The organism is Collinsella sp. AF23-4AC, assembly GCF_003462685.1.
In the GTDB taxonomy this organism is placed as follows: Bacteria; Actinomycetota; Coriobacteriia; order Coriobacteriales; family Coriobacteriaceae; genus Collinsella.
Genome location: NZ_QRVE01000009.1, coordinates 1 through 57,671 on the forward strand (window position 1 = coordinate 1; position 57,671 = coordinate 57,671).

Genomic DNA, 57,671 nt, shown 5'->3' on the forward strand with positions numbered 1-57,671 from the left:
GCGCAAAATGGATTCTAAAAAACACCTTGCCAAATAGGAGCGTCAGGACGCAAAGAGGCTCCGCAGCGCGAAGCGCGATGCGGAGCCTCTTTGCATGTCCGAGGACGTTCCGGAGAGAAGCCCCGTCACGCCCCCGGATTCCCGGTGGGAGTTCTAGACCTTGTCGGCCTTAGTACATACCGCCGCCCTGCTGACCAGCGGTAGCAGCAGCGATAGCGTCCTCAAGCTGAGTGTTCTTGGGCACATCGGAGACGGTGGCCTCGGTGATGAGAATCAGGCTGGCAACAGAAGCAGCGTTCTGCAGGGTGACGCGGCTGACCTTGACGGGGTCGAGGACGCCCATCTCGATCATGTCGCCCCACTCGCCGTTGGCAGAGTTGAGACCCTGGCCGGCAGGCAGCTCGGCAACCTTGTCGACCACGACGGCGCCCTCAAAGCCAGCGTTCTTGGCGATGGTAGCGACCGGAGCGGTCAGAGCCTTCTTGACGATATCGACGCCGATCTTCTCCTCGGGGTCGTCGATCTCGACAGCATCGAGCGCAGGAGCAGCGTCCATGAAGGCGACGCCACCGCCGGCGACGATGCCCTCCTCGACAGCAGCGCGGGTAGCCTGCAGGGCGTCCTCGACGCGATGCTTAATCTCCTTGAGCTCGGACTCGGTAGCAGCGCCGACCTTGATGACGGCAACGCCACCGGAGAGCTTGGCCAGGCGCTCCTGGAGCTTCTCACGGTCGAAGTCAGAGGTGGTGTTCTCCATCTCACCCTTGATCTGAGCGATACGAGCGTCGATGGCCTCCTTGGAGCCAGCGCCGCCGACGACGACGGTGTTGTCCTTGGAGATGGTGACGGACTTAGCGGTACCGAGCATATCGGCGGTGATGTCAGCGACCTTCACGCCCAGCTCGTCCAGGGCAGCCTGGCCACCGGTGAGGACGGCGATGTCCTCGAGGATGCGCTTGCGGCGGTCGCCGTAGCCCGGAGCCTTGACGGCGCAGACGTTGAGGGCGCCACGGATCTTGTTGAGAACCAGGGTAGGCAGAGCCTCGCCGTCGATGTCCTCAGCGATGATGAGCAGGCCACGGCCAGCGCGCTGGACAGCCTCGAGAACGGGCATAATGTCCTGAACGCTGGAGATCTTCTGGTCGGTGATGAGGATGTACGGATCCTTCATCACGGCCTCCATGCGGTCGTTATCCGTGACGAAGTAAGCGGAGACATAGCCCTTGTCGAACTGCATGCCCTCGACGGTGTCGATGGTAATGTCGAACGTCTGGGAATCCTCGACGGTGATTACGCCGTCCTTGCCCACGACCTCCATAGCCTCGGCGATCTTCTCGCCGACCTCGGGGTCACCGGCGGAGATGGTACCGACGGAAGCGATCTGCTCCTTGGTCTCGACCGGCTTGGCCTGCTTCTTCATCTCGGCGACGGCGGCGTTGACGGCCTTGTCGATGCCGCGACGAATGGCCAGCGGGTTGGCGCCAGCGGCGACGTTGCGCAGGCCGTCGTTGACGATGGCCTGAGCGAGCAGGGTTGCGGTGGTGGTGCCGTCACCCACGGTGTCGTTGGTCTTGGTGGCGACCTCCTTCACCAGCTGGGCACCCATGTTCTCGATGTTGTCCTCGAGCTCGATCTCCTTGGCGACGGAAACGCCGTCGTTGGTGATGGTCGGGGCACCGAACGTGCGCTGCAGCGCAACGTAGCGACCCTTGGGGCCCATGGTGACGGTAACGGCGTCGGCCAGAGTGTTGACGCCCTTGGCAAGCTTAGCGCGGGCATCGGTGTTGAACGTAATGTTCTTTGCCATGGTAGGTAATCCTCCAAAAGAAATGTGACTCGCGTCGCCGCTTCCGAGTCCTATGCGGCGGACGCGTTCAAAGACGAATCAGAGATTCTGACGAGACTAGGCCTCAACGACGGCATAGATGTCGTCGGCGCGCATCAGCAGATACTTCTCGCCGTCGACCTTGACCTCGTTGCCACCGAACTTACCGTAGATGACGACGTCGCCGACCTGAACGTCCATGGGGATGCGCTCGCCCTTGTCGTTGACCTTACCGGCGCCAACGGCAACGATGGTGCCGCGCTGCGGCTTCTCCTGAGCGTTGCTGGCGATGTACAGACCAGAAGCGGTCTTCTGCTCGGCCTCGTCGGGCTTGACCAGGACGCGATCTGCAAGCGGCTTCAAAGACGACATGCTTGTTTCCTCCTTTTTGGGCCGCGCGGTTATACCACGCGAATTAACCCTTTTTGTTTGCGTACGCGTTGAATGGTACCCACGAATGGCGGGTTATACAACACAGAGTCAAAAAATCTTATTTTTTGGCACTTAGATTTTCTGAATGCCGGGGGATAACTTAGCGGTGGCTCCCGTGTGGCTCCGGAAGGGCGGGGCATAAGGTTTCCTGCTCGGGCAGTCCTGCTCGCACGAAGGCCACATTAAGTGGCCTTCGGCTCGTGCGGAACTCGCGATAAACCTTATGCCCCGCCCTTCCGGAGCCACACGGGAGCCAGGTTAACTAATTCGGGCCCGGTATTCAGAAAAGTCAGTGCAGCAAAATGGCGATGCAGATGGTGCGAATAAGAAAGGGGCACGTTGCTGAAACGTGCCCCTTATGAGTGGGGTATGAGGCTAGCGTTCGTAGATTAAGTTGCCTGCCAGGTAGGTGGCCTGAACCTTGGTGGCCTGGAGGTCTTGAGGGTCAACGGTGAGCGGGTTTTGGTCCAGGACTACCAGGTCGGCGTACTTGCCAGGCTCCAAGCTGCCGAGGTTTTGCTCGTCGCCCGCTGCGTACGCGCTACCCAGGGTGTAGTTGCGCAGGGCCGTTGCCGCATCGATGCGCTCGCTCGGTAACCAGCCGCCCTCGGGCCAGTGGCTTTTGGGGTCCTGGCGCGTGATAGCCGTGTAGAGCACGTTCATGCTGGTAACAGCTGTGATGGGGCTGTCGGTACCGAAGGCTTGGCGAATGCCGCGCTGCTTATAGGTTGCGAACGGCCACATGATGCGGCTGCGCTCCAAGCCCAGGTCGCGCTCCGGACCACCCGGGTCGAGCGTGATATGGCAGGGCTGGCTCGAGGCAACCACGTCGAGCTTGCGCAGGCGGTCGATGTCCTTGGGCAAGAGGTTCTCCAGATGCTCGAGCGTGTTATGACCGTGCTGGGGCAGGCCGTACAGGTCGGCCGCTTCCTCGAAGATATCCAGCGCGGCATGAATCGCACCGTCACCAATGACGTGGATGCGCACGGTGTGACCGCGCTCCGCGGCCGCCAGAACCAGTTTGCGCATGCGCTCAGCCGGAACCGTCAGACGGCCCTGGTCGCCCGGGAAGCGCGGATTGGTATAGGGCTCGGTGAGATATGCCGTGTGTTCGCTCGACACGCCATCGAAGAACTGCTTAAAACCAGGCGCCGAGAGCAGCGCGTTGTTCGCGTAGCGGGTCTGGAGTTCTTCCAAGCGCGATTGGTCATCCAGCAGTGTGGGGAATAGATGGGCTCGGATGCCCAGTTTGCCGGCTACCTGCAGTTTGTCGTAGACGTCGTCGCGGATAAAATCGCAGCCCGGCATGGGCATGAGCGACATATCGCAGATCGAGGTGATGCCCTGCTCGGCCATACGCCTCATTTGATCGGCGTAAGCGCTTGCAATGCGATCCTCCCCCAGCCACTCAAGGCAGCGCGGTAGCAGCTGCATGGCAGCCGCCTCGTGAGCAATGCCCGTGAGCTCGCCGTTTGCATCCTTGTCGTATCTGCCGCCCGCTGGCGGCTCGCTGTCGCGTGTGACGCCGAGCGCCTCGAGTGCGCGGCTGTTGAGCCAAAGCGTGTGCCCGTCGCCCGAATACATAACGCAAGGACGATCGGGGAATGCCGCATCGAGCGACGCCTTGGTTGGATGCTCGGGCGGGTCCCAACGGTAATCGCGCCAGCCCTGCGTCACAACCCAAGCGTCGTCGGGCAGGTCCTGGGAAAACTCGAGCGCATGTTGCACCAGCGCCGCCTCGGACGTGCCCATATCCATGAGCATGTACGGCGAGGAACCGACCGAGGTATGGAAGAAGTGCAGATGAGCGTCATGGAAACCGGGGCAGACAAACTGCTCGCCGTAGTCGATAACCGACGTGGCGGCGGGAGCGGCGGCGATCACGTCATCGGGCGCACCGACTGCGACGATACGGTCGCCTGCGACGGCAATCGCCAGCTCGCGGGCGGTATCGATGCCGTCTTGCGCGGTAAAGACGTTCTTGGAGCGGATAATCCGATCGATATGTTGCATGGGCATCCCCATCTCTGGCAGGAAATTCAACACCCCCGAGTGTACTCCCCCGCCCTTGTAACAAAACCCCAAGCGGCAAACGGCAACTTTACCAGCCCTAGCGGCAGGTGGCATACTGGAGAGAGCCTGTACGATTTTGCGATCAACCCAGCAAGGAGCAAATCGACCATGACGAAGACCAAGGCACAGCAGATTATGGCGGCGACCGAGGCTCGCGCGGCTGGCGACGTCACCGCAGCCATCAAAGATATCGCTACCGAGTTTGAACCCTATATCATCAAGCAGCGCCGGCACTTCCATAAGCACCCGGAGCTGAGCCTTGCCGAGGAGCGCACGACCTCCGACATCGCCAACCAGCTCGACGCCATGAATATCCCCTATGAGCGTCCCCTTAAGACGGGTCTGGTGGCGACCCTTCGCGGCACCGCGCCCGACGCCTACCGCGAGGACGGTACGCCGCGCCGCCGCATCCTACTGCGTGCGGATATCGACGCCCTGCCTGTCACCGAGCAGACCGGCGAGGAGTTCGCCAGTGTCAACGAGGGCTGCATGCACGCCTGCGGCCATGACTGCCACATCGCCATGATGCTCGGCACGCTGCAAATCCTGCGCCATATGACCGACGACATTCACGGCGAAGTCCGCATCGTCTTCCAGCCCAGCGAGGAAAACGGCCAGGGCGCCAAGCTCATGATCGGCACGGGTGTGCTCGACGGCGTCGATGGCGCCTACGCCGCGCACATCTGGAGTGAGGTCGACGCCGGCACCGTGAGCTGCGAGCCCGGACCGCGCATGGCCAATACCGACTGGTTCCGCATCGACGTCCGCGGCACCTCATGCCACGGCGCCATGCCCCAGCGCGGCCACGACGCCGTTATGGTTGCCGCCGAGATCGTCAACGCCCTGCAGACCATCGTTTCGCGCGAGATCAGCCCCTATGAGCCGGCTGTCATCACCGTCGGCGAGCTGCACGGCGGCACCGCGCGCAACGTTATCGCCGGCACGGCCTACCTCGCCGGCACGGTGCGCACCTACGGCGATTCGACCCACGAGGAAATGCCGGAGCTTATGCGCCGCATTGTGGAGCATACCGCGGCCGCCTTGGGCGCCGAGGCAGAGCTCACTGACTACACCATCGCCAACTACAAGGTCGAAAACGAGGTCGCCTCGAGCGAGCGCTGCCGTCAGGCTGTAATCAAATGCCTGGGTCCCACCGGTCAAGGCCATTACCGCGGCACGCTTTCGGGCGAGGATTTTTCGGAGTACCTGCGCCGCGTACCGGGCGTGCTCGCCTTTGTAGGTACGCGCAACCCCAAGATCGGCGCCACGTACGCCCAGCATTCCTGCTTTTACAAGATTGACGAGACCGTGCTGGCAAAGGGTTCCATGGTGGCCTCCCAGTATGCTATCGACTTTTTGGCCGAGCCCACGCAAGAGGAGCTCGACGGCCCCGCGATTAGCGCGGTCGCCGAAACCAACCCCGATCTGGCCGCCAAGTTGCGCTCTGCCAAGGCGACGACCGCCGAGGCTCGCGACGCCATCCATGATGCCCGAACGGCTCGCCATGCCGCGATCAAGGGCATCCACGACGCACGCGCTGCTGCACGCCGCGAGGAGAAGCACGACGAGTAATCGATTCGCTGGCATCTCGCAGTCATAGCCACACCGCGATGTCAAAGCGGGGGCGGACGTTTCGACACGTCCGCCCCCGCTCATTTGTCAAGCGCTATTTCTAGCCCGTCCCCAAATAGCAGGCGGCGTGGCTACTCGTCCTGAGGCTCCTCGTCGGAGCTTGGCTCGGACGCCGGCTCAGGTGCAGGTGCCGGCTCAGGCACAGGCTCAGGCTCAGGCTCAGGCGCAGGCTCGGGCTCAGATGCCGTCTCAGGCTCGGGTGCCGGTTCAGGCTCGGGCGCCGGCTCAGGCTCGGTCGCGGGAGCGGGTGCAGGTGCCGGCGAAGCATCCGGAGCACCGTAACCCGAAGGAGCGGACTTCTTCTCGAAGGGCAACACAAAAGTCAGGACGTCGTCCTTATCCTCATCGGCCCACTCGCTTGCATAGCGTGCGACCCAATAGCCAACGGCACGGTGCTTGAGCATCTTGCCAAAGACCGTAAGAAATACGGTGACGAAAGCGACCAGCACCAAGAACAGCGCGAGCGTGACGCCACCGCCGGTAACAATTGCCTCAATACCCGTAGGACGATAGTAGTAGCTATACATACCGACAGAGGCAATGGCGCCAAAGACGACCGTCAAGATCCATGTGACAACGTTGGCGACCAGGCCCGTCAAAAACTCGGGAAGGAACGAAGCACAGAACAGCTTGGTCTTGTTGTGCTTAAACGCCGCCCAGACCTTATCGAGCGAAAACGCGCTCTCGACGCGACCGGTCACCGCAAAGTGCATCACGGCGATGTCGGCGAACATCTTAAAGAAGACACCCAGAATCGCCGAGGCAATTAGCGCCAGGACAAGCAGGCCGAGCGAACCGAACAGCGCAGCCTCGAGCGCATAAGAGCCGTAATAAGAATACGAGCCCGCGGCGCCAATTACCACGCCCTCCACCAGCGAAAGCACTACACCGATAACGGGAATGGCAGCGATAACCTCGAGCACGCCCGAAATAACGCTCGAAAAGACTCCGAGACCAAACGACGTGGAACGCATGAGTGGACGGTCCATGCCGTCATCGACCTTGAGCGAAAGATCACGACCCCACTCGATGCCAAAGCCCGAACCGCACACACTCGCAATGCAAGCTGCCAAAAAGCCGATGGCAGCCGCAATGCCGCCAATAACGGGAATAAACAACACGAGCACCGACACAACGCAAATCAGCGCCGGCAAAAACGCGATTTGGCATACACGCTGAAGCACGCCCGGAGTCTTGGTCATATCTTGGAACGCCTGAGCCACACAGCCCTTTGGCGCATTCGCCACGGGCGGTTGCGGAACAAACTGCTGGGGCTGAGGCTGTCCCTGGGGAGCGGGGCCAGCGGCACCGGCATTAGGAGCACCACACACGCCGCAGAACTTGTCGTTATCGCCCATGGGGGCGCCACACTGCGAGCAGAACATAGAATCATCCCTTCGTATCTTGAACGAATCACTTGGATCGCAAACGATGTCTTTAGCATCATTATTGCCCAATGTGGGGTCAAATACTCAAAGATGACCGATTTGCAAGGTACACGGCGCCAGCAGGCGGTTCGTTGAATACGTCTGTGCTAGTTCGTTCCGCGGAAGCCCTTGCCGACGATCTCGGAGCTGTCGACGATCGTGATAAAGGCACCTGGATCGACTTCGCGCGCATAGCGGCGCAGTTGCACGGCCTCGCGACGGCTCAGCACGCTCATGATCACCGTCACACACTTGCCCGAGAAGGCACCGTAGCCGCGGCTGATGGTCGCCGTGCGGTTGAGATGCTTGACGATAAACTCCTCGACCTTAAGGGGCTCGGAACAAATGACCGTGCAGACTTTGCGCAGGTGAATGCTCTCAATGGCTTTGTCGACCACAAGCGTCTTGGCAAACAGGCCGAGCACGCAATACAGACCGACACGCGGGCCGTACAAGAAGGCCGCGATGGTCACGATACCGATATCGACCAGCAGCAGGGCGCGGCCAATCTCGAGCGTGGTGCGACGCTTGAGGATCATGGCAAGAATGTCCGTGCCACCCGTCGAGGCGCCGATGTCAAAGACAATAGCGCTGCCGAGCGCCGGCAAGATGACGGCAAAGCACAGGTCGAGCCACATATCGCCCGTCATCGAGACATCGGTCGGAATAAAGAGCTCAAACAGCGAAACATAGGCGGACAGCGCAAACGAGGCGAAGACGCTCCACAGGATTGCCTTGCGCTCCAAAAAGATAAAGCCCAAAACGACGAGAACCGCGTTAATAATCCACATAAAGACGCCGACGGGCAGGGTCGGGAACAGCGTGGACAAAATGACCGACACGCCCGAGGTACCGCCGAAAGCAAAGTGATTAGGGGTTTTAAACGCAACGATGGCAAAGGCCGTAAGAATCAGGCCCAGATTGAGCTCGGCGAAAAAGCGCGGAAAGCCCGGCTCCTGGCTGCGCTTTTGACCGGCACGCTCGCCGCGCTCGATATCGGTGCGATCAACCACGCGCTCCATCGGCACCACGGGAGGACGATGCACCTCCTCGGCAGCACGCGATGCCGCCTCTGCCGCAGCGGCCTCAATCGCCCATGCCTTGCTTTCTGTTTCGTGCTCGTCAGCCATTACGGCAACCCCTCGTTAACAATTTGGAAACAATGTGCCCATTAGGGTAACGCGGAACGCGACGATTGCAACCCCTAGTTAGACGAGCGGTATGCCTACATCGGGGGGCATACAAATAACGGCCGGCCACGCTTTTGCTTGCGCGGTCGGCCGTTTAACGTTTTCGCAGATAAAACCTGCCAAAACAAACCTGTCCCTATTTGGCAGGCTACTCGTGCTGGTTGGTACGGTGCTCGTACTCCTCGGGGGTGATGACGTCCTCGATGCGCAGGTTGACGCCCGCCACCTCAAGGCCGGTCATCGTGGCAAGGCGCTCAGTGACGCGCGCCTTGACATCGTCGAAGATCGCGGGCGCATAGGCGCCGTACTCGATAATGACGGAGATGTTGACGACCACGCGATTATCGTCGGTGACCTCGACCGTCACGCCCTTGGTCAGATTCTCGGCACCAAACTGCTCCTGCACAAAATGCATGAGGTTACCCTTCATGCCCAAGACGTGCGGCACCTCGCGAGTGGCCATGGCAACGATCTTCTCGATCACACCGTTGGAATAGGTCAGCGAGTCCTCGGACTCGTCCGCTTCCTCGTCGTCCTCATCCTCATCGGACTCGGCCTCGACAAGAGCCTCGTCCTCGAGCGTCACGTCCTCGGCCTCGGCGGTGACGGTCTCGTCTGCCTCGAGCTCGGTATCGGCCACATCGACCTTCGTATTAAAAGCCATGGTTCCTCCTTATGCCTGCCGCGGATGCGACAGTCGAATACATATTAGCGGCCGCTAAACAGACGGCCGAAGAAGTTGACGATCCCGTTTTCGCCATCGCGAATCTGGCCGATCACAGCCCCGATCAGCACGAAGAATGCGATGACCAGCGTGTCCCACAGGCCGAGCGTGAGCACCAGCACCGCGAGCACAAAACCCGCGACGGCGCCGAGCGTGGTGTTGGGATGGCGAACGGCATAGCTCCAGATAGCCGCCCCCGTGCCCTTGATGAGACCCATAGCCTCGTCAAAATCCGCGGCTGCCGCGTCTTGTAACTCGGTTGCCTCTGCTTTGGAATCAACAGGTTCGCTCGCCGGTGTGGCGCTCTGGTCAATCGTCAGGCGCGGCGTACGAGCGGTCTTATCTTGATTGGTATCACTCACCGGAAACCTCCACGGTCTGGACGGTAGTCTTGGACGGCAAAAAACGGACGCGCGTGGTCGTACCCGGCGTGCCGAGCATGGTATCGCAGGCCTCCTCGATACGCTGCTGCATCGCGGTAGCCAGAGATGCCACGTCCTTATCGTCAAGCGCGATAGCCTCGACCTTAAAACGGATGTGCGAATCGTCGGGGCCTTGGACGCGGGCCTCGACATGCTCGACCATCACGCGGTCGTCGCGCTCGGCAGCAGCCCTGGCGCACGAAGAAAGCGCCGCAAGGGTAACCTCGATATTGCGCTCCCCCGCCGGATGCACGCAGGACGGCTCGCGACGGGCGAACATCAGGCGGAAAAAGCTCAGCAGTACGCCAAGCGCCACGACGCCGGCGCACACCGTCACGACGATGCGCGGCATGGGGTCGCGCATCAGCAGCATAAAGCGATACGTATACGGCCCCCAAAACTGGCAGACAAGCGTACCCAGCGCCACGATGGTGGCGGCAAGATACACGATCGCTAGGGCTCGTTTGAGTACGCGCACGCGGCGCTCCCTTCAAATCTCGGCTCTCGAAATGCAAAACGGTTCGCATCATTATAAAAGAGCCGGGTCCGGTGCTCTACGCACGCGGATCCGGCTCATCTATTCCACGAGGCTTGCATGCTCGCTTCATTATGCCCAGATATGCACGGCTTAACCCGTGCGGGCGCTACTCCTCCTCGAGGGCAGCGATGACCTCGTCGGTCATGTCCATGGTGCTGTAAACATCCTGGACGTCGTCGAGCTCCTCAAGACGGTCGATGAGGCGCTGGACCTTCTTGGCGTCGGCGCCGGAGACCTCGGTCGGGGTGGTCGGGACCATGGTGGTCTCGGAGCCCTTGACCTGGACGCCCTGCTCCTCGAGCGCCTTGGAGACAGCCATGACCTCGTTGGCAGTAGTCCAGACGATCCACTCCTCGCCGGCGTCCTCGTAGTCTTCGCCACCGGCCTCGGCAATGGCCATCATGAACTCATCCTCGTCACCGGCAGCACCGTTGGCGATCATGGTCTCCTTCTTGGCGTTCTCGTCCAGGATCTCCTTGGCAACGACGATCTGGCCCTTGCGCTCAAACTGGAAGGCGACGGAGCCGGAAGTGCCCAGGTTGCCACCAGCGTGGGAGAAAGCGGAACGGACATCGGCGGCGGTACGGTTGCGGTTGTCGGTCAGGCAGTCGACGTAGACGGCGACACCGGCGGGACCGTAGCCCTCGTACACGATGTTCTCGTAGACGGCGGCGTCAGCACCCGAACCAAAAGCCTTGTCGATAGCGGACTTGATCTTGTCCTTAGGCATGGACTGAGCCTTGGCCTTGGCAACGGCAGCGGCGAGGCTGGCGTTGTTCTCGGGCAGCGGGTCACCGCCGAGACGGGCAGCAACGGTGATGTTGCGGCTGAGCTTGGAGAAGAGGGCGGAACGCTTGGCGTCCTGCGCGCCCTTACGATGCTTGGTTGTGGCCCACTTAGAGTGTCCGGACATACGTGTCTCCTATCGGTTTCGACCTAAAGCCCAGCGCAGATGCTCGGGCAATATAAACAAACGTCGTTATGATATACCTACTGGCCTGCGAGATAAACCCCAAAATGAAGGCGTCGTGATGATGCCACCCTTTGATGCAAAGTAACCTGATCCCAATGCACCAAGTTAGGACCAGAGGAAGTCGCTGCGGGTGACGGTGGCGCCGATGGCGAAGGGCATGCAGGCGATGGCCGGATACAGGTAGCGCATGTAGGTCGAGCCGTTGCACGGGCCAATCAGGCACACAGCGAGCACGCCCAACAGCGGCACCCAGATCGCCAGCGCACGCCATGAATGACGACGCAGCAGGTAGACCACCACGGCGATCATGATCCACACATAGGTGGCCGAGCTCATGGTGAGCGAGATAAACGGGATGCGTTGCACCGCCACACGGTATAGGTTGATCAGATGGTCACACCAGCGCACCACGTTGCTGTCAACCGGATGGAAGTCGAAGTACTTGAGATTATCGGGGCGCGCCATAATCTCGGCACTGCGTGCCGTGCTGTAGACCCATGCATCGCGCGCGCTCGGATAAAAATAACCATAGTAGTTATTGATAAGCGCCGAGATATAGCACTCGGGATCCTTCTTAAACATCTGAGCCCATACCTCAAAATAGGCATCGATGTCCTCCTGCGAGGCGTACTCGTTAAAGCAGTTCTTGACGGCATCGGACTTGTCGGGGTTGTAGCGGCGACCCAGGTTCTCGTACTTGAGTACGCGATCGATCACGGCACGCTCTTCGTCGGTCACCAAACCGTCGCAAGGAGCCTCCACGATGGTGCCGTCCTCCTTAACCGTGGGGTTGACGCCCGAGTTGAGGCCGTCGTGCTTTTGGACGAAACGAGCCGTCTGCTGGAACGGGATCGAGAGGATTTCGCGCTTGGAACCAGGCGTGATATCGTGCGCCGGCATAAAGACCTTGGTGAAGTACATATTAGAGGCAAGGCAGAGCGCGAGCACCGCGAGAACGCCAACCCAGCGGAAACGCGGGATGGCGCCCGAAGGCGCAGCACCAGTCTGCTTGGCTGCACGACGAGCCACATGCACGTCCCATACGCAAAACGCCGCCGCGATTACGCATGCCGCCAGGGGAAACACAAGGCCGCCGTTGCGCAGGAACGTGGAACCCATGGCGCCCAGAGCGAGCAGCAGCCAGTCGTGGCGCGCAAAGAGCACAGGGGCTTTCTCGCCCGCTCGCTCGACATTGGCATCACGACGGGGCAAGCCACATGCCACGAGCTTGACGGTCTGTACCAGCAGCACCAAAAACGCGTCGGCAAAGAGCACGTCTTTGGTGAGCAGGGCCGCGTAGTTGGAGCACATGGGCATAAACGCAAAGAACAGCAAGATCACGCCGCGGACCGGCAGGCTCACGCCCAGTTTGCGCAGCGACGAAATGGAATAGGCCATACAGGCGGCCGTGATGACAAATTGAGCGCAGGTATAGATGATGAGGCCCGCGTTAGCGCTGTTGAACAGCGAAAGCCCCAGCTGAACGCACGAGCCAATAATGGCCGTGTGCACTACGGGATGATGCCCGTTGAGCAGCACGTTGGGGTTGAGTAGGCGCAGGTAGTCGCTCGTGCCGTTGGGATAGTTAAACCACTGGCGAATCTGCGCGCCCGTATCTCCCATAAAAAGGCCAGGCAGCGAAGCGATGAGCGTGGGCGCCCAGGCGATCATAAGCACCAGGAAGGGCCCGGCAAAGGGATGGACCGAGAGCACGGCGTGAGTCACACGCCATACGCGGCCAAAGTGCGCCTCGGAAAACGGAATGCGCCGAGAGCTCAGCCAATCTAGACACTCAAAGGCAAGGTAGAAGGCAACGACCGCCAAGAGCATCCAGCCCGCGCCGCCAATCCAGGCGCAGATGATGCGGGCTTTGTCGCCAAGGACAATCTCGGCCGAGTCGGTGAGATCGTAGCTGCGGCCGAACACCATGCAGATGGCGAAGAACAGCGACGGCAGAATGATCGATGGACGCCAGGTGTCGCCACGGCCAAAGAACACGTAGCGAAACGGCAAGGTGAGCAGGCAGGCAAGCGCAAGCAGCATGACCGCGTCGGTATGACCGGCAAACGAGAGAAGCACCTCATAGCACACGTACAGCATACCCGAGGCTTTGGGGTCAATCGCCAAGACTGCGTTGCTCGATACCGGGGCGGGATCGATGGAAAACGCCGTGGTCGCCAACAGCGCGAGCAAAAATGCGATGAGCGTCTGCTTGGCGGGGTAGCGCTTAAACCAGACGATGCGGGCAGCGTCGCGCGCAGCCGTTGTGGAGAGATCGGAATCCTTCACAGTCCAAAGAGCCTTTCTAGAAACCTGCCAAAAAGGGACAGGTTTATTTTGGCAGGTTTTATCTGGGAAAACGTTACGGTTCTGTCATCGTTGCCCAGCGAACCACCACAAAGGCGCCTGTCCCCTTTGTGGTGGTTAGGCGTCGAGGTAGATGCGCTGGGGCTGGTTGCGGCGACGAGCAAAGATGATGAGCGCCAGGCCCGCGATTACGAGTGGCAGACTCAACAGCTGACCCATGGTGATGACGCCGCCCAGCAGATAGCCCAGCTGCGCATCGGGCACGCGCACAAACTCAATCAAAAAGCGAACGATGCCGTAGCCCATCACGAACACGCCCATAAACGTGCCCTGGGGCAGCAGCGGTTTTTTGCGGCTGAGCACCTGCAGAATGCAAAAGAGCACGATGCCCTCAAGAAATGCCTCGTAGAGCTGGGAGGGGTGACGCGGCATATCGCCCGCGGTGCCACCGAAGACCACGCCCCAGGGCAGATCGGTCGGCTTGCCCCACAGCTCACCGTTGACAAAGTTGGCACAACGGCCCAGGCACAAGGCCAGCGGCGCGCCGATGACGGCAAGGTCGGCAATGGTCCAGGCGTCGAGCTTATACATGCGGCACACGATGATGCCGCCGATAATGCCGCCGACCAGGCCACCGTGGAAGCTCATGCCGCCCTCGTTGGTGGCAAAGATCTCGAGCGGGTGCGCCCAGTAGTAGCCATCACCGTAAAAGACGACGTAGAACAGGCGCGCACCGATGATAAGGCCAAAGACCACGCCGACCACGACGCTCGTCAGGTCATCAATCGTAATGTCGAAGCCCCAACGACGCTGCGTGCGGTACATAACGACCGTCGTGAGCAGAGCGCCGACCACGTAGGCCAGGCCGTACCAGTAGATGGTGATGGGGCCCGCCGAGATCGCGACAGGATCAAGCATATGGTAGAAGTCGTTGAGCATGTCGACCCTCCTACTCCCTACATACAAATGCGGCCGCGGGCCTTGCGCTCGCAGCCGCATATTTGGGCGTAACGTCTATGCGGAGTATGCCGTCCGCAGCTTTCGCATCTTAGAACGGCGCATACTCGTCGTACAGGTCGTCGGTCTCACCGGAGGCATTGACCTGCTCCACGCGGGTAACGCCGGGCACATGCTCCTTCAGGATGCGCTCAATACCCATGGACAGGGTCAGCGAGCTCATGGGGCAGCCGGCGCAAGCGCCCTGCAGCTCCAGTTTGACGACGCCCTCGTCGTCAACGCCCACATACTCCATATCGCCGCCGTCGGCCTGCAGGTTGGGGCGAATCTCTTCAAGAACCTTCTTAAGCAGCTCTTCGTTAACAGCCACAGGGGCTCCTTTCTCACAATAACGCGGGCACGCCCGCGGACAGGGGCTATGTTACTACAGCCATGTACCCGCTTAGGCGCCAGCCATGCGTGCGGACACGACTTTCACGAGCGGTCAATTTGGGACGGGTCTCTTTTGGCTGTTTTGCCGCCAGCTGGCGTTGCCACGCGCTACTGCTGAGCCTGCCCCTCGGTGCCGATGTGAACATCGACGATAACCTGGCGGTAGCTGATGCCGCAGGAGTCGAGGATGCGGCGGCTGATGCGTCCGTCATCGGTGTCGGCGTACTTGTTGTCCAGGTAGACAACCTCGCCCACGCCCACCTGCGCCAAAATCTTGGCGCAGTCGTGGCACGGGAACAGCGTGACGTAGACCGTGGAACCCTCAAGATCTTTGAGCGAGCCACGGTAGTTGAGCACGGCGTTTGCCTCGGCATGCACCACGTAGTTGTGCTTGTCCTGCAACGGGTCGTCGCTCGTGCCCCACGGGAAAAAGTCGTCGTTGAGCGCCGAGGGCGTACCGTTGTAGCCCACCGAAAGGATGCGGTGGTTGGTGCTGGCGATGCACGCGCCCACCTGCGTGTTGGGGTCCTTACTGCGGCGCTGCGCGGCGATGGCCACGCTCATAAAGAACTCGTCCCAGCTAATGACGTCCAGGCGCTTGCCTGACGAAGTTTGATGAAGATCGTCCGACATGGCAGACACCTCCGTAATCGCAATAGTTTGACCCATTGTAGCAGGTGAAAGGTGGGCGTTTGTCCCACCGGCGCCCTCACATTTACACGCGGCGGGGCTTTTGGTTGATGCGGTAGAGCTCGGCGAGACCCCGCAGCGTCAGCGCGTCGTCTACCGTCATGCTGTGGCCGACCAACGCCGCGAGCGCCTCGGCGTCGTCGCCGGTAATGACGATGGGCACGCTGCCCTCCCCCGCCGCCTTGGTCGAGCGCATCTCGGCTAGCACCATGTCGAGCATGCCGTCGATGCGGGCCACCTCGCCCAAGACCACACCCGAGCGCATGGCCTCGCGCGTGTTGCGACCGATCACATGCGTGGGCGCCGAGGGCTCGACCTGTGGCAGACGCGCCGCAGCGGCCGAGAGCGAGCGAGCGCCAAGCGCCAAGCCCGGCGCGATGACGCCGCCGACAAAGGTACCGTGCGCGTCGATGACCTCGATATTGGTCGTCGTGCCCAGGTCGATCACGATGCACGGAGAGCCGTAGACGGCACGGGCCGCCACGGCGTCGGCGATGCGGTCGGGGCCGATCTCGGCCGGGTCGTCGTAGTGGACGGGCATGCCGGTCTTGAGGCCCGGCCCCACGGTGAGCACGCGCCCCGTGCAGGTGCGGGAAAGCGCCGCCTTCCACGGGCGCTCGAGCGCCGGCACCACGCAGCTCAGCACGGCCGCCGTGGGCACGAGCGCGCCGGGCATGCCCGCATCGGCCGCCAGCGCGGCCATGACTTGAGCGAGACGCATACGCGCTTCGTCGGCCGTAATGCTCGACGGCGTCGTGATCTCGCACGTCGCAAGCGGACATTCCTGCGCCGCGGCCGAATCCTCGGCAAACAGGCCAAAGCGAATGAACGTGTTGCCCACGTCGACCGTCAATATATATGCGCACCCATTAAGCATCGTCGGCGCTCCTTTCGTCTGCCCAGCAGTATATCGCCTACCTAAACCAGTCATCCCAAAATGACTAGCTTGCGGCTATACTGGTGCGCGGTCGCGCGCGAGCTCACGCGGCGGCCCTTGGTAACCCGACTTCCCGCGCCGTATCCGTAACGGCGCTCCCGGGGGAAGCGGATATACGCAAAGGAGTTTTATATGAGCAATCCCTCGAACCGCGCTTCGATGCGCGGGCAACTCACGCTGCGCGGCGTCGTCATCGGCGTCCTTGGTTGCGTGATCATCACGGCAAGCTCGGCCTACACGGCCCTCAAGATGGGCGCACTCCCCTGGCCGATTATTTTCGCTGCTGTCATTTCGCTGTTCTTCCTGAAGCTCATGGGCAACGCCAGCCTCAACGAGGCCAACGTCACCCACACCATCATGTCCGCGGGCGCCATGGTCGCCGGCGGCCTGGCGTTTACCATCCCGGGCGCCTGGATGCTGGGCTATGCCGACCAGATCAGCTGGCTCGACATGTTTATCGTAGCACTCGCCGGCACCATCTTGGGCCTTCTCGCCACGGCACTCATCCACCGTCACTTTATCGTGGACGCCGCGCTGGAGTTCCCCACCGGCAACGCCGCAGCTCAGACCCTGCGCGCCACCGAGGCCGGCGGCAAGACCGGCAAGCAGCTCTTTGGCTCCATGGCCATCGCAGGCATCTACAGCGTGCTGCGCGACGCTCTGGGCGTGGTGCCCAGCATGCTGTGCACGCTCAATATCCCCGGCGTGACCTTTGCTATCTACAACTCGCCCATGTTGCTGTCCATCGGCTTTTTGGTGGGCTTCGCCCCCGTCGCGTTCTGGTTTGCCGGCGCGCTGCTGGGCAACTTTGGCATCATCGTGGGCGGCACCACTGCCGGTCTGTTCGACGTTGTGACTGCGCAGGGCATCGTCAAGTCCCTGGGCATGGGCCTTATGATGGGCTTTGGCGTCGCCGTCGTCCTCAAGGACATCCTGCCGCAGGTCGCCGGTATCGTCCGCGGCCTCGCCGCCGACAGCTCCACCGACACCGACGAGCAGTCGCTCATCTCGGGCTCCCTTAAGCTCGACGCCGGTATCATCGGCCTGGGCGCTGCCGCCATCGCCGTGATCATCGCCATCGTGCTCGACCTTGGCCCCGTTCCGGCCGTCATCGTGACGCTGTTCACCTTTGTCACCACCATCATGAGCGCGCAGAGCTGCGGCCAGACAGGCATCGACCCCATGGAGATCTTTGGCCTCATCGTTATGCTCATCGTGGCCGCCTTTGCACAGATCGCGCAGGTCAAGCTGTTCTTTATCGCCGGCATCGTAGCCGTGGCGTGCGGCCTTGCGGGCGACGTCATGAACGACTTTAAGGCCGGCGCCGTGCTGGGCACCAACCCGCGTGCGCAGTGGATCGGCCAGGCCATCGGCGGCATCGTGGGCGCCCTGGTCGCCGCAGCCGTCATGGTCGCGCTCGTCACCGCCTATGGTCCGGACGCCTTTGGCCCCGACAAGAGCTTTGTTGCCGCGCAGGCAAGCGTCGTCGCCACCATGGTCTCGGGCATCCCGAGCGTGCCGTGGTTCGCAGGTGGCTTTATCGCCGGCATCGTCATGTACTGGCTCGGCATTCCGGCCATGATGATCGGCCTGGGCGTGTACCTGCCGTTCTACATGTCACTCACGGCATTCCTGGGCTCCTGCGTCAAGCTCGCCTACGACAAGTGGTCCGCCCACCGCGACGCCACCGCTGGTCTTTCTGACGAGGAGAGGGCTGCCAAGGACGCCGCCTTCCAGGAACAGGGCCTGGTTGTCGCCAGCGGCCTGCTCGGCGGCGAGTCCATCGTCGGCGTTATCCTGGCGTTTGTCTCCGTGGGCTTAAGCCTGCTGGGCTAAGCTGAGCAGCTGCTCGACGGCAACCATATTGCCTACGACTTGCCCGGTCGGTAGCTTTTGCGGCTGCCGACCGGGCTTTTTATACCAACGCAAAGAAAGGCCGGCGCGCTGCATTTAACAGCGCGCCGGCCTTATCGTTTGGCTAACGAGACGGTCCCGTTATGAATTGAAGTTCGTTGCAGAAACTACGCTCGAAACGCTACATCTGCTTGCGACGACGATCGCCGAGCGTCACACCCGCGGCAACGAGCGTAATGCCGCCGATGACGAAGACCTCACCTGCAAGCGCGGAGGTATCGCCCGTCTGAGCAAGTGCACCGTCCGTGGCCTTCTTCTTGGCGACAGGAGCCTTTGCGGCAGCCTGCGCAACCTGAGGCTTGGCCTGCGGCTCAGCCTTGGGATGATACTTGTCGTACTCGGCCTGCGCGGCAGCCAGGGCATCCTTGGCATCGCCAAGCTCGGCAAGCGCGGCGGCATAGGCGTCGTTGGCATCGGACAGCTTGGCATCGGCATCGCTCAGAGCAGCCTTGAGACCAGCGGCGGCATCGACGGCAGCCTTATAGCGAGCGTAGGCAGCGTTCAGCTTGACCAGCTTCTCGTTGCCCGTCGTGCCCGCGGCAAGGGATGCCTTATGGTCGACAGCCTCAAGATCGGCCTTGAGTGCCTCATCGCTGGCAAGCTCGGCCTTGGCCTTGACGATCTCGAAGTTCGCATCGACGACGGCTTCGTTGGCGGCCTCGAGCTGCTTCTGGGCATCGGCGACACCGGCGACGGCAGCGTCATAGGCGGCCTTGGCGTCGTCGACCGCCTTCTGGGCACCGGCGAAGCGCTCGAAGGCCTTGTTTGCGCCGGCCAGCTCGCCCTCGGCGGCCTTGGCCTTCGCCTGTGCGTCGGACACGGCCTGCGTCTTGGCAGCAACTGCCTGCTTGGCGTCCGAAAGAGCGGTCGCGGCGTGCACATCTGCGGCCTGAGCCTTGTCAACGCCAGCCTGGGCAGTGTCGTCGGCCTTCTTGGCATCGTTAAGCGTGCCCTGCTTGTTCGCAAGATCCGTCTTGGCGGCATCGCACTTGGCGGCAAGGTCCTTGACCGAAGCGGTAGCGTTGCCATACGCCTCATTGGCCTGATCGGACTTTGCCTTGGCGGCATCGCGGGCGCTGCGAGCCTTCGCCTTGTGAGCAGCGGCATCGGCTGCCTTCGTCTTGCTGTCAGCAAGCGTGGCGTTTGCCTTATCGAGAGCTGCCTGGGCAGTAGCGGCCTCGCTCTTGGCGGCGTCGAGCTTGGTCTTGGGCGTCTTGACGTCAATACCCTTGAGTTTGGCTTCAGCGGCGGTGTAGGCGGACTTGGCGGTAGCGGTGTCGGACTTAGCCTTCTCGTACTCACCCTTGGCGGTGTTCATGTTCACATCTGCTGCGGTGAAAGCGTCCTGGGCGGCATCCTGCCCGTTTACAGCTGCGAAGTAAGCTTCCCTAGTAGTTCCAAAGCTCTTCTGCGCCTCGGCGAGCTTGCCCTGAAGCTCCTTGAGCTGCGCCTTCTGCGCCTGCGTGCCGCCAGCGTTATAGGCAGAGTCGATGTAGTCGTTCACGAGCTTCTTGAACTCGGAGACAGTGAAATCGGCCTGAGTGTCATCAGCGCTGTAATCGAATACGGTTACCTCGGAATCGGTGTTCTTGCCGCTACCGGTTGCGATGCCGATAGCCTTCGTACCGGCATCGATAATGTTGAGATAATGCCCGCACTCATGATAGATGCTGTTGTAGTGCTGGTAGATATAGTAGGAATCATATCGGTGACTACCGAGTTTGTCGCCATACTGTGCGACGTACTTATCGAATGCCTCTTTCTCCTGGGCGTAGAGGCCGGTATAGGGCCAGCCGAGGGTGTCCTCGGTCTCTCCGCCGGTATATGCACCGCCGCCGCCGGCAAGATTTTCACCGTTATCATAGTAGCAGCCAGAGTGTCCCCAGATGTTCGATGAATACGATGTATTAAGGGCAGCTGCTACAGTCATGCGGAGGCTGACGCTGAGTGCCGACTGACCGTTCGCCTTGCGGAGGTTGTTCTGGGTGTCGAGATATGTCAGGGCGTTGCGCATCTGCTCCAAGGAGAGCGGATTGGTGTCGCGAGACATGTCCTGATCGACGTAATTGTCATACCATTCGGCCTTGTCTTCGGCATCGGCACCGGTCAGCATCGATACAGCGTCCTGGGCGTTCTTTTTCTGCGTGGCCGTGAACTGGCTGCCGCCGATGATGTAGTTCATGAAGCCGAACATACCCTGACTGATGACATTCTGGTCTACGGTCATGTTCGACTTGAGGTCAGCAATCTGCTGCTCAAGAGCCTCAACCTGGGCATTAGCGGCGTCATAAGCCTTTTCCGCGGCGTTCGAAGCGGCGCAGGCTGCCTCCCACTCGCTGCGCTTCTGCTTGCGAACTTCGACAAGCTTATCGTACGCGGTCTTCTTCTCGGCCTCGGTCTGCTGCGCCTTCTCGTATGCGGCCTTGGCAGCGTCGCGCTTGCTGGCGGCGGCGTTGTACTCCTTGTTTGCCGCATCGTATGCAGACTTGGCAGATGCCACAGCAGCGTTGGCGGCGTTGGCCTTCTCCTGCGCGGCGGTGGCGGTAGTCTGCGCAGCCTGCAGGTTCGCCTGTGCAGTGACGTCTGCAGTCGTCGCGGCATCGAGCGCGTCCTGCGCGGTCGCAAGCTCGCTGGCGGCAGTGTTCTTGGCGGCCTCGAGCGCGCTCAGGTCGACGCCCGTGCCCGAGACGGCGGCATCGAGTGCGGCCTGCGCCTGGTCGAGCTTCTGCTGGGCGTTATCGCGCGCGGTGGTTGCGGCTGCGAGAGCAGCGGCAGTCTCCTGCTTCTTGGCCTGAGCGGAAGTCAGAGCGGTCTCAGTGTCCTTCTTTTCCTGCTGGGCGCTGACCTCGGCGGCCTTGGCCTGGTCCAGATTGGCCTGTGCAGTAGTAACGGCCTTATTGGCGTCATCGAGCTTTGCCTGCGCGTCCTCGACGGCCTTCTTGGCGGCCTCGTACTCGTCCATACCCATGGCCTCGAGCTTGGCCTGGGCATCATCGAGGGCCTTCTTGGCCTCATCCTGCTTTGCCTTGGCGTCCTTGAGCGCCTGGGTCTTATCCTCGACACTCTTGTTGGCCTGTTCGAGCTGATCGTTCAGGTCGCCCAGCTTCTTCTGCTGCTGCTCGGTCTTTTCGACGGCCGCCTTAAGCTCGTCGATCTTCTCCTGAAGCGCGGCTACCTCGGCCTCGTTCTGCTCGGCGGCGTTATCGGTCACGGCCTGCGAGGCCTGATTCTTTTGCTGCTGCGCCTGCTTTTGAGACTGGCCCGCCGCGTCGGCCTTCTTCTGGGCGGCATCGTAGGCGGCCTGAGCGTCCTTGAGCTGCTTTGCCGACTCCTCGGCCAGCTGGGCAGCCGTCTTTACGACCGCTTGGTTACCGGCGACAACGGTGTTCTCTACAGAACTACCCCCCCCCTGAACAGAATCGCCGTTATCGGTTGACGGTGCGGCGATTGCCGCCAGCGGCGACATGAGCGGCTGAGCGATGAGGCCCGCCGTCAAAACGGTTGCGACGGCGCGGTTAGCAACGCCCTTGACGTTGACGGCCTTAGCCCGAGGCTCAAAGTGTTGTGGACTGTAGTTTGCCATGGCTTTCTCCCTTTGACACGGATGTATCCATACGCTTCAAAATGTAGGAGCTGATTTTTGAATTCTGTTGCGCAACATTGGTCACCAGCGGATTTTTTGAAATTCGCACTCTTGTGCTTCACAATTTCGTCACATATGTAGGAGCTGGCGCATCATATTCTTGCGGGATCGAATTGAGCCTGTGATTTGCATTTGCTCCCGCGTCATCCGCCCTATCGGATTCCGCATCCAACAGACACCCCGCCCGCCACGGTGTAGAGTTAGGACAACGGGCGCGTTGCGCGGCCCGTGCCAGAACGAGGTGAACATGGAACTCGATAACCAACAGCTCAAGCGACTGCGCGAGCGTCATCATCGGCGTCACGGCATCCGCCCTGCCCATAGCGAGGCTGCCGAGCAGGCTGGTCGCTTTTTAAAGCGCGCGTTCAACATTCGCGAGGGACGCGCGCCCTATCACGTGATCCGCAAGCATTTTGTAAACGGGGCGCGCCTGACTGGCTCCCACCTATGCATCCTCATCATCGCCATGTTGATCGCAAGTATTGGCCTCGATATCGACTCAGACATCGCCATCGTGGGCGCCATGCTCATCTGCCCGCTCATGGGTTCGGTCCTTGCCATGGCATACGGCATCGCCACGCTCGACCGCGAGATTACCGTCGAAGCCGTCGCCAGCCTTGCGCTGCAAATGGCCTTTTGCCTGGTCACCTCCACGTTGTACTTTAAGCTCTCGCCCCTTGGCGCCACCACGGCCGCCATCATCGACAACTCGACACCCACCGTATGGGACCTTACCGTCGCACTCGCAGGCGGCTTTGCAGGCGGGCTGGGCAACTCGCGCGACCAGGAACCCGCCACGCTTATCGCCGGCGTGGCCGTGGCAACCGCGCTGATGCCGCCCCTGTGCGCAGCAGGCTACGGCATCGCCATCGCAAGCGGGTCACTGTTTCTCTCGGCGCTCTACGAGTTTGGCATCAACGTGGTCTTTATCGCACTGGCTGCCGAAGCCGTGCTGCTTCTTTTGCGCGTGCCGCTCAAGCGCGACCTGAACGGCGACGGTATTGTGACCGCCAAGGAAAATGCCGAGGTCGACGAGCTGTCACGCAAGGTGCGCCGCCGCATTATTGTGGGCACGATCATCTTTGCCATCCCCTGCATCGTTATGACCGCGGGGTCCATTGGCTCGGCGCAGGCCGGCGTGCAGGACGGCTACGGCGTCACCGAGACCACACGCGAGCTTGCCGCGGTGCTGCCGGGCTTTAAGGATTACACCGTCGCCGTCGAGACCTCGGCTACCGAGGGCGAGGAAGAGGGCATCGTCGAGCGCGAGATTGTCGCCCATGTGACAACGAGCGAGGCGCTCGGGGCGCACGACCGCCTCGTCGCCCGCAAGCTCATCGACCTCAATGTGCCCGAGCTCGATCGCGTGGAGTTCGATGTGAAGTGATGCCGGCGCGGGATGAATGCTCGCACGGACGCAAGTTACGACGAGGCGCAGACGCGATACGGACACGAGCAAATTGCGGGGTGCAGTTCACACCCGAGCCCCGCTCGCTGTTTTATTGCCGTGAATCAGACGTCCGCATCGACATCGCCAGACTCCACCGTAAACGCCGGATCGGTGCTCACAAGATAAAATCGAGTCACCTTAGTATTTCTAATTAGGTAAATCTGCCCCTGATCGCGGCGGCGCGAAATATACGCCACGTGGACCGTACCGAATTCTTCGCCGTTTTCCTTCTTTAATATCAGGATGTTGGGGTCATCCGTACGCTTAAACTGCCCGTCTGTGCAGATTCCGTCTTGGTCGACCAGCTGCCATCGACAGTTGTCCTCCTCAAGAAAAGCCAGGGTTTCCCGACTCGTTTTGTCATCCCGATAGTAACCATCAATGGCAAACCCTTCGGAAGCACATTCCTGCATATAGGACGTTTCTCGGCTTATAGCAAACAGCCCCGTAGCGCCCAGGAGCACAGCCAGGCAGACCACTGCAAGGGTTATCGAAATAACACGGTGATCCATGTTAGCCCAACCGATAGTTGTTTAACGGAGCACGAAACATACTTGGTACCTCCGATATCAGGGCAAACGTCACCTACGGCCTGCCGGCAATCATATGTTTCCAACATCAAACCATATGGTTACAACTCGTTGGAGATAGGTTCCATGAACGGACGATAATTTGCGGCGAACGGCTACATATGTTCATTATCTCAGGGTTCTGGAGGCAATTTTTGGTGCCACCGAGACGTTGTTTTCGGAAGTATGCGGCAAATTCCGGAGCCCTCGAGCACACCCCGGTTTTTCACCAATAAAACCGCAGGTACAAAGCTTGGGCATATCCAGTGTGCTCGGCCTATTCAAATTTTGCCGCATACTTCCGAAATCTGAGTTCGCAAAGGGTGATAGTCGGGGCGTTTGCGCAACATATGTTCAGTAAAAACGGGTGATGGCCGGTATGGCTACCACCCGTTTGTCTCATATCTAGCCCAAAGCAGGCCAACTACTTCTTAATGCCGCGTCCCAGACGCTTGGCGACCGATGCAACGGCCTCCTCGCTGGCCGGTCCGCAGCTCACGCAGCCATCATGGGCACGCATCTGACCGGTGACCTCGTCCATCGCGAGCGGTGCCACCTTCTCGAGCTTAAAGCCCTTGCCGGCGCGCATGTTCTCCTTCGCCACGCTAATCATGAGCTTGATGCGGTTGAGCTGGTTGACCTCGGACGCACCAGGATCATAGTCCACCGCGACGATATTGCTCTCGGGATGCTGGCGGCGCAGCTCCTTGATCACGGCCTTGCCCACCACGTGGTTGGGCAGGCACGCGAAGGGCTGCGTGCAGATGATGTTGGGCGCGCCGTGGTCAATCAGGTCGAGCATCTCGGCCGTGAGCAACCAGCCCTCGCCCATGTTGTTGCACACCGAAAGCACCGTGCGGGCCTTGTCGGCCATGGTGCCGATGCGCTCGGGCGCCTCAAAGCGGCGGGACTTTTCGAGCATCTCCTCCACCGGCGTACGCATCCAGTCCACAAGCTTAATGAGCGCCTGCATGCCCGCACGCGTAGTGGCAGAGCTTCCCAGCTCGTCCTTCTGCAGCTCGGCGTTGCTCATGGAGTACAGGAAGAAGTCGAGCAGGCCCGGCACTACGGCCTCGCAGCCCTCGCGCTCGATAACGTCGACCACGTGGTTGTTGGCCGTAGGGTGGAACTTGACCAAGATCTCGCCGACCACGCCCACGCGCGGCTTAGTACCCTCGCCTGCGAGCGGCATGGTGTCGAACGCGCGGATGGCCTCGCGGCACAACTTGGTGTAGTTGTGGCGGTTAAACTTGGGCGCCAGCTTGCGGGCGCGCGCCATGTACTCCTCGTAGAGCGCGTTGGCAGCACCGGGCGTAGCCTCGTACGGACGGCAGCGGTAGAGCATCTGCATCATCACGTCGCCAAAGAGCACCGCGTAGACCGCCTGCTTAAGCAGCGCCGGCGTCAGCTTAAAGCCGGGGTTGTCTTCGCCGAGCGCCACGGCCGAAAGCGAGATCACGGGAATCTCGGGGTGGCCGCTCTCGCGCAGGGCCTTGCGGATGAGTGCGATGTAGTTGGTGGCACGGCAGCCGCCGCCGGTCTGGCTGATGACCACGGCCGTTTTGGACAGGTCGTACCGACCGCTCTCGACGGCCTCCATGATCTGGCCGGTCACCAAAATGGACGGATAGCAAATGTCATTGTTCACATAGCGCAGGCCGGCTTCGACGGCATCGTGGTCGGTCGAGGGCAGCAGCTCCAAGTTGTAGCCGGCACCGCGGAACACCTCTTTGACCAGGTCAAAGTGAATCGGCGCCATCTGCGGGCACAGGATGGTGTAGCCCTCGTCGCGCATCTGCTCGGTAAAGAGCACCTTGGGCCACGCGGTCGAAGCACTCTCGCGCTGAGCCTCAAACGTGTACTTGCGGCTCGCGAACGCGGGGGCATCCGTGGAGGGCGCCACCGGCGCAGCATCACCCTGCTCGTAGGCCTCGCCCGCGGCCGCGGCCTCGGCCAGGCGCTCGGCCTCCTGGTCCTTAAGCGCGGCCATGAGCGAGCGGATGCGAATGCGCGCGGCACCCAGGTTGGACACCTCGTCGATCTTGAGCACGGTGTAGATCTTGCCGCTGGCCTCCAGGATCTCCTGCACCTGGTCGGTAGTCAGGGCATCGAGACCGCAGCCGAAGGAGTTGAGCTGAATCAAATCTAGGTCGTTGCGCATCGTCACAAAACGGGCGACGGCGTACAGGCGGCTGTGGTACATCCACTGGTCGACGACGCGAATGGGACGCTCGGGCTTCACCAGGTGCGCAAGCGAATCCTCGGTAAAGACCGCAAAGCCAAAGCTCGAGATAAGCTCAGGCAGGGCGTGGTTGATCTCGGGGTCGTTATGGTAGGGGCGACCGGCGAGTACGATGCCGTGACCGCCGTGGTCCTCGACCCACTTAAGAGCCTCCTCGCCCATGGTCTGGATATCCTCGTGGAAACGCGCATCGGCCTCAAAGGCAGCGTTGACGGCGGCATCGACCTCGGAGCGCGTGATCTTGGGACCACGCACGCGGCCGCGACCAGCCTCGGCATCGGCCACACGGTCGACGGCGAGCACCTGATACAGGCGGCGCTTGAGCTCGGTCTTGTCGTGATAGGGCACAAACGGGTACAGGAACTCGATGTTCTGCTCGCGGATCTCGTCAATATTGAGCGCCAACGCCGTGGGGTAGCTCATGACGATGGGGCAGTTATAGCAGTTGCCGGCGGTCGGATCCTCCTTGCGCTCCCAGCGCACGCACGGCATCCAAATGAAGTCGACATCGCGGTCGATAAGGTTCATCACATGGCCGTGGCTCATCTTGGCCGGATAGCACACGCTCTCGGACGGCATGGACTCGATGCCCGCCTGGTAGGTCTTCTTGCTCGACTGGTCGGACAGCTGCACGCTAAAGCCCAGGCGCGTAAAGAACGCGTGCCAGAAGGGGTAGTTCTCGTACATGTTGAGCGCGCGCGGGATGCCGACGGTGCCGCGCGGGGCCTCGTCGGGACTCAGGACTTCGCGGTTAAAGAGCAGCTCGTTTTTCTTTTTGAAGAGGTTGGGAGCCTCGGTCTTTTGCTTTTTGTGGCCGGCGCCCTTCTCGCAGCGGTTGCCGGTAATGAAGCGCCTGCCGCCGCCAAAATCGTTGACGGTAAGCTGGCAGTTGTTGGAGCAGCGGCCGCAGCGGACATGCTTTTGCGTCACGGTAAGGTGCGCGATGTCCTCAGCCGAAAGGATGGTCGAGGTGCCGTCGGCGCCGGCGCGATCGCGGGCGAGCAAGGCCGCACCGTAGGCGCCCATGCAGCCGGCGATGTCGGGACGCACGGCATGAACGCCGGTGAGCTGCTCAAACGCGCGCAGCGTGGCGTCGGACATAAAGGTGCCGCCCTGGACGATCACCTGGCTGCCGATCTCCTTGGGATCGCGCAGCTTAATGACCTTGAACAGGGCATTCTTGATGACGGAATAGGACAGGCCGGCCGCGATGTCGCCCACCGTGGCGCCTTCCTTTTGCGCCTGCTTGACGCGCGAGTTCATAAAGACCGTGCAGCGACTGCCCAGGTCGACCGGAGCCTTGGCGTGAATGGCGGCATCGGCAAACGCGCGCACGTCCATGTTCATGGACACGGCGAAGCTCTCGATAAAGCTGCCGCAGCCCGACGAACAGGCCTCGTTGAGCATGATGTGCTCGATCACGCCGTCCTTGACGCGCAGGCATTTCATGTCCTGGCCGCCGATGTCCAGAATAAACTCGACGCCGGGCAGGAACGCCTTGGCGCCGCGCAGGTGCGCGACGGTCTCGATCTCGCCGGAGTCGGCCTTGAGGGCCTCGATGAGCAGCGCCTCGCCGTAGCCCGTGGTAGTCACGTGGCCGATGGTGCAGCCGGCGGGGATGTGATTGTAGAAATCGGCCATGATGACCTTGGCCGTGCCCAGGATGTCGCCGTTGTTGTTGCCGTACCAGGTGTGCAGCAGCTGGCCGTCCTCGCCCACGAGCGCGGCCTTCATGGTGGTGGAACCGGCGTCGATGCCGATGAACACACGGCCGGTGTAGCCGTCGAGCTTGCCCTTGGGGACGACTTCCTGGTCGTGGCGGGTTTTGAATTCGGCAAAGTCCTCGTCGGTGGCAAAGAGCGGGTCCAGGCGCTCGACCTCGGCACCCTGCGTGTCGCCCAAGCTGTCGATGGCCTCGATAAGCTGCGGGAACGTGCTGAGTTTGTTGGACTCGTGCGCCATGGCGGCGCCGCTCGCCACAAACAGGTGAGCGTTTTGGGGCACAATGCGGTGCTCCTCGTCCAGGTTGAGCGTGAGGTAGAAGCGGTGGCGCAGCTCGGAGAGATACTGCAGCGGGCCGCCCAGGAAGGCGACGTTGCCGCGGATGGGACGGCCGCACGCCAGACCCGAGATGGTCTGGGTCACGACAGCCTGGAAGATGGAGGCGGCCACGTCCTCGGGGCGGGCGCCCTCATTGAGCAGCGGCTGCACGTCGGTCTTGGCAAAGACGCCGCAGCGGCTGGCGATGGGATAGATGGTGGTGGCGTTGGCCGCGAGCTCGTTGAGGCCGCTCGCGTCGGTGTGCAGCAGGGTTGCCATCTGGTCGATGAACGCGCCCGTGCCGCCGGCACAGGTGCCGTTCATGCGCTGCTCGATGCCGTTATCGAAGTAGATGATCTTGGCGTCCTCGCCACCCAGCTCGATGGCGACATCGGTGGCCGGGATGAGGGTCTCGACGGCACGCTTGCTGGCGATGACCTCCTGGACAAACTCCAGGTCGAGCCACTGAGACAGCAGCAGACCGCCCGAACCGGTGATGGCGCAGGTCATCTGGGCCGTCGGCAGCACGGTCGTAGCACCCTCGAACAGGTCACGGGCGCAGGCACGGACGTCGGTGTGGTGGCGCTGGTACTTGGCATAGACGATCTGGTTGTCGTCGTTGAGCACGGCGAGCTTGACGGTGGTAGAGCCCACGTCGATGCCCAGGTGCAGGTTACCACGGGCGTTCTCAGGGTTGAAGATCGCGCCTTCGGGGGCGTGGGCGGCGGCGGTTACGGACTCGGCAACGTTGGGCGTGGCTGCGTCGGCGGCAAGCGTCTCTCCCGCCGCATTCTTGGCCTCGGCAACTGCCTCGGCGACCTTCTCGGCAGCGGCAGTCGCAGCCTTCTGCGCGGCGTCCACCACGGCGGGCGCGGCCTCGCGTGCGGCAGCGACCATGCGGTCCTTAATGCCCTCGACGAGTTTGCTCATTGTCTCTCCTCTTAGTTGTTGGACTCGACGGTTGCGGCGGTGTCGACCGCGTCCTCGAGCTGCAGATTCAATAGCTTCATGCCGTATTCCGGCACGTTGATATCGATGGGTTGGCCATACAGGTCGCCGGGGCGCACAAAGGCGATAACCGTCATGATGCGCGCTATGGTCTCGGGCGATTCGGTGAGCCCACGCTCAAACCAGCGCTGAATCAGGCCGACCTCGGCACTCACGACGTAGGTGACGTAGTAGTCAAAGAACGTGCCTAGCGCCAGGCCCAAAATGCCCGTCTGCGCACGCGGCGCCACGGCCTCACGTGCGGTGTCGATAATCCTTTTAATGAAGGCCTGGTCGCCGCCCGGACCCAGCAGCGCACCGATTAAGTCGCGGTTGGCCGCAAGATAACGCAGCAGCTCAACCGAACCGGGCGCCGGCTCGAGCTCGTCAATGTTACGGTAAAGATCGGGCAGCCGAGCTGCGGTGATGAGCTCAATGCGCTCACGGATCTCGGCCAGCAAGCCGTCCTCGATTTGATTGATAAAGTCAGGAATATCGCGGTAGTGCGAATAGAACGTACGACGCGTAAGACCGGCGCGCTCGGTGAGCGACGCGACATTAATGCGCGAAAGGTCGCCGCTTTCGGCAAGCTCGCTAGCAAGTGCCTGGCGAAGGGCACGCTGTGAGCGAAGGGACCGGCGATCACATTTCTCGAGCTGGGACAAGCGTCCTCCTTGTTACTCAGCCTGTGCGCTATTGCACAGTGCGAGTATTATTGCACACCGTGTGCATCAACACGTAAAGGCAATATTTGGAATGTGACAGAGGGGCTGTCCCTTTGTCACATTATTCGATGACGGTGCGGGAGTTTTGCTTGCGCATGGTGGCGAGCATGTGTTTGGGGACGGCGTGGACCATGCAGCTGCCGATGGTCGCGCTCGCGGCGGCCTTAGCTGCATCGCTAGCGTTTTTGGTCGCATAGCTGTGACGGAAACGCTTGAGCATGGCGATATCATTGCCGCCGTCGCCGTAAACCGAAACCTCGTCCTCGGCAATACCGTAGTAGCCCGCCAGCCAGGCCACGCTCTCGCCCTTGTTGCACGCCACGTCCGTGATTTCGAACATCACCGGATCGAACGGCGCGTTGACCACGCGGTCCGATCGCTCGGCAAGATACGCCTTAAGGTCGCGCTCCAGCTCGGGCGAGGTCACGCGGCAGTTGATCTTGCACACATCGTGGCGCAGGATGTCACCGATCGACTGGTCGAAATACTGTTCCTCGTGATACCCGCCACGCGCACGCATACCTCGCATCACGATGCGTTTGATAGGACTGTCCTTTTTAAAGCCCGCCTGGTGCATCTCGAACGAACCGCTTGAGAACATGCCGTCGGGCGTGGAGCAGTCAAAGCAGATATCCGGAAACTCCTTGAGCAGCTCCTCGGTGATCTGTGGGTCGATGGTCCAGGTCTTGAGCACCTCGCCATGACTGTCGCGCACGATGGAGCCGTTGGAGCAGCAGGCGTCAAGCGCCAGGCCCGTAAAGCCATGCTCGCCAATCGGTAGCGTCGAGCGTCCGGTCGCGGGAACCACATGCAGGCCAGCCTCGGTCAGCTCGCGAATGGCACGGCGGATAGTCCCGTCTGCCTCGTGCAGGGCGTTAAGCAGCGTTCCGTCTAAGTCACTCGCGAACATCTTGATCATGGGCATGCCTCTCTTTCGTCTGCACGATATTTTAGACGAGAATGAGCGCGCCCATGCAAGGGCGCTCCAACGCGCCGGGACATTCGCTCCCGCAAAGCCACAGTGCCCCAGCGCGTTAAATCAATCTCCACAAGCGACTTTTCAGCCGATAAAACAGCGCCGTTGTCAACGTCAGCACCGCCAGCATGCCTGCGAATACGATCGCCGGCGTCCATCGATCATATGCAACCCCGTACGTCAATTGGCCAATAGGCGTTGCGCAGGAAAGGACCGTGTAAACGACCGAAAGCACTTTTCCGCAGAGCTCAGTCGGCGCTGCCCGCTGAACAAACGCGATGATTTCAACCGACGCAATGGCCGCCCACACCATGACCCATGCCGAACCAACCGTAAACACGGTGAACACGCATACATCCGCGCCGAACAGTAGCGTAACAATAATCGGTACGACTCCTAAACAGATCATCGCAACATATCGACATATGCCATTGAGAGAAAAGCGATGCGGCCAAATGCCGACCAAGCCACTGCCGGTAAGACCACCCAAGCCCAGAGCAACCTCAACCATCCCAACACAGGACGATTGCATGCCGAGATGCTTTGTAACAATAATGGGAGCGCCAATCGTTAGCCCAACCAACGCAAGGTTTAAAACGGCCGCAAGCAAAATCACGGCGACCAATGATGCATTTTGCAGCAGATACCGAATCGACTCCCGAAAATCGTTTCGGCATGTCGTACGAGTCGCGCCGTCTCCCATCGTTTCAGATGAGGCATTTTGCTTGAGTGCACCCCCAAACAGCAAGGCTGAAATCGCAAACGTCACCGACGCGGTCGCGCAAAGAGCATCGATACCAAAACACCCATAGACTGCCGTCCCGACCACAGGGCCCAAGATATTGCTCACCATGGTCATCTGCGAAACCAATGCAGTGGCCCACTCAACCTTCTCTTCACCCGTCATGCGAACCGTCTCAATTTGGAGTATTGGCTTTAGCAGCGATTGAACGCCATATTGAACACAAAGTATCGCTACTACGACGACCGCAAGAGGCAATGAGCGCTTCATGGGGATAGACAGCAGCGATGCAGTCATCAGAGCAATACCGAGGGCCACGAGGACCTCGCGATGTCTTCCCCTATCCGCTAAGATCCCGCCAACCGGAGTCGCGAGCACACCTGGTATGAACGCTATCGCCGCGACGGCGCCATATAGCGTTGACGAGCCGCTGCAATCGAACAAGTAAAGCGGATACGCAAAGCACAGCGCCGACAGCATCGAATACGTGCACAGCTGCGCAACAAGAAGGCCAAAAAGCCTGATAGATTGCACTGTTTTTTGCGTCAACGAGACACTACTCCTCCGCATTCCAGCCATAAGCCTACCCCTATACATACCGGTAGTATGTATTTAATGACTTGAAAAGGGCAGCCGTGGCTACCCTCACAAATCAATTACATACCGTTGGTATCTATATTACCACCCGGCGCGGTCCCATACGTCCCAAATCTGCGCCGTTGTCTGAAGCACTTCATTACCCAAATCGAGCCCCACCGCGGCCGCCATCTGCGCCAAACATTGTGCGCGAGCGAGCATTCGCTCCTTGGGCTCGAGCGGACGGAACAATGGCAGCAGCCAAAGATTCGCCAACAACGATACGGCCTCCGCCGCTTCACGCGGGCATTCGCACGCAATGGAGCCGTCGGTGATGCCCTCCTCGATCACTGGCAAGAGACAGCCATCGGCCGACTCGTCAAACGAGCCCTGGTACTGCATCGCCAGTAGACGCGAGCTTTTTACCGGATCCGCCGCAGGATGCATGCGTGCCCATAGCTCAATTTGTGGAACGACGGACTCGGGCGCGTACAGCTGCTTGAGCTTTTGGGCTCCGGTCATATTACCGATACCAAGCATTGAGCGACGGTGCTCAACAATCGGAGCCATTGCCCGATCAAATGCGGCGTTGAAAATCTCCTCTTTGCTCTTAAAGTGATGATAGACAGCGCCCTTGGTCATGCCATCGAGGCGGTCGACGATATCTTGAATGCTCGTCCCTTCATAACCCTGTGCGCAGAATAACTCCAGCGCCGCGTCGAGAATCTTCGCGACCGTCTCCTCGGGATATTTATTACGACCCATAATTCGTCCATCCGCAACGCAAGTCTTGTGCCTCATTGCAGCATTTTAACGTTGCGGATGGTAGGCGGTCGATTCTACACCGCGGCGGGGCCGTGTTCGCCGGTACGGATGCGGATGACCTCCTCGACCGGCTCGACCCAAATCTTGCCGTCGCCGACGGCACCGGTGCGAGCAGCGTTGCAGATAATCTCGACAATGCCGTCGACATGTTCATCGGCGCAGATGAGGGTGAACTGCACCTTGGGGATCGTGTTGACGAGCAGCTCATTGCCGCGCACGTATTCCTTCCAACCATGTTGAGCGCCGCAGCCCTGCACCTGGTTGATGGTCATGCCGCGAACATCAGCCGCAAACAGCGCGTCTTTGAGAACCTCAAGCTTCTCAGCACGAACAATCGCCGTAATCTTCTTCATAGTGAATTCCTCTCCTCAATAAAAGAAATGAATTGCCATTCAATGACGCGGGTTTTCGAGGTGCCCGAGATTGCCCCGAAAGAGGAGCGCCGCGTACTTCGGTACGCAAGCGACGGTTTGAGGGGCAAGGTCGGGTGCCTGGGAAAGCCGCGCGACGATTGAACGGCAAGGTGCGGTACTTGGGGAAGCTGTTAATCGAGTCCGGAGAAAGAGGGGTAGGCGCTCTCGCCGTGCTGACTCGCATCCAGGCCCAGCGCCTCGTCGGCCTCGTCCACGCGCAGGCTGCCGTGGAACAGCGCCTTGACTACCGCGGCGATGACCAAATCGAGCACCAGCACAATGGCGACCGTCACCACAATGCCCAAAATCTGCGAGATGAGCAGCGACACGTCGCCCGTGTAGAACAGACCGCCCTTACCGGTCCACGAAAGCTCCGGCACGCAGAACAGGCCCGTAAGCACGCCGCCCAAGATGCCGCCAATGCCGTGGCAGCCAAACGCGTCGAGCGCGTCATCGTAGCCAAACTTGGTCTTGAGATGACTGATAGCCAGGTAGCAGACGGGCGATACGATCAGGCCCATGACCAGCGCCGCCCACGGCTCGACAAAGCCCGCGCCCGGCGTAACCACCACGAGGCCCGCGACCAGACCGGTGCTAGCGCCCACCAGCGTGGGGCGACCGGTGTGCACGCGCTCGACGGCGAGCCACGAAACCATGCCCGCCGCGCTGGCCGTCACGGTGTTGAGGATGGCGAGCGCGGCCACGGCATCGGCCTTAAACTCGCTGCCGCCGTTAAAGCCAAACCAGCCAAACCAAAGCAGGCCGGCTCCCAGCGCCACAAACGGGACGTTATGCGGACGGTAGCTCACCATGCCAAAACCGCGACGACGGCCGGGCATTAAGCAGAGGATCAGGCCGGTAAGACCAGACGAAATGTGCACCACGTCGCCGCCGGCAAAGTCGAGCGCGCCGATGATGTCGCCGATAAAGGAGCCATCGCCGCCCCAGACCATATGAGCGAGCGGTGCATAGACCACGAGCAGCCAAATGCCCAGAAAGGCCGTCATGGCACCAAACTTAACGCGGCCTGCCAGGCTGCCCGTGACGATAGCAGCCGTGATCATGGCAAACGCCATCTGAAAGGCGATGTTGATAATCTCCGGGTAGACGGCGCCGTCCGACGCGGTGCCCTCGGCCGCCTGCAGCACCTGGTTGAGCACCGGCAGGCACAGAAGCTGGTCAAAGCCGCCAATAAACGGGCTGGAACCGTCGCCACCGTAGGCCAGCGACCAGCCGGCAACAATCCATAGCACACCTACCAGGCCAATGGCGCCAAAGCACATGAGCATGGTGTTGATGACATTTTTGCGCCTGGACAGGCCACCATAGAAAAACGCCAGACCCGGTGTCATTAAAAACACGAGCATGGTGCAGATGAGCATAAACGTTGTCGATCCCGTATCGTACATTCGCTCTCCCTTGGTCGCATGAACGTTGTCGGCGCCCATAATGCGGCCGAGGGGCAACTGGTGTAGACCAGATACGGCGTTGTTAAACGCTGCGTTGTCGAATGGAAACGGTGCCGCAATCTTGGAAACGGCGCAGCAACGGGCGCGAAACGAACGGGAAATACGCGAGCAAGGGGGCCGTGAACGCACCCGTCCCGGCTAGCGCCGGAACAGTTCGCGGGCTCGGTCGCGGAGATTGGTAGCTCGGATGATGCCCTCATAGCGGTTGATACGCAAGCGCGGGAAGGCATTGAAGAAGCGCAGGTCGCGACGGCTGAGTGACACGCTCGGCACCGGACGGCTCATGCGCTTGCCGGCAAGGCGGCGACTGAGCGACGGACGTGGCACGCTCGGCGCGGCATCGGCCACACGGCGGGCGGCAAGCGCCAGACCGCGGGCACCGTCCGAGATAAACGTCGGCATCGAAGCCTTCTCACGCAGGGCATCGAGCGCCGCGTCACCCAGCTCCGCCAGCCACGCGTTAACGGCACGGCTGCGGATATGCGTCTGCGCCACCGAGTCGATCGCCGAATCGGGAATACGTTCGAGCATAGAGTCGGACGCATCGGCAAGCGACTCGTTGATGCGGTCCGCAAGGTCGGCCCGGACGCGCTCCAGCTGATCGGACAGACGCTGCCAGCTCGCCAACGAGCACGCCGCGTCGATCATCATTGCGACCGCGACGATAAAGGCGGACAGCCGCACAATCAGCACCGGCAGATGGCCGAGCAGGCCCAGCAATGCCGGCTCCACTAAACGGCAAATGCACAGCGCACCCAAGCCAAACGCGCAGGCCCAGTACAGACAGATGCGTCCGTGCAAGTTAAACGGCAAGTGCGAGTAATCCCAAAAGCGAGCGCCCGTTGTTTTTTCCAACAGCACGCCCACGCTGTACTCAATCACGCTGCATACGAGCGCTGCAGCGACAAACTGGCTGGAGGCATCCGGAATCCCGCGCAACAGCAGCCAGCAGGCAATGCCGCCCGCGCCATAGATGGGGCAGCACGGCCCCAGCAAAAAGCCACTGTTGGCAAATCGTCCGTGGTTGAGCATGGCGCAGACTGTCGACTCCCATGCCCAGCCGCAAAACCCGTAAAAGGCAAACGAGAGCACCAGTGCCGAGAGTGGGCAGGCGGCAAGCGTTGCGCCGTCAAATGCCATGTCGATCGCGGTCCCCACCGTCTACCCTCTCCTCTTTTCGCTCGATGCTTTACTCATGCCATCGTCTGCCTCGTCCTTGCGCGGCAGGCGGCCGGCGACCGTCTCACGCAGCGCACACCATTTATCTGCCAGGCACACAATCCATGCCTCACGACACGTCGGCGGCACCGGCACCAGCGGAAACATATGGCGCACGATAATATTCCGCTCGCGCGACGTCAGCTCAAAATCTTCCTCCGCACGCGCCAGGGCAAAAAATGGATGCCGAAATCCGTGCAGTCGATGGCTCGGGTCGGGGTCGTGCCAGTCATAGAGAAAGTAGTCGTGCAGCAAGGCTCCGCGCAGCAGCGAGGCACGGTCGACCGAAATGCCAGCACGGCCCAAGCGCTCGGCAAAGGACAGGCTCGCCCGCGCTACCGAAGTCACATGTGCATAGACCGTCACGTCACCATGCTGGATAAACTCGCGCGTCAAGTCCAAGCGACCCGCCTGGGCCAGCTGACGGGCAGCAAAGTCGACCTCGTGCGCGATTTTCTCGGCACGAATGGCATCGGACATGCTGCCTCCTTCCAGCGGCCCACGGCGACAAGCCACGGCCTGTGCACAATCGATAAAAACATCATGGAACACATCAGTATGGCATCGGACAAAACGTTTTGCCCCACCAGTTGGCGAATTACCGCGCCGCCGTCACATATCAAACGCCAAAATGTGCGAGACTGTCTTGTGCAATTGTGCCGGCCGAGGGAGTGCCGGCGCACGATTCGCATGGAGTAACCCACAACGATGCTGCTTACGCAAACGACAACGCCCGAGGACGTCAAGGCTCTCGACCGCGCCGAGCTTCCGCTGCTCTGCGGCGAGATCCGTCAGGCAATCCTCGAAAGCTCCGCCGCCGTCGGCGGGCACGTTGCCCCCAACTTGGGCGTCGTTGAGCTCACGGTTGCGCTTCATCGCGTGTTTAACTCCCCCATCGACAAGATTGTCTTTGATGTTTCGCACCAGACCTACGCCCACAAGGCGCTGACTGGGCGCGCGTACACTTATATCGATCCGGAGCGTTATGGTGAGGCTTCTGGCTTTGCCAATCCCGACGAGTCCGAGCACGACCTGTTCGCCATGGGCCACACCTCCACGTCTGTGAGCCTGGGCTGCGGCCTGGCGCACGCTCGTGACCTGGCAGGCGATGCGTACAACGTCATCACCATCATTGGCGACGGCTCGCTTTCGGGCGGCCTGGCGTTTGAGGGCTTTAACAATGCCGCCGAACTCGATAGCAACCTGATCATCATCGTCAATGACAACGACCAGTCCATCGCCGAGAACCACGGTGGCCTCTATCGCAATCTGGCCGAGCTGCGCGCCAGCAACGGCGCCTGTGAGCGCAACGTTTTCCGCGCGATGGGGCTCGACTACCGCTATCTGGACGCCGGCAACGATGTGTTGGCCCTCGTCGATGCGTTGCAGGAACTGCGCAATATCGATCATCCCATCGTGCTGCATGTCTCCACCGCCAAGGGTAAGGGCTTTGAGCCAGCCCAGAGCGACCCCGAACGCTGGCACCACGTGGGTCCGTTTGACATGGCGACTGGACGCAAGCTCTGCCCGGGCCATCCGAGCGAGCCTGCGCCGCGCACCTATGCCGACATTACGGGCGAGGCGCTCAGCGCCGCCATCGAGCGCGATCCGCAGGTCGTTGGCATCACGGCCGCCACGCCCTACATCATGGGCTTTACACCCGAGCTTCGCGCTGCCGCCGACAAACAGTTCGTCGATGTGGGCATTGCCGAGGAGCATGCCGTAACCTTTGCCACCGCGCTTGCGCGCTCGGGCGCCAAGCCAGTCTTTGGTGTGTACGGCACGTTTTTGCAGCGCGCCTACGACGAGCTGTGGCACGACCTGTGCCTCAACGACGCCCCCGCAACCATCCTGGTGTTTGGTGCGTCGATCTTTGGCACCACGTCCGAGACGCACCTCTCGTTCTTTGATATTTCCATGCTGGGCGGTCTTCCCAACATGCACTACTTGGCGCCGGCCTGCATGGAGGAATATCTGTCCATGCTGAGCTGGTCGCTCGACCACCGCGAGCATCCCGTGGCGATCCGCGTACCGGGCATTGGCCTGGTTAGCCGCCCCGATTTGGCGCCCGCCGAGGACACCGACTACAGCGCCGTTCGCTACAACGTGGTGCGTCAGGGCCGCGACGTAGCCGTGCTCGCGCTCGGCGATTTCTTTGAGCTGGGCGAGCGCGTGGCAAACCGCTTGGCTGCCGAGTACGGCATCGAGGCCACGCTCGTCAACCCGCGCTTTGCAACCGAGCTTGACCGTGAGTTCCTCGACAGCCTTGCCGCCGAGCATCGCGTTGTCGTCACCCTCGAGGACGGCATCTTGGACGGTGGCTGGGGCGAGCGCGTGGCATGTTATCTGGCCTGCACGCCGCTGCGCACGCGCACCTTTGGCATCGCCAAGGGCTTCCCCGACCGCTACGACCCCAACGAGCTGCTCGCTCAGAACGGCATGACGGTCGAGAACATGGCCGCCGAAGCCGCGAGACTACTCAACGAGTAAGAAAACCTCCGCAAGGAAAGCACCCCTGCGGAGGTTTTTATTTTCGCGACGCGATTATCTCAATCTGTAACATCTAGGGCTCGAATTCCCGTCTAACTGTTACAGATCTAGACAAAACGTCTTAGTCCCTGACCTTTGTCTCAATCTGTAACAGATAGAGACCTTTTGTCCGTCCAGATGTTACAGATCGAGACATTCGAATTCCCCTGAAGAGAAAATCTCGATCTGTAACAGTTACTCGGCAAAAACGGCTGCAGATGTTACAGATCGAGACAAAGCAGCAAGGCGATTATCGATAGCTTTGCTTGAGGATTTCGACGACGTCGGGGTCGGTCAGCGTCACGGGGTCGTGACTGAACAGGACGCCGTTGGTCGTCAGGGCATTGTGTGCGATGGCAGGCAGCTCTTCGACCGTAATCCCCCACTCGCTCATGGCGAGGTCGGCCACGTGGCAGGCCTCCATCAGGCGCGTTAGCTCAGTCACAAAATCGTGCGGATCGCTGGCGGTAGCATTGCCCATCAGGCGCGCCATGTCGATATAGCGCTCGGGTGCGGCACCGTGATCGATCATCCACGTGTGATAAGCACGGGCGATCATAATGAGGCCCGCGCCGTGCGGCAGGTCATGATGATGCGCACTCATGCCGTGCTCAAGGCCATGCGAGCCCGTGGTGCCCGAGGCATCCATGGCATAGCCGCCGAGCGTGTTGGCAAACGCAAGGCTCGAGCGCGCCTCCAGGTCATCGCCATTATTGACGCACGTAGGCAGCGCCGCGGCGGCTCGACGGATTCCTTCGCGGCAAACCATGTCACCCATGGGCGTGTTGGTATTTGAGATGTAGCACTCAACGCAATGGAACAGAGCGTCGAATCCCTGATAGGCGGTCAGACGCGCCGGGACGCTCACCATGAGCTCGGGATCAACGATCGAAAGCACCGGGAACAGGCGCGGATCGCCCAGGCGAAGCTTCTCGTCATTGTCCTCGCAGGACAGGACACCGCCCGCATCGACCTCGGAGCCGGTACCCGCCGTGGTGGTTACGCAAACAAGCGGCAGCGGATCGTTGGGGATCGGCAGGCCGAGCGCAGTACCGCCATTTACAAAATCCCAGATGTCACCAGGGCATTCGTTACCCTCGGCATCGGTATGCGGGTTGGCCGCTACCGCGCAGATGCCCTTGCTGCCGTCCATGACCGAGCCGCCGCCGAGCGCCAGGACAAAGTCGCAGCCATGGGCACGCGCCATCCAGCCACCTGCGTTGACGGTCTCGCGCAGGGGATTGGGCTCAATGCGATCGAACAGCTCATGCGCCACGCCGGCGCGTTCGAGCTCGGCCTCCACGCGTCTCAGGTATCCAAAGCGCTTGACCGAGTTGCCGCCGGTTGTAACGATGAGCGCTTTGGTGCCGGGCAGCTTCTGCGCGCCCAGCTCGCCCAACTTGTCCGCGCCAAACAGCACCTTGGTCGGTGCAAAAAACGAATAACCGTTCATACGCGATCTCCTTACTTATATATGTGTCGCGTTGCCGCCATTATAGCGACCGCTGCGAGCGATCATGCCGTCTGCAAAACGCTATTTCAGCTGCAATAACTGACGTTTGCCCAGATAAAACCTGCCAAAATAAACCTGTCCCTTTTTGGTAGGTAGAATTACCCATAAGGCAAGTATGTTTCTGAGTTATTTCGTGTTGACCCATTTGAGCGGGATAGGGTATAACTCTACTCAACCGCTAGGGATTTTATTGAGAAAGGTGTTCTACCATGAGCAAGAACCTCTCCCAGCAGGTCGTTCTCGACCGCCGCGGCTTCGTTGCCGCCACCTTCGCAACCGTCGCCGGCCTTGGTCTTGCCGGCTGCTCCGACACCAGCGCCGAGGCCGACAAGGGTTCCGCCACCGGCTCCTCCAAGGGCTCCGAGGATACCGAGGTTTCCGCTACGCTCGATGCCAAGGCGTTCGACAAACTTGTCGACAACGGCCCCAAGGCCGATGACGATGCCATCGCCGCCAGCACCTGGGCCACGGCCGTCAAGGACGCCGGCGTCTTTAAGATCGGTGGCGTTCAGACCTCCACGCTCTTCTCCCTCCTCAACGAGAAAGACGGTCAGACCCGCGGCTTCGACGCTGGTATCGCACAGCTCCTGTCCAACTACATTCTGGGCGAGAACAAGGTCGAGATCACTCAGGTGACCTCGGACACGCGCGAGTCCGTCCTGCAGAACGGCCAGGTCGACGCCGTCTTTGCCACCTACACCATCACCGACGAGCGCAAGAAGCTCGTCTCCTTTGCCGGTCCCTACTACTACACCCAGCAGGCCATCCTGGTGCTCGCCGACAACGACGACATCAAGAGCGTCGATGACCTGGCCGACAAGAACGTCGCCGTCCAGTCCGGCTCCAACGGCCCTGCCATCCTGGAGGAGTTCGCTCCCAAGGCCAGCCAGCAGGAGTTCAAGACCGACGAGGAGGCCCGTCAGGCACTCCAGCAGGGTCGCGTTGACGCCTATGTCATCGATAACAACATGCAGCAGAGCGCCCTGGTCCGCGAGCCCGGTAAGTACAAGATCGCCGGCAAGCCCTTCGGCAGCAAGGAGCCCTATGGCATCGGCCTGCCGCTCGATTCCGACGGCGTCGCCTTTGTCAACGACTTCCTTAAGAAGATCGAGGACGACGGCACCTGGACTGAGCTGTGGCAGATCTGCATCGGTGACCGTACGGGCGACACCAATGTTCCCGAGCTGCCCGAGATCGGCGCCTAGGCAGCGAACCTGGTAACGACCGCAACGAAACCATACGGAAACGCATGATGCACTTTATTGCGGTAAACTGTTTCCTCACTGAGTTGTCGGGGCTTCCGTACACACGGGAGCCCCTTTCCTTATCGGCGGGAGGTCCGCATGAGTCTCTCCGAGCTCTGGTCGCTCTATGGCCAGAACTATATCGACGCGCTGCTAGCAACCTGGGGCATGACGCTTGAGTCGTTTGCCATCGCCATGGTGCTGGCCGTCGCCGTCACCGTGATGCGCGTGTCGCCGCTCAAGCCGCTGCGCGTCTTTGGCGACCTGTATGTCCAGGTCTTCCGTAACATCCCCGGCATCGCGCTGCTCATTATCGTCGTCTACGCGCTGCCGCCGCTCAAGGTTGTCCTGCCCTACCGCACCTGCGTTATCGTCGCCACGGTCCTTTTGGGTTCTGCCTTTGGCTCCGAGAACTTTATGAGCGGTATTAACACAGTCGGCGTCGGTCAGGTAGAAGCCGCCCGCTCGCTGGGCATGAGCTTCAGCCGTATCCTCGCCAAGATCGTGATACCGCAGGCGCTGCGCTCGAGCGTGCTGCCCATGACCAACCTCTTTATCGCCGTCATGCTCACCACCGCGCTCGGCAGCCAGGTGCCGCTTAAACCGCAGGAGCTCACCGGCGTGGTGAGCTACATCAACACGCGCTCGCTCGGCGGCGTCGCCGCGTTCTTTATCTCGGCGCTCGGCTACCTGGGCACGGCCTTTGTGGTGAGCCACATTGGCAACTACATCGATAAGAAGGTGAGGATCCTCCGATGAGCAAGCACTCCACCTCCGCGCTCACCATGCGCGATGCGCTCTACGAGGCTCCCGGCCCCAAGATGCGCGCCAAGATTCGCATCGGCACCGCTATCTCGCTTGTTGCCGTCGCCGCGCTCGTCGTCCTCGTGTTGCAGCGCTTTTATGCGACCGGCCAGCTTTCGGTTCACTATTGGTATTTCTTTACGCACCTCACCACCTGGAAGTTCCTGCTTGCCGGCTTTGAGGGCACCGTTAAAGTCGCACTCACCGCTGGCGCCATCGCGCTGGTACTGGGCTTAGCCCTTATGCTCGGCCGTACCAGCGACATTAAGCCGCTGCAGCTGGTCTGCCGCGTGCTTACCGACTTCTTCCGCGGCGTGCCGAGCCTGCTGTTCATCTACTTCTTCTTTTTGGTGCTGCCCCAGTACAAGATCGCGCTGCCGTCGTTTTGGATGCTCACGCTTCCCGTCGCGCTCGCTGCGGCCGGCGTACTTGCCGAGATCTTCCGCGCCGGCGTCAACGCCGTGCCGCGCGGCCAGGTCGAAGCCGCCCAGGCGCTCGGTCTCTCCAAGGCTAAAATCACCTTTAAAATCGTATTGCCGCAGGCTATTCGGTTTATCATTCCGTCGTTGATTTCGCAGCTTGTGGTCGTAGTCAAAGACACCACCGTCGCCTACGTGGTGAGCTACCCCGACCTCATGCAAAACGCCCGCGTGCTCATTACCAACTACGACGCCCTCGTGTCGGTCTACCTGGTTATCGCGGTCATCTACATCCTCATCAACGTCGCGATCAACAAGGCCGCTGTCTACGTTTCGCACAAGACCGGCGCGACCATCATCCGCTAACGCTTTACCATTTCTAGTCATAAGGAGCCGAGCACCATGGCACAGAGCACCTCTTCCACCGGCAATCAGCCGCTGATCGAGCTCAGGCACGTCGATAAGCACTACGGAGATCTGCACGTCCTCAACGATATCAATCTCTCGGTCGACCGTGGCGAGGTCGTCGTCGTGATCGGACCCTCGGGCTCGGGCAAGTCGACCATGTGCCGCACCATCAACCGCTTGGAAACCATCGACTCGGGCGAGATCCTCATCGAGGGCGAGCCCCTACCGCAGGAAGGCAAGGATCTTGCCCGCATGCGCGCCGAGCTGGGCATGGTGTTTCAGCAGTTCAACCTGTTCGCACATATGACCGTACTGCAGAACGTCATGCTGGGACCGGTCGATGTGCTGGGTGTCTCCAAGGACGAGGCCCGCGAGCGCGCCATGGACCTGCTGAGCCGCGTGGGCGTTGCCGAGCAGGCCGATAAGGTGCCTGCACAGCTCTCGGGCGGCCAGCAACAGCGTGTGGCCATCGCCCGTTCACTCGCCATGCAACCCAAGGCCATGCTTTTTGACGAGCCCACGAGCGCCCTCGATCCCGAAATGATCAACGAGGTGCTCGAGGTCATGGTCCGTCTGGCCCAGCAGGGCATGACGATGATCGTCATCACGCACGAGATGAACTTCGCCCGCCGCGTGGCCGACCGCGTCGTGTTTATGGCCGACGGCCAGATCGTGGAAACCGGCACGCCCGACGAGTTCTTCGACCACCCCCAGACCAAGCGCGCCCAGGACTTCCTCAACTCCATTAAGGGCCACTAACCAGACCGCCCACCCGCCCGCCATGCCCATCCAAACTCGAAAGCTACACCTATGATCGGAACTCGCACTTCATCGTCATACACCCCGCACGTCGACGTTGCCCCCGCCGACCGTCCACTCATCCTGGTAGCGCCGCGTTGGGAAGAGGCAAAACCGTTTTTAAGCGAGACCCTCTCCCCCAACGAGGAAATCGCAAGCGTCTTTGTCGATGCCATCCTTGCCGCCGGCGGCCTGCCGCTGCAGATGTCCATCACCGAGGACATTGAGGTCATCCGTCATTACGTCGATATCGCCGACGGCATCGCCATTCCCGGCGGGCCGGACGTCAACCCCAAGCGCTGGGGCGATGATCGACCCTACGACCCCACCCTCTGCTGCGAGATCCGCGATAGCTTTGAGTTTAAGCTGGTCGGCGAGGTGCTCCGTGCCAAAAAGCCGCTCTTTACCACCTGCCGCGGCACGCAGTTGCTCAATGTCGCCACTGGCGGCACCCTGTGCATGGACGTGCCGAGCCTGGGCGCTCGCGAGGGCCGCACGCAGTGGCGCCATACCCACGTGCTCAACGACCCCGTGCATCCCGTCGAGGTCGTGCCGGGCTCGCTGCTCGACCGCGCGGTTGGCGGGCACAGGCTGATCCAGACCAACTCCGCACACCACTGCTGCGTCGATCGTCTGGGCAAAAGCACGCGCTTGGTCGCCAAGGCAACCGACGGCGTTCCCGAGTGCATCGAAGTCGAAGGCCAACCTTTCTGTCTGGGCGTACAATGGCACCCTGAGTACACGTGGAAGACGCTCGAGACCGACTTTAACCTGTGGAAGTCGTTTGTCGAGGCAGCAGCCAAGGTTAAGCAGGCCCGCTAGTTCGCGAGCCACACAACAGATAAGGGCGCCCCGCCGGCCACATGGTCCGGCGGGGCGCCCTTTTGCCTATACGCGGCAGGCACACACCAAGGCTCGCAAGCTCTTATTCAGCCGCTTCGCGCAGGGCCGACATCGTAGCCGCATATTGCTGCTGCAACGCATGCATTCCCTCGCGAGCGCCGTCAACGGCATCGGCGCCGCGCAGTGCTTCGGTCACCACAACCGCCGGCTCGTACAGATTATCGAATCCCAGGTTCTGGCTCACGCCCTTGAGCGTATGCGCTGCCATAAACGCACCCTTGGCGTCTCCTGCCGCCATGGCGGCCTCCAGCTTGTCCATGCTCTCGTCATCCAAAAACTTGAGGGCAAAGCGGGCAAGCATTTCCTCGCCCATCAGTCGAGCGCACGCGTCATCATAATTAGCGCCGATCTTCTCATACGCCTCACGCATGGAAATCATGGATTAAAACTCCTTTGGTCAAACTAAATCGTGGGAAACGCGGCGATATCGGCGGGGCGTGCCAACGTCTCGGCAATACGGTCTTGCACCTCGAGCAGGCAGTCGAGCAACAGCGGGTTAAAGGTGCCGCACTTACCGTCCAGAATCATCTGGATCGCCTCCTTGTGCGGGATAGCGTCCTTGTACACGCGCACGCTCGTCAGAGCATCGTACACATCGGCCACCGAGACCACCTGTGCGGCAATGGGAATTTCGTCGCCCTTAAGGCCATCGGGATAACCCCTGCCATCCCAGCGCTCGTGATGCCAACGCGCAATCTGGTACGCATATTCCATAAGCGCATTGCCGACGTGATGGCGGCCCAGCTCAAGCAGCATATCGGCGCCGATCGTGGTATGCGTCTTCATGATCTCGAACTCCTCGGGCGTAAGGCGTCCGGGCTTGTTGAGAATCGCATCGTCAATCGACATCTTGCCGATATCGTGCAGCGCCGAAGCCAGGGCGATCGTGGAGCGTTCCTCATTGTCGAGGAAGATCGTGCCGCTACGCTGGACCAGACAGCCAAGCAGCAGCTCGGTCAGCTTCTCGATGTTCGTAACGTGCCTGCCGCTCTCGCCGTTGCGAAGCTCCATGACGCCAGCCATGATGTCGATGAGCATGCGACTGTTCTTGACGCGCTCGTTGTACTGCTGGGACAGCAGGCTCGTCAGGCGGCGCTGTTTGGCGTACAGGCGGATGGTATTGCTTACACGGCGGCGCACGACACGGGAGTCAAACGGGCGGTTGATATAGTCCGAGGCGCCCAGCTCGTACGCGCGCAGAACCATATCATCGGAATCTTCGCTCGAAATCATGATGAAAGGCAGATTGTCGATACCCGATCGGCGCGACAGATCGGCCAGCACCTCAAAGCCGCTTATGCCCGGCATGACAATATCCAGCAGCACGAGCGACAACTCATCGCCATAGCGGTCGACCATATCGAGCGCCGTACGACCGTTGGCGGCCTCGAGGATGCAATACTCATCCTTGAGCATCTCGTTGAGAATGGCTCGGTTCATCTCGGAGTCATCGACAATAAGCACCAAAGGCTTTTCGCTTTGGAAGGCTTCGATGGAATCGGCATCGGTCACGACCGTACCGGCTTTTGCCTTAGCGCGGCTCAATAACTGGACAGCGCGGCCAACTCCCTCATCGACCGTCTCGCCATGAATGCGAACGCCACCAATACATGCCGTCAAGCTCACGTACTCATGGCCCGGAACAATCGTGGCATGAACGGCATCGGACACCTGGTGCAGGCGACGGGTGAAGTCATCGGAGGGAATATTGGGCATGACGACCACAAACTTGTCGCAGCCATAGCGTACAAGCTCGTCAGTCGAACGAATTCCGCTGCGTATGGCTGTCGCCACAGCACCGAGCGCAAGGTCGCCGGCATGGCGGCCACACGTATCGTTGAAGACCCTAAAATCATCAAGGTCGATCACCGCAACGCCGGCATTCATGCGGGCACTACGGAGCTTTTCCTCGTAATATCGGCGATTGCGCACACTCGTCAGCACGTCGGTGTAGACAAGGTCCTCTTCTGCAGCCTCTTGCTCATCGATCGGACGCACCATCAGCAGGACGTGAGGCTCGCCCTCGACCTTCAGAGGGCGCAGGCGAGCGCGGTACTCGGTACCATCATTGAGCAGCTGCTCCGATACATCATCGGAACCTGCCAAGGCCTCAAGACTTGACTGACGCAGACAAGGGCACCGATTGCCGGCGAGCAGGCAGTTAGGCTCGCTCTTAATCTGATCGGCCGACAGCAAACGCACCACGGGGTAGGTCTTCGCGACGCGGGCGACCTCGGCGGCAGCCTCCTCGTCGGTTAGATTGACCTCGTGATTATTGAGCATATGGAGCCCTTTCTATCGTTACGCACGGCAACGGTGCATATCAATTGGTACAAGGGTAACATCTAACAGCTGAAGGCAAACGCGCGTTTATCGTTACATTTTTATGACCTGGCAAACGGCGGTAATGGAGCCGCGGGTGCGCGGTTATGGGCGCATTCGTTAACAATGACGAAACGCCAGCAGCCCCTCTCCCCGCAGGTCATCGAGCGTGCTAACGCTCCAAGACATCGCGAACGGCGTTTGCCGCCGTAACGGGGCGATCGCGCAGACCGTTATGCGCGCCCGGAATCGTCACAAGGGGGCAATCGAGATATTCGGCAGCCGCTCGCGTGCCAGCCTCGCGGGGCGTACCGAGCGAAAGCTCGCCGAGAAGCACAGCAGCAACGGACTTCGATGCGCGGGCGCGCTCCCAGTCGGGAGCATATGTCATATTTGTTCCGTATTCATTGGCCATAAAGCAACGACCATTGCGCAGGGCATGTTTGACTTCCACTTCGGTCGTCCCAGGAGCCTCGGGGTCCAAGTCGCCGAGGGCTCCCAAGAAAAGCCGGAGCGCCCTTGAAACCTTTCCAGCCGCAATCATATCGAGCAAAACCGGAGCTGCACCCATGCCGACACCTTCGGCCGACACAGCCGGCTCATGCAGAATCGCACGGGCGACGAGATGGGGTTCGGTGCGAAGAAGCTCCAGCGCCACCAACGTACCGGCGCTGTGCGCAAGCACATTTGCCGGAGCGCCAACGTGTTCGATCACGGCTTGCAGGTCGGCGGCCTGAGCGGCAAGATCATAGCTGCCGTCTGCCGCATCGCTGCTGCCACCGCAGCCGCGGCGGTCGTAGGCAATTACGCGGTAGTTGCGGCTGAGCTCACAAGCGATACCGTCGAAAAATGTGCCGTCGACACAAGCGCCGTGCACGCACACCAAGGCAGGAGTATCAGGCGACACATCTGGGCCGGCATATTCGCGACAGGCAATCGTGGTGCCCGCATTCTCGACCGTAAAATCCATGTTGTGCCCCCATCATCAACGCTCATCCGGTTGCACGTCAGTGCGGTTGGATGGACCCGTATTGCCTTACGCCTTGTTAACAGATTAACTTTACCCGACCCGAGGCTTTTCATGGCACGGCATAATGAGCGACGTGAAAAAACGAAACTTGTAAAGCAAGAGCCCGCACCTTGCTTTGGAGCCGATGCTATGCTTAGGCACAATTGTCTTGAGGAGCATATGCCTATGTCTACGTTTTTGAATGCAAGCCCCATCTTTGGGCCCGTTCGCAGCCGTCGCCTTGGTCTCTCGCTCGGCGTCAACATGATGCCGGCCAGCGGCAAAATCTGCACGTTCGACTGCATTTACTGCGAAAACGGCCTCAACGCCGAACGCCCCTGCCATGAGCCGTACAACACGGCTGCCGTGGTACTCGACGCGCTCGAGGCAAAGCTGCGCGAGATGGCAGCCGAGGGCGAGCTCCCCGATGTGATCACCTTCGCAGGCAACGGCGAGCCCACCGCCGCACCGGAGTTTCCTCAGGCCATCGCCGGCGCCGTGGCGCTGCGCAACGAGCTTGCCCCAAACTCCAAGATCGCCGTACTCTCCAACGGTACGCGCGCCGATCGCCCCGAGGTGCACGACGCGCTCATGATGGTCGACGACAACATTCTTAAGCTCGATACCGTCGACCCGGCGTTTATCCAGCTGCTCGACCAGCCTGTTGGCCCCTACGACGTCGAGCACCAGATTGAGACGTTCGCAAGCTTTGACGGTCACGTTATTATCCAGACAATCTTTTTGACCGGCGAGTATCAGGGTAAGCTCATCGACAACACCGGCGAGGAGTACGTTGCCCCCTGGCTCGCGGCGCTTGAGCGCATTCGCCCACAAGAAGCGACCATTTACACGGTGGCGCGCGAGACACCGATCGCTGGCCTTGCCAAAGCGGCGCCCGAGGTGCTCGACGCCATTGCCGCGCGCGTACGCGCCCTCGGCATCCCCTGCCAGGTGAGCTACTAGCGCGCAGCTGCCCTGTGAGTGGGCTATACTAGCTGCGAATGAAAGGAAGTTAGCCATGTATGACAAAGAACCCGTACCTGGCCGCAACGACGCTTGCTGGTGCGGCAGCGGCAAAAAATATAAGAAATGCCATAGCGCCTTCGATGAGCGCCTTGAGCGCCTGTGGGAAGAGGGCTGGGAGGTCCTGCCCCGCACGCTCTACAAGACGCCCGCCGATATCGAAGGCATCAAGCGCTCGGCCGCTATCAACGTGGGCGTGCTCGATTACGTAGGCGAACACATCGCCGCGGGCATGACCACCAACCAGATCGACCAGATGATCTACGACTACACCGTCGAGCACGGTGGCACGCCGGCCGACCTCAACTACGAGGGCTACCCCAAGAGCGTGTGCACCTCGATCAATGACGTGGTCTGTCACGGCATCCCCTGTGATACAGATGTGCTGCACGAGGGCGATATTATCAACGTGGACTGCTCCACGATTTTGGACGGCTACTTTAGCGACTCGAGCCGTATGTTCTGCATCGGCGAGGTCTCGGCCGAGCGCCAGCGCCTGGTCGACGTCACCCGCGCCAGCGTGGAGGCGGGCTTGGCAGCCGTCAAGCCATGGCTGCCGCTGTCCGTTATGGCCGAGGCCGTGCAAAAGACGGTCGAGGACGCCGGCTTTAGCGTGGTGCGCGAGTACGGCGGACATGGCATCGGTAAGGAGTTCCACGAGGACCCGTTTGTGGGCTTTACCACCGAGGCACCCGATGTGGACACCATCATGGCTCCGGGCATGGTCTTTACCATCGAGCCCATGGTCAATGCCGGAGCGCCCGACATTAAGATTAGCAAGGGCGACGGTTGGTGCGTGCGCACCAAGGACGGCAGCGATTCGGCCCAGTGCGAGGTACAGCTCGTGGTGACCGAGGATGGTTACGAGCTGCTGAGCTGGTAGCTGTGGATGCGCCGGATGCTGACGGGCACGCTCGTCTTGCATCCGGCGTTTTTTTTGAACGTTTTGCCTGATAAAACCTACCAAAATAAACCTGTCCCTTTTTGGCAGGTCGAGCGAAGAGGACTGCTTGTGAACATCCTGGTTTTGTTGCCCGTCAACGACCGTCATCGCGCGATCCTCGAGTCGAGCGCTCCGGGCGAGGACTTTATCTACACGAGCGCCGACGCCATCACGCGCGAGCAGGTCGCCGATGCCGACGTGATCTTGGGCAACATCGACCCTGACATGCTCACGGCATGCGAGCATCTCCAGCTGCTGCAATTGCAGACCGCCGGCTATGACGACTACCTTGCCGCCGGCACTGTGCCGGTCGACGCCAAACTGTCTTGCTCGGTGGGCGCCTACGGCCAGGCCGTGAGCGAGCACATGTTTGCTATGGTGCTGTCTATGATGAAGCGCCTGCCCGGCTATCACGACTTGCAGCGCGAGCATCGCTGGGAGGATTTAGGTCCGGTCACCTCGCTCAAAAACGCCAACGTGCTGGTGCTGGGCGCGGGCGATATCGGCGGCCACTTTGCCACGCTCTGCCGCAGTATGGGCGCGCACGTCCGCGGCATCAAGCGCCATCCGCTCGTCTACCCCATCGTGTTTGAGGACATGGACAGCATGGATGCCCTGTCCGAGCGCCTAGCCGAGGCCGACATCGTCGCATCCTTTATGCCCAGCACACCCGAGACTCGCGGCCTGGCGGACGCCGAGTTCTTCGCCGCAATGAAGCCGGGCGCCTTCTTTGCCAACGGGGGCCGCGGCGATCTTGTGGTTGCCGACGACTTAGTTGCCGCCCTGGAGTCAGGACATCTTGCCGGCGCCGCGGTCGACGTCACCGACCCCGAGCCGCTACCTGAGACAAGCCCCCTGTGGGATGCGCCCAACATACTCATCACGCCGCATATCTCGGGCTGGTTCCACCTAGAGGCCACGCTCAACAACGTGGTCGACATCGCCGCGGAGAATCTGCGTCATCTGCAGGCCGGCGAGACGCTTCGCTGCTGGATCGAACATTAGGGTTCCGCCGTTCTTACGAACGGCGGACCGGCCGACGCTGCGCGACGTCCAGAACGACAATTTGTCATTCAAAAGGCGAGGCATGACCAGAAGGTCAATGCCTCGCCTTTTTCATGCCAACTTGTTCGCTCTGGACGTCGCTCGCTGACGTTTGCCCGACCAGCGGTGTCTTAACAATTCCGTCCAGCTGTTGGCATTGCGGCATTTGCCCAGATAAAACCTGCCAAAATAAACCTGTCCCTTTTTGGTAGGTTTTAGAGTTCCACGCTTTCGGCTCCGTTGATGGTTAGGTCACGCTCGTAGAAGGCGGTGAGGGCGCGGATGGCGTACATCACGTCGCGCACGCCGCCGGTCTCGTAGCTCGAGTGCATGGCCAGCTGCGGCAGGCCCACGTCCACGGCGTGCATACTCGCCTGCATATTGGACAGATTGCCGAGCGTGGAGCCACCCGCCATATCGCTCTTGTTGGCGAAGGCCTGCGTGGGCACGTCGGCGTCATCGCAAATAGCCTGGAACACCGCGCGGCTAAAGGCATCGGTGCAGTAGTGCTGGTTGGCGGCCTCCTTGATGACGATGCCGCCGTTGAGCACAACCTGATTGCGGGCGTCGCACTTCTCGGCGTGGTTGGGGTGCACGGCATGCGCGTTGTCGCAGCTCACGAGCATCGAGGCGGCAAGTGCGCGGTGGTACGATTCGTCGTCAAAGCCCAGCGAGCCGTTAATGCGGCGTAGCGCATCGGCCAAGAACGTCGACATAGCACCCTGCTTGGTCTCGGAGCCAACCTCCTCGTTATCAAAGCAGCAGAAGACCGAAACGTCGTGCGCGTTCTCAGCACCCAAAAATGCCTGCAGCGAGGTGTAGGCGCAGGCCAGGTCGTCGAGCTTGGGCGTCGAGATAAACTCGTCGGCCCAGCCCCAAATGCGCGCATCCTGGCGGTTGACCAGGAACAAATCGCGGCCCAGAATCTGCTCGGGCTCAACATCCAGCTCGTCGGCGATCAGGGCGTCAAAGTCGCCCTGCTTAAGGTCACCAGCGCTGATGAGCGGGCACAGGTCGACGGCGCGATTGGGAGCAAAGCCCTCATTAACGCCACGATTCATATGGATGGCAAGGCTCGGGATGATAGCGACCTCGCGCTCGGTGGCGAGCAGGCGGCTCTCAATACGGTCGCCCTCGCGCACCAACACGCGGCCCGCGAGCGCCAGCGGGCGATCGAACCAGGTGTAGTCGATCATGCCGCCGTATGCCTCGGTGTTCAGGCGCAGCGTCTCGCCCGCGCCGTCGAGTTCGGGCACGGCCTTGACCTTAAACGTCGGCGAATCGCTGTGCGACGCCGTGAGCTGAAAATGATAGTCACCGGCAACACCGTCCTCGCCCCACGTCGCGGCCAGGTCCTCGCCCACCTTAAAGGCAACAACACTCGAGGTGTTGCGCTGCGTGTAATAACGCCCGCCCGGCTCGATGTCCCACGCCGCGTTCTCGGGCAGATAGGTAAAGCCCGCCTCGTCGAGCTCGGCCATAATAGTCGCCGCCGTATGGAACATGCTGGGGCACGCCTCGATAAAGTCGATAAGATCGTTGGCGGCCTCGATATCGTCGGCCGTCACATGCGCGCGCTCGGGCGTTTCCTGATCCGTCATGCTCTCCCCTTTCGCTGGGTTGATGGTCCCCTCCAGCATACCCCGCCGCGCCAGTGCCGTGCCTTTCATTCCATGTTTAATCCCGCGCCGCTCGCCAAGTTGAGCCATCATGCCCGCACTCCTTTTGCGACAATTACGCTAACAGGACGAAAGGAGCCGTCATGAAGCCACGTAACATTGCCATCGCCTGCGGTGTCGCGGGAGTCGCCGTCGGCCTTGCCGCTGCCGCCGGCATCGTTTACCGCAAGCAAATCAAGTCCGCCGCTTCGCTCAAACGCTTGACCGGCTACGCGGATAGCTATGACCTGTACGCAATCGACATCGCCTACGACTACGATCTTGATCGCATCATCGCCGCTGGCGTGCGCGACGACCAGGCCTACATCGATGCCGTGGTGGCGCAGGTGCTGCCCGGTGTGCCGGTACATGTCCAGGCGCCCCAGTTTGCCTGCAGCGCTTTTGTCGCCGTAGATGCCGAATGCCGCGTGCGCACCGGTCGCAATTACGACTTTAAGGACGACACCTCGGCGCTGCTGGTGCGTAATCACCCACGCGGCGGCTATGCCTCCATCGGGTTTGCCGCCCTTAACAACCTGGGCGATAACACTCCGCTTGACTCCGTCGGCGGACGCGCCGCCGCACTCATGGGCCCGTTTGCCCAGCTCGATGGTGTTAACGAATGCGGCGTGTCCATTGCCGTACTCACCCTGGATTCCAAGCCCTGTGACCAGGACACGCAACGCCCCGTCATCAATACCTCGCTCGCCATCCGTCTGGTGCTCGACCGTGCCACCACCACGCAAGAGGCCGTCGACCTGCTTTCTGCCTACGACATGCACGCCATGGCAGGACGCGATTACCACTTCTTTATCAACGACGCCGCCGGTGACGCGCGCGTAGTAGAGTGGGATCCGCGCGATCCGGACCGCGCTTTCAAAGCGACTCCTGTACGCCAGGTTACAAACTTCTACGCCTGTTATGGCGACGAAGTGCTGCCCAACCAAAAGAATGGCGAGCTGGGCCATGGTAAAGAGCGCGCCGTCGCAATCGCCGATGTCCTTGACGCCCATGTCGGCGCCCAAGACGAGGCAGTCGCTTGGAAGGCCCTTCGCGCCGCAGCCCAAGAGCCCAATCCGAAAGACATCACCAGCAATACGCAATGGTCGGTCGTCTTTGACAATACCGAGCCCGCTGCCGCCATCACGCTGCGCCGCCACTGGGGCAACGCCGATGCCTTCGCACTGTAAGGAGCCAGGCCCGTCGACCTTACGTTCCCTGGCGTTGCTTACATTTCCATACGCTTGAGCTAACACGTTTTACCCCCGTATCAACAGTGTGCGGGGGTAAACTTATGCGCATGTTATAACTTGCCCGGAAGGATTCATCATGCTCAGGATCGGTCTTCTTACCAGTGGCGGCGACTGTCAGGCGCTCAACGCCACCATGCGCGGCATCGTCAAAACGCTTATGACCAATAGCGAAGAACCTATCGAGATCTATGGCTTTGAGGACGGCTACCAGGGCCTTATCTACAGCAGGTTCCGCGTCATGACGCCCGCCGATTTTAGCGGTATCCTCACCCGCGGCGGCACCATCCTGGGCACGAGCCGCACGCCGTTCAAGCGTCTGGACACCCCCGAGGCCGATGGTGTCGAGAAGGTGCCGGCGATGGTCCACACCTATCACAAGCTGCAGCTCGACTGCCTGTTTATGCTGGGCGGCAACGGCTCCACCAAGACCGCCAACCGTCTGCGCGAAGAGGGCCTCAACGTTATCGCCCTGCCCAAGACCATCGATAACGACACCTGGGGCACCGAGCTGACGTTTGGCTTTACGAGCGCCATCGACGTCGCCACCAAGTGCATCGATGACATCCACACCACCGCCTCGAGTCACGGCCGCGTGTTCGTTATCGAGATCATGGGCCACAAGGTTGGCTGGATCCCGCTGTATGCCGGCGTCGCGGGCGGCGCGGATGTCATCTTGATCCCCGAGATCCCCTACGACATGGACCAGGTCATCAAGACCATCGAGCATCGCATGGAGACCGGCAGCCGCTTTACCATCGTGGCCGTCGCCGAGGGCGCTATCTCCAAGGAGGACGCGGCGCTGTCCAAGAAGGAGTACAAGAAGAAACTCGCCGAGCGCACGAGCCCGTCGATTGTCTACGACATCGCCAAGGAGATCGAGGCCAAGACTGGTCGCGAGACCCGCGTCGCCATCCCCGGCCACACGCAGCGCGGTGGCCAGCCCGATGCCCAGGACCGCATCTTTGCAACCCAGTGCGGCGTCGAGGCGGCTCTCGGCTGTCTGCGCGGCGAGTTCGGCTACATGATTGCCCTGCGCGACGGCAAGATGTGCCACATGCCGCTCGAGGATGTCGCCGGCAAGCTCAAGTATGTCGACCCCCAGAGCGATCTGGTGCGCGAGGCCAAGGCGCTGGGCATCAGTTTCGGCGACGAATAGCCTCGGCCGAAACTGCTCTCATCAGAGACCCCAGGGCTTACCTCCCAAATCGTCCTCGGACATGTCAGGATCCCGCCGTGCGCTTCGCGCGGCGGGATCCTTCCGTCCTGCGGAAAGATTTGGGAGGTAAGCCCTGGGGCCTCCTGCGGTAACTAGGGAAGCCGAGGCTATTCGTCTTCTTGCTACAAGTGTGTGGGCTGAAATTAAGTTGCGGTGAAATAGTTCCTGCTTAGCTTGCAAATGGCTGAATCTAGGAATTATTCCACCGCAACTTACTGAGTGGGGCTCTTGGCCGCTACTTGCACTGACATTTGTCCTGAAATGGCTGGTCGTTAGGGGTTGCTACCGGTAGTTGCGGTAGGGTTGGGGCAGATTCTAACTAGAAATGGTGGTCGCTACCGGTTGTTCTCGGCATACTCGGCTCATTCGATTACGGTCACCACATGAAAGGAACTGCCATGGATCTTGCGATGGCACAGCGGCTCGTTGATCGCCGCAAGGCTGCCGGGCTTTCTCAGGAGGCACTTGCCGCCCAGTTGGGCGTGAGTCGTCAGGCTGTCAGTAAATGGGAGCGCAGCGAATCCTCGCCCGATACCGATAACCTTATTGCGCTCGCCGCGCTGTATGGTGTGTCGCTGGATGAGTTGTTGTATGGGGAGGCGGTGGATAGCACTGACGCCTCGCAGGCTGATGATGAGGCACAGGACAGCGACGCCGGCGCCAAAGCTTCAGATAAGGCTGAAGAGGCTGAGGCTTCTACTGAACACGCTGATTGCAGCGATAAGCCACTTGTCGATATTTCCCTCGCGCGCGGTATCCACGTCATTGATCCCAATAAAGGCGAGGAAGTCCATGTTGGTTGGAGCGGCATCCATGTGACCAACGAGCGCAAGGGCGAAGAGGTGCATGTGGGGCCGGGCGGCGTGCATATCGATACGCTTGAGGACGATGGACATAGCGTGCGTACCAATGACGACGGCACTGTCACCATCGACGGCGAGACGTTTTCCAGCTGGAAGGAAGCACACGACAAGCTCGACCATCATGGCAAGCATTTCCACACCAAGGTTGGACGTGCATGGAACAAATTCCCCTTCCCCGCACTTGTCGCTCTCGCCTATCTGGTGCTCGGCATTGTCTACGGCACATGGGCTACGGGACTCTTCCTCGTCTTTCTGATTCCCATCTATTACGCGCTTGGCGACCTTATCGACCAACGCCACTTATCTAAGCTGATCGATGTCGTCTATTCAGTCAGTGCCGAGGCATGGTTCCTCTACATGTGGCTCTGCCTGGGGCAGCCCCATCCCGCCTGGGTAATCCTCATCACCATCCCGGTCGTAAAAGCACTCATGCGTTGGTGCCGCAAACAATGGAAGCACCGCAAGCGAGCCTAAACCATCCCAGCCCGACAGCAGCACCCAACTAGTACTCCCCCGCCCATCCCTCCTAAGTTGCGGTGATATAGTTCCGGTTTTAGCCTTGAGTAGTCGAATTTAGGAACTATTCCACCGCAACTTACGAACGATCGGAGCGGCTACGGCACAAGCGTCGGCGTTCGTTTGATGGTCCGTCACGAAAAGGGGTCATCTACTACGTTTAACTCGATGGGGTCAACCATGACCGCCTTTTTCAAAAATCGACAGGCCTTCTACCTGCGGTTTTATTTTTCGTTTTCCCGGCATGGTTGAGGGTATCCAATTAAACGTAGTAGATAGGCCCGTTTTGTAGCACACGACCCATTCAAGCCCAATCTCGAAGGCTAAAGAGAGCCTCTCATCAACGCTTGCGAGCAGAAGATAGCAAAGCAACAAACGCCGGGCCACCTAATGGTTGTCCGGCGTTTGCCCAGATAAAACCTGTCAAAATAAACCTGTTCCTTTTTGGCGGGTTACTCGGCGCTCTTGAGGGCGCCGACCATGTCAATCTTGTTGAGGGTACGATTGGTGGCGAGGTTGACGATAAACGTAAAGGCAAAGGCCAGCAACACGGATAGCACGTAGCTCAGCGGCTCGACTTCGACGTCAAAGTACAGCGACGGCATCTGCAAAATGTAGGTAAAGCTCTCGGCCAGCAAGCCGCCCAGCGGCACGCCCAGCGCAGCGCCGATCGCCGTGAGAATCAGCGTCTCCTTGTTGACGTAATGGTGCACCTCGCCACGGCGGAAGCCCAATACCTTGATGGTCGCCAGCTCGCGCTCGCGCTCGGAGATATTCGTGTTGGACAGCGTAAACACCACCACAAACGACAGGCACGCCGCCATAAAGGTCACGAGCACCACGACCGAATTGATAATC

The 57,671-nt window shown here is 60.6% G+C and carries 46 protein-coding genes (1 of these 46 running past the window's edge); 15 read left to right on the plus strand and 31 right to left on the minus strand.

All coding sequences use genetic code 11. The annotated features are described in order from the left end of the window. Nucleotides 1-169 precede the first annotated feature (169 nt). The 3 genes from groL to DWY05_RS06105 all read right to left on the minus strand — a co-directional run bounded on the left by groL (nt 170) and on the right by DWY05_RS06105 (nt 4,276). Nucleotides 170-1,807 (minus strand): chaperonin GroEL, encoded by a 1,638-nt coding sequence (gene groL, locus DWY05_RS06095; protein WP_006234938.1) that lies wholly within the window; start codon nt 1,805-1,807, stop codon nt 170-172. Between the two features lie 96 nt (nt 1,808-1,903). After that, complete coding sequence (groES, locus tag DWY05_RS06100) at nt 1,904-2,197, minus strand: co-chaperone GroES (RefSeq protein ID WP_040358989.1); 294 nt, start codon at nt 2,195-2,197, stop codon at nt 1,904-1,906. 435 nt (nt 2,198-2,632) lie between these two features. Further along, on the minus strand, nt 2,633-4,276 hold the full coding sequence (locus tag DWY05_RS06105) for an amidohydrolase (RefSeq protein WP_233504041.1): 1,644 nt from the start codon (nt 4,274-4,276) through the stop codon (nt 2,633-2,635). Between the two features lie 162 nt (nt 4,277-4,438). On the opposite strand from DWY05_RS06105, the gene DWY05_RS06110 reads away from it, so the two are divergent. Next, nucleotides 4,439-5,902 carry a M20 family metallopeptidase gene (locus tag DWY05_RS06110; RefSeq protein WP_117821083.1) on the plus strand — a complete coding sequence of 488 codons (1,464 nt, stop codon included), beginning with the start codon at nt 4,439-4,441 and terminating at the stop codon, nt 5,900-5,902. 131 nt (nt 5,903-6,033) lie between these two features. Here the strand turns inward: DWY05_RS06110 and DWY05_RS06115 are convergent, their stop codons facing one another. The 11 genes from DWY05_RS06115 to DWY05_RS06165 form a co-directional block, all read right to left on the minus strand. Then, nucleotides 6,034-7,347: a zinc-ribbon domain-containing protein gene (locus DWY05_RS06115; RefSeq protein ID WP_117821082.1), complete on the minus strand. Its 1,314-nt coding sequence runs from the start codon at nt 7,345-7,347 to the stop codon at nt 6,034-6,036. 149 nt (nt 7,348-7,496) lie between these two features. Then, on the minus strand, nt 7,497-8,519 hold the full coding sequence (locus DWY05_RS06120) for a YitT family protein (protein ID WP_117821081.1): 1,023 nt from the start codon (nt 8,517-8,519) through the stop codon (nt 7,497-7,499). Nucleotides 8,520-8,727: 208 nt separating this feature from the next. Beyond that, nucleotides 8,728-9,243 (minus strand): Asp23/Gls24 family envelope stress response protein, encoded by a 516-nt coding sequence (locus tag DWY05_RS06125; RefSeq protein WP_117821080.1) that lies wholly within the window; start codon nt 9,241-9,243, stop codon nt 8,728-8,730. A 44-nt stretch (nt 9,244-9,287) separates the two neighbouring features. After that, on the minus strand, nt 9,288-9,665 hold the full coding sequence (locus DWY05_RS10105) for a DUF2273 domain-containing protein (protein WP_233504040.1): 378 nt from the start codon (nt 9,663-9,665) through the stop codon (nt 9,288-9,290). Continuing rightward, a complete protein-coding gene (locus DWY05_RS06135) occupies nt 9,658-10,203 on the minus strand; it encodes a hypothetical protein (RefSeq protein ID WP_147335208.1) in 546 nt (181 codons plus the stop codon). The genes DWY05_RS10105 and DWY05_RS06135 overlap by 8 nt, the downstream gene beginning before the upstream one ends. A gap of 166 nt (nt 10,204-10,369) precedes the next feature. Next, nucleotides 10,370-11,176 carry a YebC/PmpR family DNA-binding transcriptional regulator gene (locus DWY05_RS06140; RefSeq protein ID WP_006234926.1) on the minus strand — a complete coding sequence of 269 codons (807 nt, stop codon included), beginning with the start codon at nt 11,174-11,176 and terminating at the stop codon, nt 10,370-10,372. A gap of 165 nt (nt 11,177-11,341) precedes the next feature. Next, nucleotides 11,342-13,525, minus strand: coding sequence for a DUF6020 family protein (locus DWY05_RS06145; protein WP_233504039.1), 2,184 nt, complete (start codon nt 13,523-13,525; stop codon nt 11,342-11,344). 135 nt (nt 13,526-13,660) lie between these two features. Then, entirely contained in the window at nt 13,661-14,482 is an 822-nt protein-coding gene (gene lgt / locus DWY05_RS06150) for a prolipoprotein diacylglyceryl transferase (protein WP_117821078.1), read from the minus strand. A 109-nt stretch (nt 14,483-14,591) separates the two neighbouring features. Beyond that, complete coding sequence (locus DWY05_RS06155) at nt 14,592-14,870, minus strand: NifU family protein (RefSeq protein WP_099432127.1); 279 nt, start codon at nt 14,868-14,870, stop codon at nt 14,592-14,594. Nucleotides 14,871-15,040: 170 nt separating this feature from the next. After that, nucleotides 15,041-15,565: a dCMP deaminase family protein gene (locus DWY05_RS06160; RefSeq protein WP_099432128.1), complete on the minus strand. Its 525-nt coding sequence runs from the start codon at nt 15,563-15,565 to the stop codon at nt 15,041-15,043. 82 nt (nt 15,566-15,647) lie between these two features. After that, on the minus strand, nt 15,648-16,499 hold the full coding sequence (locus DWY05_RS06165) for a type III pantothenate kinase (RefSeq protein ID WP_117821077.1): 852 nt from the start codon (nt 16,497-16,499) through the stop codon (nt 15,648-15,650). Nucleotides 16,500-16,691: 192 nt separating this feature from the next. Between DWY05_RS06165 and DWY05_RS06170 the strand changes: the two genes are divergently transcribed. Beyond that, nucleotides 16,692-18,395 (plus strand): OPT/YSL family transporter, encoded by a 1,704-nt coding sequence (locus DWY05_RS06170; RefSeq protein ID WP_117821076.1) that lies wholly within the window; start codon nt 16,692-16,694, stop codon nt 18,393-18,395. A 199-nt stretch (nt 18,396-18,594) separates the two neighbouring features. Here DWY05_RS06170 and DWY05_RS06175 read toward each other — a convergent pair whose 3' ends face one another. Further along, nucleotides 18,595-22,056, minus strand: a complete 3,462-nt coding sequence (locus DWY05_RS06175) for a CAP domain-containing protein (RefSeq protein WP_117821075.1) — start codon at nt 22,054-22,056, stop codon at nt 18,595-18,597. 307 nt (nt 22,057-22,363) lie between these two features. On the opposite strand from DWY05_RS06175, the gene DWY05_RS06180 reads away from it, so the two are divergent. Then, nucleotides 22,364-23,503 carry a DUF389 domain-containing protein gene (locus DWY05_RS06180; RefSeq protein ID WP_117821074.1) on the plus strand — a complete coding sequence of 380 codons (1,140 nt, stop codon included), beginning with the start codon at nt 22,364-22,366 and terminating at the stop codon, nt 23,501-23,503. A gap of 125 nt (nt 23,504-23,628) precedes the next feature. On the opposite strand, the gene DWY05_RS06185 is transcribed toward DWY05_RS06180, so the two are convergent. The 10 genes from DWY05_RS06185 to DWY05_RS06230 all read right to left on the minus strand — a co-directional run bounded on the left by DWY05_RS06185 (nt 23,629) and on the right by DWY05_RS06230 (nt 36,828). Beyond that, a complete protein-coding gene (locus tag DWY05_RS06185; protein ID WP_117821073.1) occupies nt 23,629-24,078 on the minus strand; it encodes a hypothetical protein in 450 nt (149 codons plus the stop codon). Nucleotides 24,079-24,559: 481 nt separating this feature from the next. Continuing rightward, nucleotides 24,560-29,347, minus strand: a complete 4,788-nt coding sequence (locus DWY05_RS06190; protein WP_117821072.1) for a 2-hydroxyacyl-CoA dehydratase — start codon at nt 29,345-29,347, stop codon at nt 24,560-24,562. Nucleotides 29,348-29,358: 11 nt separating this feature from the next. Further along, nucleotides 29,359-30,069: a TetR/AcrR family transcriptional regulator gene (locus DWY05_RS06195; protein ID WP_117821071.1), complete on the minus strand. Its 711-nt coding sequence runs from the start codon at nt 30,067-30,069 to the stop codon at nt 29,359-29,361. Between the two features lie 121 nt (nt 30,070-30,190). Beyond that, nucleotides 30,191-31,048, minus strand: coding sequence for an HAD-IIB family hydrolase (locus DWY05_RS06200; protein ID WP_117821088.1), 858 nt, complete (start codon nt 31,046-31,048; stop codon nt 30,191-30,193). Nucleotides 31,049-31,163: 115 nt separating this feature from the next. Further along, entirely contained in the window at nt 31,164-32,396 is a 1,233-nt protein-coding gene (locus DWY05_RS06205) for an MFS transporter (protein ID WP_158558705.1), read from the minus strand. Between the two features lie 129 nt (nt 32,397-32,525). Further along, nucleotides 32,526-33,188, minus strand: a complete 663-nt coding sequence (locus DWY05_RS06210; protein ID WP_158558704.1) for a TetR/AcrR family transcriptional regulator — start codon at nt 33,186-33,188, stop codon at nt 32,526-32,528. Between the two features lie 74 nt (nt 33,189-33,262). Then, nucleotides 33,263-33,601, minus strand: coding sequence for a P-II family nitrogen regulator (locus tag DWY05_RS06215; protein WP_117734256.1), 339 nt, complete (start codon nt 33,599-33,601; stop codon nt 33,263-33,265). A gap of 191 nt (nt 33,602-33,792) precedes the next feature. Continuing rightward, on the minus strand, nt 33,793-35,070 hold the full coding sequence (locus DWY05_RS06220) for an ammonium transporter (protein ID WP_117821068.1): 1,278 nt from the start codon (nt 35,068-35,070) through the stop codon (nt 33,793-33,795). 198 nt (nt 35,071-35,268) lie between these two features. Continuing rightward, complete coding sequence (locus DWY05_RS06225; RefSeq protein WP_233504038.1) at nt 35,269-36,288, minus strand: putative ABC transporter permease; 1,020 nt, start codon at nt 36,286-36,288, stop codon at nt 35,269-35,271. Between the two features lie 3 nt (nt 36,289-36,291). Beyond that, on the minus strand, nt 36,292-36,828 hold the full coding sequence (locus tag DWY05_RS06230; RefSeq protein WP_117821067.1) for an HD domain-containing protein: 537 nt from the start codon (nt 36,826-36,828) through the stop codon (nt 36,292-36,294). Between the two features lie 228 nt (nt 36,829-37,056). Between DWY05_RS06230 and DWY05_RS06235 the strand changes: the two genes are divergently transcribed. Next, a complete protein-coding gene (locus tag DWY05_RS06235) occupies nt 37,057-38,838 on the plus strand; it encodes a 1-deoxy-D-xylulose-5-phosphate synthase (protein ID WP_117821066.1) in 1,782 nt (593 codons plus the stop codon). Nucleotides 38,839-39,127: 289 nt separating this feature from the next. Here DWY05_RS06235 and DWY05_RS06240 read toward each other — a convergent pair whose 3' ends face one another. Then, nucleotides 39,128-40,330, minus strand: coding sequence for an iron-containing alcohol dehydrogenase (locus DWY05_RS06240; RefSeq protein ID WP_117821065.1), 1,203 nt, complete (start codon nt 40,328-40,330; stop codon nt 39,128-39,130). Nucleotides 40,331-40,599: 269 nt separating this feature from the next. Here DWY05_RS06240 and DWY05_RS06245 point away from each other — a divergent pair, with 269 nt between their 5' ends. The 5 genes from DWY05_RS06245 to DWY05_RS06265 all read left to right on the plus strand — a co-directional run bounded on the left by DWY05_RS06245 (nt 40,600) and on the right by DWY05_RS06265 (nt 44,885). Continuing rightward, a complete protein-coding gene (locus tag DWY05_RS06245; protein ID WP_117821064.1) occupies nt 40,600-41,595 on the plus strand; it encodes a glutamate ABC transporter substrate-binding protein in 996 nt (331 codons plus the stop codon). 138 nt (nt 41,596-41,733) lie between these two features. Then, a complete protein-coding gene (locus DWY05_RS06250; protein ID WP_022094657.1) occupies nt 41,734-42,393 on the plus strand; it encodes an amino acid ABC transporter permease in 660 nt (219 codons plus the stop codon). Next, nucleotides 42,390-43,223 (plus strand): amino acid ABC transporter permease, encoded by an 834-nt coding sequence (locus DWY05_RS06255; protein WP_117821063.1) that lies wholly within the window; start codon nt 42,390-42,392, stop codon nt 43,221-43,223. The genes DWY05_RS06250 and DWY05_RS06255 overlap by 4 nt, the downstream gene beginning before the upstream one ends. Nucleotides 43,224-43,259: 36 nt before the next feature. Then, on the plus strand, nt 43,260-44,024 hold the full coding sequence (locus DWY05_RS06260) for an amino acid ABC transporter ATP-binding protein (protein WP_006234892.1): 765 nt from the start codon (nt 43,260-43,262) through the stop codon (nt 44,022-44,024). A gap of 51 nt (nt 44,025-44,075) precedes the next feature. Then, nucleotides 44,076-44,885 (plus strand): gamma-glutamyl-gamma-aminobutyrate hydrolase family protein, encoded by an 810-nt coding sequence (locus DWY05_RS06265; RefSeq protein ID WP_117821062.1) that lies wholly within the window; start codon nt 44,076-44,078, stop codon nt 44,883-44,885. 103 nt (nt 44,886-44,988) lie between these two features. Here the strand turns inward: DWY05_RS06265 and DWY05_RS06270 are convergent, their stop codons facing one another. The 3 genes from DWY05_RS06270 to DWY05_RS06280 form a co-directional block, all read right to left on the minus strand. Beyond that, nucleotides 44,989-45,345: an Hpt domain-containing protein gene (locus DWY05_RS06270; protein ID WP_117821061.1), complete on the minus strand. Its 357-nt coding sequence runs from the start codon at nt 45,343-45,345 to the stop codon at nt 44,989-44,991. 23 nt (nt 45,346-45,368) lie between these two features. Continuing rightward, a complete protein-coding gene (locus tag DWY05_RS06275) occupies nt 45,369-47,249 on the minus strand; it encodes a diguanylate cyclase (RefSeq protein WP_117821060.1) in 1,881 nt (626 codons plus the stop codon). A gap of 211 nt (nt 47,250-47,460) precedes the next feature. Then, on the minus strand, nt 47,461-48,258 hold the full coding sequence (locus DWY05_RS06280) for an alpha/beta fold hydrolase (RefSeq protein ID WP_117821059.1): 798 nt from the start codon (nt 48,256-48,258) through the stop codon (nt 47,461-47,463). A 225-nt stretch (nt 48,259-48,483) separates the two neighbouring features. On the opposite strand from DWY05_RS06280, the gene DWY05_RS06285 reads away from it, so the two are divergent. From DWY05_RS06285 to DWY05_RS06295, 3 genes are all read left to right on the plus strand, one after another. Further along, nucleotides 48,484-49,260: a radical SAM protein gene (locus DWY05_RS06285; RefSeq protein ID WP_117821058.1), complete on the plus strand. Its 777-nt coding sequence runs from the start codon at nt 48,484-48,486 to the stop codon at nt 49,258-49,260. A gap of 55 nt (nt 49,261-49,315) precedes the next feature. Then, nucleotides 49,316-50,203, plus strand: a complete 888-nt coding sequence (map, locus tag DWY05_RS06290; protein WP_117821057.1) for a type I methionyl aminopeptidase — start codon at nt 49,316-49,318, stop codon at nt 50,201-50,203. 129 nt (nt 50,204-50,332) lie between these two features. Then, a complete protein-coding gene (locus DWY05_RS06295; RefSeq protein ID WP_117821056.1) occupies nt 50,333-51,268 on the plus strand; it encodes a D-2-hydroxyacid dehydrogenase in 936 nt (311 codons plus the stop codon). Nucleotides 51,269-51,522: 254 nt separating this feature from the next. Here DWY05_RS06295 and DWY05_RS06300 read toward each other — a convergent pair whose 3' ends face one another. After that, the gene (locus DWY05_RS06300) at nt 51,523-52,908 is read right to left on the minus strand and encodes a M18 family aminopeptidase (RefSeq protein ID WP_233504037.1); all 1,386 of its coding nucleotides are present in this window, start codon (nt 52,906-52,908) and stop codon (nt 51,523-51,525) included. Nucleotides 52,909-53,069: 161 nt separating this feature from the next. Here DWY05_RS06300 and DWY05_RS06305 point away from each other — a divergent pair, with 161 nt between their 5' ends. From DWY05_RS06305 to DWY05_RS06315, 3 genes are all read left to right on the plus strand, one after another. After that, nucleotides 53,070-54,155, plus strand: a complete 1,086-nt coding sequence (locus tag DWY05_RS06305) for a carcinine hydrolase/isopenicillin-N N-acyltransferase family protein (protein WP_117821055.1) — start codon at nt 53,070-53,072, stop codon at nt 54,153-54,155. 139 nt (nt 54,156-54,294) lie between these two features. Then, entirely contained in the window at nt 54,295-55,374 is a 1,080-nt protein-coding gene (locus DWY05_RS06310) for a 6-phosphofructokinase (RefSeq protein WP_117821054.1), read from the plus strand. A gap of 458 nt (nt 55,375-55,832) precedes the next feature. After that, nucleotides 55,833-56,771 (plus strand): helix-turn-helix domain-containing protein, encoded by a 939-nt coding sequence (locus DWY05_RS06315; protein ID WP_117821053.1) that lies wholly within the window; start codon nt 55,833-55,835, stop codon nt 56,769-56,771. 494 nt (nt 56,772-57,265) lie between these two features. Here the strand turns inward: DWY05_RS06315 and DWY05_RS06320 are convergent, their stop codons facing one another. Beyond that, nucleotides 57,266-57,671, minus strand: partial view of an FtsX-like permease family protein gene (locus DWY05_RS06320; RefSeq protein ID WP_233504036.1) — the end only. The gene runs 2,360 nt beyond the window's last position; 406 of the gene's 2,766 nt are visible here — the last part of the coding sequence; its start codon lies off the right edge, out of view — the gene reads right to left on this strand; its stop codon occupies nt 57,266-57,268.

Bases quoted from the DNA above. Each gene is read 5' to 3' on its own strand.
- DWY05_RS06190 (WP_117821072.1), bottom strand. From the start codon at position 29,347: ATGAGCAAACTCGTCGAGGGCATTAAGGACCGCATGGTCGCTGCCGCA.
- DWY05_RS06300 (WP_233504037.1), bottom strand. From the start codon at position 52,908: ATGACGGATCAGGAAACGCCCGAGCGCGCGCATGTGACGGCCGACGAT.
- DWY05_RS06165 (WP_117821077.1), bottom strand. From the start codon at position 16,499: ATGCTTAATGGGTGCGCATATATATTGACGGTCGACGTGGGCAACACG.
- DWY05_RS06105 (WP_233504041.1), bottom strand. From the start codon at position 4,276: ATGCCCATGCAACATATCGATCGGATTATCCGCTCCAAGAACGTCTTT.
- DWY05_RS06230 (WP_117821067.1), bottom strand. From the start codon at position 36,828: ATGTCCGATGCCATTCGTGCCGAGAAAATCGCGCACGAGGTCGACTTT.
- DWY05_RS06220 (WP_117821068.1), bottom strand. From the start codon at position 35,070: ATGTACGATACGGGATCGACAACGTTTATGCTCATCTGCACCATGCTC.
- DWY05_RS06265 (WP_117821062.1), top strand. From the start codon at position 44,076: ATGATCGGAACTCGCACTTCATCGTCATACACCCCGCACGTCGACGTT.
- DWY05_RS06315 (WP_117821053.1), top strand. From the start codon at position 55,833: ATGGATCTTGCGATGGCACAGCGGCTCGTTGATCGCCGCAAGGCTGCC.
- groL (WP_006234938.1), bottom strand. From the start codon at position 1,807: ATGGCAAAGAACATTACGTTCAACACCGATGCCCGCGCTAAGCTTGCC.
- DWY05_RS06215 (WP_117734256.1), bottom strand. From the start codon at position 33,601: ATGAAGAAGATTACGGCGATTGTTCGTGCTGAGAAGCTTGAGGTTCTC.
- DWY05_RS06180 (WP_117821074.1), top strand. From the start codon at position 22,364: ATGGAACTCGATAACCAACAGCTCAAGCGACTGCGCGAGCGTCATCAT.
- DWY05_RS06200 (WP_117821088.1), bottom strand. From the start codon at position 31,048: ATGATCAAGATGTTCGCGAGTGACTTAGACGGAACGCTGCTTAACGCC.
- DWY05_RS06285 (WP_117821058.1), top strand. From the start codon at position 48,484: ATGTCTACGTTTTTGAATGCAAGCCCCATCTTTGGGCCCGTTCGCAGC.
- DWY05_RS06250 (WP_022094657.1), top strand. From the start codon at position 41,734: ATGAGTCTCTCCGAGCTCTGGTCGCTCTATGGCCAGAACTATATCGAC.
- DWY05_RS06185 (WP_117821073.1), bottom strand. From the start codon at position 24,078: ATGGATCACCGTGTTATTTCGATAACCCTTGCAGTGGTCTGCCTGGCT.
- DWY05_RS06170 (WP_117821076.1), top strand. From the start codon at position 16,692: ATGAGCAATCCCTCGAACCGCGCTTCGATGCGCGGGCAACTCACGCTG.
- DWY05_RS06270 (WP_117821061.1), bottom strand. From the start codon at position 45,345: ATGATTTCCATGCGTGAGGCGTATGAGAAGATCGGCGCTAATTATGAT.
- DWY05_RS06245 (WP_117821064.1), top strand. From the start codon at position 40,600: ATGAGCAAGAACCTCTCCCAGCAGGTCGTTCTCGACCGCCGCGGCTTC.
- DWY05_RS06110 (WP_117821083.1), top strand. From the start codon at position 4,439: ATGACGAAGACCAAGGCACAGCAGATTATGGCGGCGACCGAGGCTCGC.
- map (WP_117821057.1), top strand. From the start codon at position 49,316: ATGTATGACAAAGAACCCGTACCTGGCCGCAACGACGCTTGCTGGTGC.
- DWY05_RS06115 (WP_117821082.1), bottom strand. From the start codon at position 7,347: ATGTTCTGCTCGCAGTGTGGCGCCCCCATGGGCGATAACGACAAGTTC.
- DWY05_RS06255 (WP_117821063.1), top strand. From the start codon at position 42,390: ATGAGCAAGCACTCCACCTCCGCGCTCACCATGCGCGATGCGCTCTAC.
- DWY05_RS06305 (WP_117821055.1), top strand. From the start codon at position 53,070: ATGAAGCCACGTAACATTGCCATCGCCTGCGGTGTCGCGGGAGTCGCC.
- lgt (WP_117821078.1), bottom strand. From the start codon at position 14,482: ATGCTCAACGACTTCTACCATATGCTTGATCCTGTCGCGATCTCGGCG.
- DWY05_RS06125 (WP_117821080.1), bottom strand. From the start codon at position 9,243: ATGGCTTTTAATACGAAGGTCGATGTGGCCGATACCGAGCTCGAGGCA.
- DWY05_RS06260 (WP_006234892.1), top strand. From the start codon at position 43,260: ATGGCACAGAGCACCTCTTCCACCGGCAATCAGCCGCTGATCGAGCTC.
- DWY05_RS06280 (WP_117821059.1), bottom strand. From the start codon at position 48,258: ATGGATTTTACGGTCGAGAATGCGGGCACCACGATTGCCTGTCGCGAA.
- DWY05_RS06120 (WP_117821081.1), bottom strand. From the start codon at position 8,519: ATGGCTGACGAGCACGAAACAGAAAGCAAGGCATGGGCGATTGAGGCC.
- DWY05_RS06235 (WP_117821066.1), top strand. From the start codon at position 37,057: ATGCTGCTTACGCAAACGACAACGCCCGAGGACGTCAAGGCTCTCGAC.
- DWY05_RS06175 (WP_117821075.1), bottom strand. From the start codon at position 22,056: ATGGCAAACTACAGTCCACAACACTTTGAGCCTCGGGCTAAGGCCGTC.
- groES (WP_040358989.1), bottom strand. From the start codon at position 2,197: ATGTCGTCTTTGAAGCCGCTTGCAGATCGCGTCCTGGTCAAGCCCGAC.
- DWY05_RS06140 (WP_006234926.1), bottom strand. From the start codon at position 11,176: ATGTCCGGACACTCTAAGTGGGCCACAACCAAGCATCGTAAGGGCGCG.
- DWY05_RS06275 (WP_117821060.1), bottom strand. From the start codon at position 47,249: ATGCTCAATAATCACGAGGTCAATCTAACCGACGAGGAGGCTGCCGCC.
- DWY05_RS06210 (WP_158558704.1), bottom strand. From the start codon at position 33,188: ATGGGTCGTAATAAATATCCCGAGGAGACGGTCGCGAAGATTCTCGAC.
- DWY05_RS06310 (WP_117821054.1), top strand. From the start codon at position 54,295: ATGCTCAGGATCGGTCTTCTTACCAGTGGCGGCGACTGTCAGGCGCTC.
- DWY05_RS06160 (WP_099432128.1), bottom strand. From the start codon at position 15,565: ATGTCGGACGATCTTCATCAAACTTCGTCAGGCAAGCGCCTGGACGTC.
- DWY05_RS06240 (WP_117821065.1), bottom strand. From the start codon at position 40,330: ATGAACGGTTATTCGTTTTTTGCACCGACCAAGGTGCTGTTTGGCGCG.